Consider the following 56958-nt stretch of genomic DNA (forward strand, 5'->3'; position numbering starts at 1 on the left):
GACGTAAAGCGAAGCAGTCCGGCACCCCACCCGCGCAGGCCCGTCACCGCACCCCGACAGCCCCGCGCAGCGGACCCGCCCCGCGCAGCGGACCCCGCCCGCCGCCAGGCGCAGGCGCAACGGCGAGAAGCGCCCACGGCGGGAAAGCCGAAAACGAGCCGAGGCCAAGCGCAGCGGACCGACAGGAAAGCCAAAAACGGCGCGTATCGGTCAGCCCGCCACCCGCTGGGCAATGGCCGCATCGACGGTCTGGGTGAGCAGGGTGGCGATGGTCATCGGACCGACGCCGCCGGGGACCGGGGTGATCAGGGAGGCACGGGTGCACGCCGAGTCGAAGTCCACATCACCGACGTTGCCGGGGTGGGAGCCGGCATCGATCACCACGGCCCCGGGCTTGAGGTGTTCGGCGCGCAGGAACCGGGGCCGGCCGACGGCGGCGACCAGGACATCGGCGTTCTTGGTGATCGATGCGAGGTCGGTGGTGCGGGAGTGGCAGTAGGTGACCGTGGCATTGCGGGCGAGCAGCAGCATCCCGACGGGCTTGCCGAGGATCGCGCTGCGGCCGACCACGACGGCGTGCCGGCCGGCCAGGTCGACCTCGTGGTGGTCCAGGAGGCGGAGGATGCCGCCGGGCGTGCAGGAGGCGAAGCCGTCCAGGCCGAAGCTCATCGCGGCGAAGGAGTGGCAGGTGACGCCGTCGACGTCCTTCTCGGGGGCGATGGCCTCGAAGGCGGCGCGCTCGTCGATGTGCGGCCCGGCCGGGTGCTGGAGCAGGATGCCGTGGACGTCGGGGTCGTTCGACAGTGCGGTGATCGTGTCGACCAGCTCGGCGGTCGTGGTGGCGGCGGGGAGGGCGATATGCCGGGAGCGGATCCCGGCCTTCTCGCACCGCGCGCGCTTCATGCGGACGTACGTCACCGAGGCGGGGTCGTCGCCCACCAGTACGGTGGCCAGACACGGGGAGGTGCCGGTCTGCCGGGTGAGGTCCGCTGCGCGTTCCGCGGCCTGTCCGACGATGCGGCGGGCCAGTGCGCTGCCGTCCATGAGACGGGCGGTCGGGGTCATCGGTGCTCCTGGCGTCGGGGCGGATCGCCCAGGCGCGCGGCACCGGCCAGGAGTGGCCGAGCCGCTCCCCGGTGGTACTCCACCCAAGCGCCAGTCACGGCCCGGCGCCCACTCTAAGCGACGCCCCAATGCCCCTGGGAGCGGTCCCGGGCAGCTGCTCCGCCCTGCGGCGCCGGGCACTCGACGCCGGGCGGCTACCCGGGTCCGGGGGCTCGTCACACACCCCCTTGGCCAGGGGCGGAGAGCGGCGGCGTGGGGGAGGTGGTGGCCTCCCAGTGGCTCAGGATGCCGTCCCAGTCGTGCTGGGCGGCGGTGATCGCATTGGCGTCCCAGGTGGCATGGGAAGCCTGTTGATACTGCTGATGCGGTGAGTGTTGCTGGTGCATTGAGTGTTGCTGGTGCTGCTGTACGTGTTGCGGGTGCTGCTGCGCGTGTTGTGGGTGCGGCTGAACGTGTTGTGGGTGCTGTTGCGGATGCTCCTCGTACACCCGGTAGTCCTGGTGCTCCTGCTGATCCGGGTAGTTCTGGTACTGCTGCTGCTTCCAGGACTCCTGCTCGTAGGGCTCGCGCGGGGACTGCGGTGGTCGCTCGCGCCAGGCCGAAGGGGCGCTCTCGTGCTGTGGGGCAGGCGGGAGATGGGCCAGCCGGCGGTGCCGGCCGGTGCGGTCCGGTGGCGGCGACTGCACCGGACGGCTTTCGGCGGCGAGCTGTTGTGCGCGTGCCACAAGGAGCCGGACATCGAGCCCGAGTTCGGTGGCAAGGGCGGTGAGGTCAACTCCGCTGTGCCAGCTGCTCATCAGGACCGCGTCCAGGGCCGGCGCCCAGGCCGGCTCGTGGGGCTGGGGGGCATGGGGAGTGTGGGGGGCGGCAGCGGCCGGCGTCGTTGCCGGGCCCACGGACTGCGCCGCGGGGGGCGTCGTGGCGTGTGCCGTGGGGGGTGTCGCGAGAGGCGTGCCGGCCTGCTGGGCGGGGGGCTGCTCGCGCGTGGTCTGGGCGAGCAGGCTCTTGGCGACCGCGCGGGCGTCCTCCTTGCCCACCGTGCGGCGGGCCAGGCGTACTTCGCGCTCGTCCAGGCCGAGCAGCTCCGCCACCACCGCATCGCTGCCCACGGTCACGGCGAAGGCGGCCAGGGTCCGTGAGCGGCGGGCCTCGGCCTCGTCGAGAAGTCCCTGCGTACGGCGGACCTCGTCATCGCTGCTGCAAAACGCCTGTGCGAGTACGGCATGGCGCTCCCACAACTCCCTCGGTTCCATGACTGCGACAACGTTTACTCGCCCGGATTGGACTGCTTCCCGGCTATAGATCACTGCATAAGGTGATATTCGAGAGAGATACGCCCTTGCCTCCACGGCGGACGTACGGGCCGCTGTAAAAATACGCAGTGACCCCAGGGCGGAAGAATCGTTTCTACGGCCATGAGCGACCCCTCTTCCGGCACCGTCTCTTCCGGCACCGTCGCAGGCCACGGACAAACCCCCCTCCCCCGCACCGGGCAGATGCCGCGGTGGATCACCGCGGACATCCTCCGGCAGACTCCGGTGTACGCCGGACTGGTGAAGCAGTGGACGGAGCGCGCCGCCACCGTGCCCGGCGTTGCCGATCCGGAGTGGCAGCGGCTGGTCTCCTACCGCGCGCTGATGGAGGAGACCGAGACCGCCCTCACGGCCCTGCGGCCCCATCGCGCGCCCGATGTGCTGCCGCCGAGGAAGCGGGTCCCCGCGGCCCGTTCCGCCCGCCTGGACGCCTGAACCCGGTGTACGCCGACGGTCCCGGCAGCGCGGCCTGAAGCACCGCCCCGTCCGGAGTACCGTTGAGTTGTCGAGGATTTCCCGCTGCCAGGATCTTGCCCGGCAGCGGCTTTGACCAGCGACGGAGCCCGGGTGAGCGCGAAGGATGACACGGACTTCAGCCCGATCGGGGTGATCGGGCGGGTGACCGTCTCCATCCCGGCCGACGGCCCCGGCGAAGTCCTGCTGCCCGTACGCGGCGGGACCGAGGCCTTCGCCGCCTGGTCCCGCGAGCCCATCGCCCGCCATACCCAGGTCATCGTGGTGGACCACACCTCGGCGCGGTCGGTGATCGTCGCGCCGCTGCCCGCGTGACCGGGCCGTCCCGAAGACGCGGCCGGCCACCTGAGCACTCCCTTCCTGCGGCCGTCCCCGTACACCGACCGAGGCCGGTCGCAACGGACCAGGAGCCTTTCGATGTTGTTCTGGCATGTTCCTGCGCCGAACGAGGCGCTGTTGATCTCCGGCTCGAAGCGCCGGACCGGGGATGCCCAATTCCGTATCGTCACGGGCCATGGCTGCTGGGTCATGCCCGTCAAGCAGAAGGCGAGCGTGCTGGCGCTGTCGCTGCGGGAGGCGGAGATCTCCGAGGACTGCGTCACCCAGCAGGGCATCCGGATCGGGGTCCGGGCGGTCGCCGTCTTCAAGGTCGGTGACGACCAGACGTCGATCGCCAACGCCGCGCGCCGCTTCCTGGACGAGCAGACGACCATGGAAGAGCTGGTGGGCCGGATCTTCGCCGGTCACCTGCGCTCGATCGTCGGCGGGCTGACCGTCGAACAGATCATCCGGGAACGGGACCGGGTCGCCCAGGAGGTCAAGGACGGCAGCCATTCCGAGATGGAGAAGCTCGGCATCGTCGTCGACGCCCTGCAGATCCAGGAGATCGCCGACACCTCGGGCTACATCACCAATCTCGCCGCTCCGCACGCCGCGGCGGTCGCCAGCGCGGCCCGGATCGCGCAGGCCAAGGCCGACCAGGAAGCCACCGAGCGGGAGCAGCAGGCGGCGGCCCTCAAGGCGGAGTACGAGCGGGACACCGCGATCAAGCGGGCCGGCTTCCTCGCCGAGACCGAGCAGTCCAACGCCCGTGCCGCACAGGCGGGCCCGCTGTCGCAGGCGAGGGCCTCGCAGGAGGTCATCGAGGAGCAGACCGCGCTGGCCCAGCGGCAGGCCTCGCTCGCCGCCCAGCGACTGGAGGCCGACGTGCGCCGCCCGGCGGACGCCGAGGCCTACCGGCTGCGCACCCTGGCGGAGGCACAGCGTGACCAGGTCCGCTTCGAGGCGGACGCCCGCGCCTACAGCGAGCGGGCGGTCGCCCAGGCCCGGGCCGATGCGAACACGGCCCTCGCGGGCTCCCTGCGGGACGGCAACCAGGAGCTGATCGCCGCCAACCGCACCATCGAGAACCTCCCCGCCCTCGCCAAGGCGGCGGCCGAGGGCCTCTCCGGTTCCCGGCTGACCGTCCTCAACGGCACCGACGGGATCAATGAGATCGCCTCCGGCATCGTGGGTGAGGGGCTGGCCATTCTCGACAGCCTCAAGCAGGGGACCACCGCGCCCGGCTCGGCTCCCCCGCTCGCCGACGGTGCGGGGCGGCTGCCGCAGAAGGTGACAAATCTGAAGCGGGACGGCGCCGGGTCCGGCTCCGGCTCCGGCTCCGGCTCCTCCTGATCGTTGCCGTAGTCCTGCCTGCGGTACGGCGGAGCGGACCACGCCTGCCGCGCGGCGCGGGCTGCCGGACACGGAGGGGGTCCGGCAACCCGGGCGGCGCCGGGCGGCGCGCACCGGCCGTCGCTGAACGGCGGCTCGGCTCAGGCGGCGGATTTCTCGGCGGATTTCTCGGACGTACCGCGCCACCGGGTCAGGACGAGATGGGCGATGACCCCGAAGAGCAGTCCCCAGAAGGCGGAGCCGATGCCGAAGAGGGTGACGCCGGAGGCGGTGGCGAGGAAGGTGATCAGGGCCGCCTCGCGGTCCCTCTCCTCCTTCACCGCACCGGTCAGGCCGCCGGCCAGGGCTCCGAGCAGCGCAACTCCGGCGACCGCCGCCACGAGTTCCTTGGGCAGTCCCGCAAAGAGCACCACCAGCGTCGAGCCGAACGCCCCGATGAGGAGGTAGAACGCTCCGCAGGAGACTCCGGCCACGTAGCGGCGCCGGGGGTCGCGGTGGGACTCGGGGCCGGTGCAGATCGCGGCCGTGATCGCCGCGAGGTTGATGGCGTGCGAGCCGAACGGGGCGAGCAGCGTGGAGACCAGACCCGTCGAACCGATCAGGAGGCGGTCCTCGGGCCGGTAGCCGGACGCGGTGAGCACCGCCATGCCCGGTGCGTTCTGCGAGGCGAGCGTCGCCAGGATCATGGGCACCGCAATACCGATGAGCGAGGCGAGCGAGAAGTCCGGGGTCGTCAGGACCGGCTTGGCCAGCTGGATCCGGTCCAGGTGGATGTCCAGCCGGGAGCCGGCCGCGCTGGCGATGACGCCCGCCGCCAGGGCGACGAGGACGGCGTACCGGGGCAGCCACCGCTTCGCCAGGAGATAGGCGAGCAGTACGGAACCGGCAATGAGCGGTGCGGTCTTGAGGGAGGTGAAGACTCCGGTGCCGAACGAGAACAGGATGCCGGCGAGCATGGCGGAGACGACGGCGGTGGGTACCTGCCGCATCAGCCACCCGAACACCCCGGTCAGACCGACCAGGGTGATCACCAGTCCGGTGATGAGGAAGGCCCCGATGGCTTCCGCGTAGGAGTACGCCCCCAGGCTGGTGACCAGCAGGGCGGCGCCCGGTGTCGACCATGCGGTGATCACCGGCATCTTGGTGCGCAGGCTCAGCGCGATGCAGGTCAGGCCGCTGCCGATGGAGATGGCCCATACCCAGGAGCTGGTCTGGGCGGTGTCGAGATGCCCGGCGGACGCCGCCGCGAGCACGATGACGAGCGGGCCCGAGTAGGACACGACGACGGCGACGAAGCCTGCCAGTACGGCGGACAGCGAGGCGTCACGCAAGAGGCCGGGACGTCGGCCCGGCCCGGCGGCCCGGGGTGCGTCGGCACCTTCCGGGGCCGTGGCGCCCGTCGGCGGGGAGGAGTCCGGCGGCGCGGCCTCGGGGCGGGGGGTGGGGGTCTTGGAGCTCAACGGTTGTCCTTAGCGGCCTTTTTTCAAGGGCCTGTTCGAGGTCGGCGACACGGTCTGTGGGGCTCTCCAGGCCGATGGACAGGCGCAGCTTGTCCTTCGGCGAGGGACTACCCGGTCCTTCGAAGGGCTAGCGGTGTTCGATCAGGCTCTTCACCCCGCCCAACGACGTGGCACGGAGGAAGAGTTCGCCGTGGTTCGCGGTCCGCACGTCCCGGGCGGAGGCGGAGGCGGAGGCGGAGGCGGAGGCGGGCTGCATGAGGGCCGCCCGGAGCGGTTGGTGAGCACGATCGACGGCTCCCACCCGCTGGGGAGACAGCGCATTCCGTGCACGACCGACCGTTCGAAGACGCCCGGCCCGCGCAATCGGGCGCCCACGATCGCGAGGGAGCGGGATATACGGTTCACCACCGGCGGTTCTCCCCGACGACGTCGGGCACCTCGGCGGTGGTGCCGTTCTTGCGGACCTCGCCCGGGAATGCGGGCAGCGCACTGTTCCCGGAACTCGGCTTTTCCGGGAAGTGAAAGACGTAGCCGTCCGGAATGACGGAGTCTTTGGATTCCTGTTCCTGGCGGGCGCTGCGCACCCTTCCGAGGGCGTCTCCCCGCTTGCCGCCGGAGACCTGACGGACCGCTTCTCCGGCAACTGTCCCGAAGTCGAGCATAAGATCCCTCCCCTTCTCAGGCAGGTTCCCGAGATACCTGGGATACCTTGTGGCGGGATATTCCGGGCCAGCGTTCGGCCACCCATGCGTCGTTATAGACGGTCTCCAGATAGCGATCGCCGAAGTCCGGGGAAATCGCCACCACGACACTTCCGTCCGGGATGAACTTTGCCGCGTCCTGCACGGCGCACAGAACCGTGCCGGTCGACCCACCCAGCAGCAGTCCGCGTTCTTTGGCCAACATCCGGCACATTGCGATGGAATCCGCTTCGGAAATGTGCACGACGTCGTCGATGTTCCGCGTGTCCAATATTTCCGGGCGCCTGCTCGTCCCCAGGCCCGGAAGGTGACGCCGGGCGGCCGGACCGCCGAAGGTCACGGAGCCCTCGGCGTCCACCGCGATGATCCGGGTGACGGGACTGTGCCGGCGGAGGTACTCCGCGCAGCCCATCAGCGTTCCCGTCGTACCGGCCCCGATGAAGGCGTAGTCGGCATGGCCGATCTCCGCCACGATCGCACGTCCGGTACGGTCCTGGTGCACCTGCGGCCCGGCCGGGTTGGCGTACTGGTTCAGCCAGTGGAGATCCGGATCGCGGCGCAGCCGCTCGCCGATGTAATCAATGCGCGATTGCAGATAGCCCCCCTGCGCGTCCCGGACGTCGATGACCACCACTTCGGCACCGAGCACCGCCATCAGGCGCCTCGACCGGACGGTGGCGTTGGGGTCCGTGACGCAGGTCAACGGGTAGCCCTTTGCCGCACACACCATCGCCAGGGCAACGCCGAGGTTCCCGGACGTCGACTCGATCAGCCGGGTCCGCGGAAAGCATCGGCCGGAATCCTCGGCCGACGCCACCAGTGCGACAGCGGTCTTGAGTTTTACCGAACCGGCAGGATTGAGACCCTCCAGCTTGAGGAAGACCGAACTCCCGGGGACCAGTTGGTCGAGCCGGATGAAAAGGTCATCCGGCACAAGATCATAAACTTCTTCCGCTATCACCAGAATCCAAACCGTTGAAAATGGGCAGCACGAAGCAAGTGCACTCGCAGAGGCGAGTTACCCATGGGCTTGTTGGCCGGCGCACGGGTCAGGTGCGCGCTACGCAGAAGGGACCGTTCCCCCCGTCCCGGTTGGCCGCAAATCCCCCATTCGCGATGCGACAGGGCAATCCTGCCACTCCGCAAGCCTTATGACAACGATTCACCGGAATCCGCAAAACGTTGAACGGTGAAATGCGGCGGGGCGGCCGGGCGGAATGCATTCTTCCCGTTGGCCGGGCGCTCCCGCCGGGTCGTACGCCTGTCGGCATACCGGCCCCGCCCACCCCACGGAGACCGGCGGAAAACGGCATGCGACACGGCATGCAGAGGGCCCGGGATCACGATCCCGGGCCCACCGCGTGACCAGCCGACAGTTCCTAGAGGAGGCCGAGCAGGCCGAGGCCGAGCAGGCCGTCCTTGCCCAGACCGTCCCTGCCCAGACCGTCCCTGCCCAGGCCGTCCCTGCCCAGGCCGTCCTTGCCCGCGCCGAATCCGTCACGTCCGTTGCCGTCGCGCCCGAAGCCGTCGCGGTCATAGCCGCTGTCGCGGCCGAAGCCGTCGTCACGGGCGCCGACGCGGCCGGAGCCGTCGTAGCCGTCGTGACCACCGTGACCGAAGCGGCCGTGGCCGCGGCCGTGACCGTGGTGTCGGTTGTGGTGCCGGTTGTGGTGCCGGTCGCCGTAGTGGCCCCTGTCGCAGTGGTGCGAGTAGCACTTGGCGCTCTGTGAGCTGCTGGGGACCGGGGTTGCGGCGGTAGCGGCGCCTGCCGTCGGCACCACCAGGGCAGCCGCGGCCAGGCCGGCCACTGCAAGGCCGCGAGGGATCGAACGGAGCATGTTCCCACCTTCACTCGACTCTGCAGAAAATGAATATTCTCTGCAAAAGTGACAATAAGGTGAGTTCCCTCCACCGACCTGCGACCCGCCGCAGAGTCACTGGAACGCAGCACCCCCCGGAACGCAGCAGACACCGCAACAGCCCACGCCGCAGCCCTCCTGCTTCACTCCGGAATACGGCCGCCTTCCCCGGCCGCCGCCTCGCCGGCCTGCGGCAGGCTCTCCAGCAGGCCTCCCAGGGCGCCCACGACGAGCCTGCACACCGTGTCGGGGTCGGCGCTCGCCAGCGGCTCCTTGCCGACCACCACACGCATCAGGCCAATTCCGAGCAGCCAGGACAGTGCCAGATCGCCCCGCAAGGTCCCGGTATCGGACTCGGAGAGCGTGGCGAGCACCGCCGCGTACTCCTCCCCCAGCCCCCGCAGCGCCTCCGCGATCTCGTCGCTGCCGCCGATGGAGCGCAGACACACCTCCAGCGAGCGGTCGGCGCCCTCCCTGCCGTCGGCCAGCATGCCGCGCAGCGCGACCTCGAACAGCTGCTCGGCGGGAGTGGTACGCAGCTGCTCGTGGCCGCCACGGGCCATGACTTCCCCGAACAGGGCCCGCTTCGAGCCGAAGTAGCGGAACAGCAGGGCCTGATTGGCCCCGGCGCGGGCCGCGATGTCGCGCACCGTCGACCGTTCGTAGCCGCGCTCGGCGAACAGCTCCGACGCGGCATCGAGCAACCGCAGTCGGGTGCCCTGTGCACTACGGCGGTATGCGCTCTCCGCGCCGTACTGCGGGGACTCCGCCATCGCCACGCTCCTCTCCGTTGGCCCGTCAGAATGACGGCCACAATCCATCGTTGACCGCCCCGAGGGGGGCGGCCTACCTTATGTAAGCAGGTGCTTACACAAGGGAGGTCACCTTGACCACAGCCGACACAGCACCCCTCTCCTACCCCTTCAATGTCCCCGAGAGCCTTGAGCTTTCCGAAGAGTACGAGCACGCCCGCAACCGTCCGGGGCTGCTGAAGGTCCGGATGACGTACGGCGAGCCGGCCTGGCTCGTGACCCGGTACGCCGAGGCCCGGTTCGTCCTCGGCGATCAGCGCTTCAGCCGCGCCGAGGGCGTCCGGCACGACGAGCCCCGGCAGTCCGAAGGGCGCCGCGACAGCGGCATCCTGGGCATGGACCCGCCCGACCACACCCGGCTGCGCACCCTGGTGGCCAAGGCCTTCACCGTCCGGCAGGTCGAAAAGCTCAGGCCGCAGGTCAAGCAACTGGCGAACGAGCTGCTCGACGAGCTCGCGGCGGCCGGGCCGCCCGCCGACCTGGTGGACCGTTATGCGCTGCCCATTCCCGTCGCGGTGATCTGCCGCCTGCTCGGTGTCCCGGCCGAGGACCGGCCGCGGTTCCGGGTCTGGAGTGACGCCGCACTGTCGACAAGTTCGCTCACCGCGGCGGAATTCGACGCCAATCAAGAAGAACTCCGTGCCTATATGCGGCAGTTGATCGAGGAGCACCGGCGCGCGCCCCGGGACGATCTGATGACCGCGCTCATCGATGCCCGGGACGTCAACGACCGGCTGTCCGAACTCGAACTCGTCGACCTGTGCATCGGGATCCTGGTCGCCGGGCACGAGACCACCGCCACCCAGATTCCCAACTTCGTGCTGGCGCTGCTGGACCACCCGGGCCAGCTCACCCTGCTGCGCGAACAGCCGGAGCTGATCGGCGGGGCCGTGGAGGAACTGCTGCGTTTCGTACCGCTCGGCAGCGGCGCGAGCCAGCCCCGTTACGCGACGGAGGACGTCGAGGTCGGCGGGACGCTGGTACGGGCCGGCACCCCGGTCCTGGTGGCGGTGGGCGCGGCCAACCGGGATGCCCTGCGCTTCGACTCACCGGGGACGCTGGATATCGCCCGGGGCGGAACCCAGCACCTCGGGTTCGGCCACGGGGTCCATCACTGCCTGGGCGCGCCGCTGGCCCGGCTGGAGCTCCAGGAGGCACTGATCGCCCTGATCACCCGGTTCCCGGAACTGCGGCTGGCGGGCGATGTGGTGTGGAAGAGCGAGATGCTGGTGCGCGGTCCCCGGGTCATGCCGGTGGGGTGGTGAACGGATGACGTGGAAGGTGGAGATCGACCCCCGGCAGTGCATGGCCTCGGGATCCTGCGCCGCCATCGCGCCGGACCTCTTCGCCCTGGACGGCGAGCATGCCCGTCCGCTCAAGGAGCGGATCGACGAGGACGACCGTGCGCTGGACGCCGCCGATGTCTGTCCGGCCGTCGCGATCACCGTACGGGACGGTGAAAGGGTCGTCGGGCCCCGGCCGTAGGGAGGTGTCGTCCACCCCCTGGGGCCGGCGGCCGGGCTCCTCCGGGATGCGGGTGCGTGCATCCCGGAGAGGCCCGCACCGTCGGCATGGTGCCGGCATGGTGCCGACGTGGGTGCCGTCGTGGTGGCAGGTGAGGGAGGTGTGAGGGCTGCGTCGCATCGGTTCGCGGGGGGGGGGAGGAGCGAGCCCGTCACACCGCTCGGCGCCACCACCCGAAGGCGAAGGTCCTCCACTCCTGGAGCTAGGCCCTGGCCCAGTCCTCCTGGTAGCGGGTGGGGGCGAGCTGGGCGTCTTCGTTGGGGCGGAGGGCGGCGCCGGGTACGGCCGCGAACATCCCGGCCAGGAGATGGCCCATCGTCTCCTGGAAGAAGGCGAGTGAGGCGTCGTCAAAGGTGGGTGAGTTCGTCAGTTCGCCAGTTCGTCAGGTTGACGACGACGTCGGCTCCCGTCGGTGCCTGGGGCAGCCCCTCCCCTGTGAGCAGGTCGACTCCGGTGGACTGCGCGTGCGGTACCGCCTCGTGCCCGGCCGTCGTCAGGATCTTCACGCCCTGCGAGCCGATGAGTCCGGTTCCGCCGATCACTGCGCTCTTCAGGCCGTACCTTCCTGGAGGGGATGCGCTTTGCCGGGTTTACCCCCACTTCCTCGCCCAGCCTTCGTGACTGCCGGGCACACGGACACGGATTCACCGGTTGGCAGATAGGTGCACGTCGGGGCCCCTCTCGCTGCTCTGCGGGGCAGGGGTGCGACGATGGGCCCGTCATGGATGCGGGGCAGGTTCTCAGGGGGCTACGCGCCGCGGTGTTCGCGGTGGTGTGTGTGCTGCTCGCCGCGCTGGGGCACATGGTGATGTCGGATGCCGTGGTACCCGCGTGGATGCTGCTCGTCGCCGGGGCGGGGACCGCGGCCGGCGCCTGGTGCTGCGCGGGCCGGGAACGCGGGCCGCTGCTCGTGGGGGTGCTGACCGTCGGCACCCAGGCGGCTTTGCACAGTGCCTTCTCGTTCGGCCAGGCGGTCGCCGGCTTTGGCGGGGACGAGAGCTCGCTCGCGCGGCGGTGGGCGGAGACCTGGCTGTGCGGGGCGGAGGGGACGCGGCTCTCCGGGCCTGACGGCGCCCAGTTGATCCAGCTGATGCATCAGCAGATGGCGGCCCTGCCCTCGACGGACCGTGCGAGCCATCTGCGAGACATGGCCGGCATGGGACACATGGAGCCCATGGGGCACATGGGCTCCATGGGCGGCATGGCCCACGCGGATCAGATGCCGGGGATGCACGGCAGTGCCACCGGCATGCTGGCGGCCCACCTGCTGGTCGCCTTGCTCAGCGCGGGGTGGCTGTGGGGTGGCGAGCGGGCGGCGTTCCAGCTCGTACGGAGCGTGTCGGCCTGGTTGTTCGCGCCGTTGGTGCTCGTCCTGCGGATCCTGCTGCCCGATCCGCGGCCCGCCGTCCGCGCCGCCCGTCAGGAGCCGCGGTGTGCGGTGCGGCAGTTGCTGCTGGCGTATACGAGGTCGTTGCGGGGTCCGCCGCAGGAGCCGGCTGTCGGCTGACAGCACGGTCGAACTCCCGAGCCGGCGGACGGCCGGGTGCCGAGCGCACCCGACGACGTCCCGGCTCCGACTTCACCGGTCCCCGCCGCGCGCGGCGACCGGATCATGCGAAGGACTCCAGATGATGATTCCTGTCCGGATGCCGGTGGCACTGCCGCCCGTGTCCCTTCCCGGCGCGCCGGTCGACGGAGGCGGGCGCCCGCCGGCCACCGCGTCAACCGGCGGGTGTACCGCCGGTGTCGGCCGTGCCGGTGTCGGCCGTGCCGGAACCCGCCGTGCCGGAACGCACCGGTCCCGCGGAGACCGCACGCAGTCGGGCGAGCAGCGCCCCGGCGGTCGCCGGGTCGTCTGCGGGGTGCGCGGCGATGCGGTCGAGGCCGGTCGTCAGGGCTCGTGCCTGTGCGTCCCACCGTCGGCAGTCCCGGCAGCCGGCCAGGTGGTCGTCGAGCCGGCCGGGGGTGAGCCCGGGAGGCAGTTCCTCGCCGTCGAGGCGGGCGGAGAGTGCCGTACGGATGCGCGAGCAGAGCATGCGTCCATCCTCCCCGAAGCACGGCGGCGCGGCGAGGGGCGGTCGCGGCATGCGGGATGACGAGGCGGTGACGGGCTGGGCGCTGGCCGCCCGAACCGGGGACGAGCGGGCCGTCGAGCAGTTCGTGCGGGCCACTCAGCTCGATGTCCGGCGCTATGTGGCGCATCTCAGCGGTGATCCGCAAGCGACCGACGATCTGATGCAGGACACCTATGTCCGGGCGCTGCGCAGTCTGCCGCGGTTCGAGGGCCGGTCGTCGGCGCGGACCTGGCTGCTGACCATTGCCCGGCGGGTCGTGGCGGACCGTATCCGGTCCCACGCGGTGCGGCCCCGGCTGGCCGCGACGGACGACTGGCAGACGGCCGCGGAGCGGGTGCAGCCGCGGGGTGTGCCGGGATTCGACGAGGGCGTCGCGCTGGCCGAGCTGTTGGCGGCGCTGGCGCCCCAGCGGCGGGAGGCGTTTGTGCTCACACAGTTGCTGGGGCTGCCGTACGCGGCGGCGGCCGGGGTGATGGGCTGTCCCGTGGGGACCGTACGGTCCCGGGTGGCGCGCGCCCGGGAGACGCTGGTCGGGTTGCTGACGGAAGCCGAGCACCCGGAAGCCGAGCACCCGGAAGGGGAGCGTCCGGAAGGGGAGCGTCCGGAAGGGGCCGACGGGCCGCGGGTCTACGCCGACGCCGTGGCCTGACGGCCGCGCACAGGGCCCGCGCACAGGGCCGTGCACGCGGCAGAGCGACGGGGCCCATGGACGGGCGCAGGCCGGTCCATGGGCCCCGTGGCGTGCGGCCGATGGTGTAGGGCCCCGTGGTGTGGGTCCCGTGGTGCAGGTCCCGTGGCATGCGGCCCGTGCCGTGCCGCCAGTGGTGTAGGGCCCCGTGGCGTGGGGCCCCTCGGTTCAGCCGCCGGGACGTACCGCCCGGGCCCGTACGGTCTGTGGCGGGCTGTGGCGGAAGTGCAGCGTGAAGGTGAGCCGGTCGCCGGGCACGAGCCGTGGCGGCGGGCTGACCATGACGTCCAGGGTGGTCGGCGTCATGGTCAGCGCGCCGCCCGCCGGGACGGTGGCGCCGCGGACCATCGCCATGCTCCGGGCGTTGTGCCCGATGTCGACGGTGCGGCTGAGCATCGCGCGATGGCCGGTGGGGCCGGTGACACCCGTCAGGACGTCATCGGCGCCTCCGGTGTTGCGGAGGGTGAAGAACGCGGCGGTGGCCTCGGCTCCCGAGGGGATCAGCACCCGTCCCTCGGGAATCCTCAGCTCGGCGGGCCTGCCCGCGTTGCCGCCGGCGGTCCATGCGGTGAGCGCGCCGAGGGTCACCAGACAGGTGAGCAGCGGCACGACGACGGACGGGACGGACGGGAGGGATGGCAGGGACGGGAGGGATGGGAACGATGGGAGGGATGGGAAGGATGGGAGGGACGGCCGTTTCATGAGGTCTCCCCACGGGGTTGGGGCCGCCGGCCGCCGGGGCGGCGGGCCGGCCTGCCGGGTCCGCCCGGCCGCCAGGCGCGCAGCCGGAGGCTGTTGCCGACGACGAGCAGTGAGCTGGCGGACATGGCGGCGGCGGCCGGCATCGGACTGAGCAGGCCGACGGCGGCGAGCGGCACGGTGACGAGGTTGTAGCCGAAGGCCCAGACGAGATTGCTGCGGATGGTGCCCAGGGTGCGCCGGGCCAGGCGTACCGCGTCGGGGATGGCCTGCAGGTCCTCGCGTACGAGGGTGACATCGGCGGCGCCGATCGCGGCATCGGTGCCGCTGCCCATCGCGATCCCGAGGTCGGCGAGGGCGAGGGCAGCCGCGTCGTTGACGCCGTCGCCGACGACGGCGACCCGGCCGCCCTGCTCCTTGAGGGTCGTGACGAGGGCGGCCTTGTCCTCGGGACAGGCCCCGGCGTGGATTTCGGTGATGGCGAGATGGCCGGCCACGGCTCGGGCGGTGGCGGCACGGTCGCCGGTGGCCAGGACCGGCCGCAGCCCCAGGCGGCGCAGATGGTCGACGGCGCGGTAGCTGTCGGGGCGGAGGGCGTCACCGACCGCGATGACGGCCTCCGGGGTGCCGTCGACGATGACCAGGACGGCGGTGTGGCCGGCCTCCTCAGCGGTGTGCACCGCCTCCGGCAGCGTAGCCGGCAGGCCGGTGAGGTCGCCGGGCCGGGTGACCTCCACCCGGTGCCGGTCGGCCGTGCCGTGCACGCCGTATCCGGGAGTGGCGCCGAAGTCCCTTACCGGCGGCAGCAGTTGTCCCGGCAGCCGGGCTTCGGCCGCTGCGCCGATCGCGCGGGCCAGCGGATGTTCGGAGCCCTGCTCGACGACGGCGGCCAGCCGTAGTGCCGCCACGGCGTCCAAGCCACCGGTGCGCGCGGTGAGGGCGGTGACGCTCATCCGGCCTGTGGTGAGGGTGCCGGTCTTGTCGAGGACGACCGTGTCGATGCGGCGCAGTCGCTCCAGCGCCTCCGGGCCGCGGACCAGGATCCCGAGCTGGGCACCCCGGCCGGTGGCGGCCAGCAGCGCGGTCGGGGTGGCCAGTCCCAGCGCACAGGGGCAGGCGACGACGAGGACAGCCACCGCCGCGGTGACCGCGGACTGCGGGTCGGCTCCGGCGCCGAGCCAGAAGCCCAGGACGGTGACCGCGACGGACAGGACGGCGGGGACGAAAACGGCGGCCACCGCGTCGGCGAGCCGCTGCACCTTGGTCTTGCCGGTCTGGGCGTCCTCGACGAGCCGGGTGATCCGGGCGAGTTGGGTATCGGCGCCCACCGCGTCGGCCCGTACCTCCAGCAGACCACCGGAGTTGACCGCGCCGCCGACGACCGCCGCGCCCGGACCGACCTCGACGGGGCGGCTCTCCCCGCTGATCAGGGACAGGTCCAGCGCGGAATTGCCCTCGACCACGGTGCCGTCGGTGGCGACCCGTTCCCCCGGCCGGACCAGGAAATGGTCACCGGCCCGCAGCCGGTCCACGGGGATGCGCCTCCCCCACTCCCGGCTGCTCCCCCACTCCCGGCTGCTCCCCCACTCCCGGCCACCGCTTCGCTCTCGGCTCTGCCCGAGCGGGGGGTCCTCCGCGACCGGGGCGGCCCCCACGACCGGGGGGAGCTCCCCGTCGTCGGCCGTGCGTACCTCGACGTCCTTGGCGGCGAGTTCGGCCAGCGCGCGCAGCGCGGCCCCGGTGCCGCGCCGGGCCCTGGCCTCCATCCGCCGGCCGGCCAGCACGAACAGCGGTACACCGACGGCGGCCTCCAGGTAGAGGTGCGCGGCCCCGTCGCCGGCCGCGGGCAGCAGGCTGAACGGCATCGTCATACCGGGCGCACCGGCCCCGCCGAGGAACAGCGCATACGCGGACCAGCTGAAGGAGGCGGCGACGCCCAGCGAGACCAGGGTGTCCATGGTGGCGGCGCCGTGCCGCAGACCACGCAGCGCACGGGCGTGGAAGGGGGCGGCACCCCACACGGCGACGGGCGCGGCGAGCACGAAGCACAGCCACTGCCAGTTGCGGAACTGCCAGCCGGGCACCATCGACAGCACCAGGACGGGGAGCGAGAGCACCGCGGTCAGCAGCAGCCGGTGCCGCTCGGCGCGGCCGCCGTCGTCCCGGCCGTCCGGGCCGTCCGGGCGGACGGCGGGCGACGGCGGATCGTCCGCGTCCGGTACCGGTGCGGGCTCGTGGAGCCGGGCGGTGAATCCGGCCGCCTCGACGGTGGTGACGAGGTCGGTGACGGACACCGCCGCCGGGTGGCTGACCGTGGCCCGGCCGGTGGCGAGGTTCACCGAGGCGGCGACGCCGTCGAGCCTGCCGAGCTTCTTCTCGACCCGGCCGACACAGGCGGCGCAGGTCATCCCGCCGATCGTGAGGGTGGTGGTGCGGGGCGGGGCCGATGCCGCGTCGGGGGGCGACGGGGGCCCGGGCCGGGGCTGCGGCGTCATCGCGGTGCTCCCCCCGGCACGGGGCGAGAGGCGGCGCCGCCCATGCCGTGCATCGCACCCATGCCGTGCATCCCGCCCATGTCCCCGTCATCGGCAGGCGTGCCGCCCCCCGTACGGGTGCCCCCGGCCGGATGCAGATCCGGGGCCACCGGCCCGGCGGCGGCACCGGCCGCGTACGACAGGGCGCCGAGCAGCGCCAGCAGCACGAGGAAGCCGAGGACCGGCCGGGCGGGCAGCAGCCGTGCGACGGCCTGGCGAAGAGGGGGCCGACTGCGGTCGGCCGAAGAGCGGGACATCGCGTCATCGTGGCAGGTGGAGAAGGTGCCGAGCGGTGGATCGGGGGCTCGTCGGAGGGTGAGGTTCATCCCCTTCCCGCGCCGGAACTCACGGGCCTTCGGGCCCGACTAACTGGGTTTGGGTGGTGCGCTCTTCGGCCTCGGCCAGGCCGCGTCCCGGTCTCTTCTCCGGTTCCTCCCGGCCTCTTCTCCGGTTCCTCCCGGTCTCTTCTCCAGTTCCTCCCGGTCTCTTCTCCGGTTCCTCCCGGCCTCCTTTCGACCTCCCCTCGGCCTTCCCTCGGTCTCCCCTCGGTCTCCCCTCGGCCACCCTCTTCGCCGCCCCGGCGCCGCCCCGCTCGCCGCCGGGCCGAAATCCGCGGCACCCGGCGGGAACTCGGCGTGCCCCGCGCACGACCTCTCCAACGCTGCGCCGTCCGGGCGCGGTTCGTCATCAGACGGTTCCGTTGAGGAGGACGCCATGTCCACACCGCCCGATCCCGTAGAGCTGTACGGTCCGGAGTACACCCGCGACCCCTATCCCTTGTACGCCGAGCTGCGGGCCCGCGGCCCGGTCCACCGGGTGCGCTTCCCCAGCGGCGTGCGCGCCTGGCTCGTCACCGGCTACGAAGCAGCCCACCAGGCGCTGACCGACGTCCGGCTGGGCAAACACCACTCACGTGGCAACGCGGCCTGGCGGGCCCGCGCCTCGATCATGCCCGAGCCCCAGCACTCCCAGCTCCAGGTGCATCTGCTCCACCAGGACCCGCCGCGGCACACCGCGCTGCGCCGGCTGATCACCGACGCCTTCGCACCGCAGCGCGTCGAGGGGCTCCGCCCCCGGTTCCAGGAGATGGCCGATGCCCTGCTCGAAGGCCTCCCGGACGCCGGCGAGGCCGATCTGGTCGAGGTGTTCGCCGGGCGCTTCCCGTTCCGGGTGCTTGCCGAAGTCATCGGGCTGCCACGGGAGTTCGAGGAGCGCTTCGACCGGGACTGGGGCAAGGTGGTCCAGCCCGTCGGCCCGTCGGATCCGGGCCGTCCGGCGTACGAGGCACGACTGCGCGCGCTGCAGCAGTACATCGCCGACCTCGTCGCCCACAAGCGCGCCGGGCAGGGCGAGGACCTGCTCTCCCGGCTGGTGGCCGCCCGCGACGACGGCCGGCTCGGGCAGGAGGAGCTGGACTCGATGATTTTCCAGTTGCTGGTCGCCGGACAGGAACCGGTGACGAACCAGATCACCACGGCCCTGGTCACCCTGCTGCGCCACCCGGCCCGGCTGGCGGAGCTGGCCGGCCGGCCGGAGCTGCTGCCCCGCGCGGTCGAGGAACTCCTCCGGTATGACAGCGCCTTCGAGCTGACCACGTGGCGGTTCTTCGCGGAGGATGCCGATCTGCACGGGACCCGGATCCCGGCGGGTGACTCCGTCATCGTGTCGCTGTGTGCGGCCAACCGCGATGCCCGCCAGTTTCCCGACGCGGACACCCTGCACTTCGACCGCACCCCCAACCCGCATCTCGCCTTCGGTCACGGCATCCACTTCTGCCCCGGCGCCACACTCGCCCGTATCGAACTCCAGATCGCCCTGGGCACCCTGCTGAGACGGCTGCCGGACCTGCGGCTCGCCGTCCCGGACGGCGAGCTGGGCTGGATCCCGGCAGTACTGGCGCGCGGGGTCGACCGGCTGCCGGTGGCTTACGGCACGCCGGCCGCCTGTCCGGTCGCGGACGGGCCGGATGCCCCCCGCCCGGTCGCGGACGGGCCGGGTGTCACCTGTCCGGTCACGGACCGACCGAATGCCCACCGTCCGGTCACGGACCGACCGGATGCCCACCGTCCGGTCACGGACCGACCGGATGCCCGCGGTCCGGTCACAGATGGACCGGACGCCGCCTGTCGGGTCACGGACGGACCGGATGCCGCGTGCTGACCAGCCCGGCCCGAACGCGTCCCGGTATGCCCGTCGCCCATCCGGCCGGCTGCGCGGCGGTGCTCGCCGAGCTGCTGCCCTACCGCCGCCCCCTGGGCTCCGGCCACGGTGACATGGCCGTGGACGGGAACATGGACATCGACACCCCCGATGCCTTCCCCGCCCAACTGCGGCAGCTCGCCGCGCCGGTGGCGGCGGGCGCCCCCCTCGTCTTCACCCTTCCGGGCTTCCCGTGCAAGTCACCCCATCCGGCCAAGGTGCTCGGCCACCTCCCCGACGAGGGCGAACGGCTGGCGCTGCGCTTCCTGGACGCCCTGTGTGCCCGGATCGAGGCCGTCCACCCGCCCGGGGCGCGGGTGGTCATCTGCTCGGACGGGCATGTCTTCAGCGATCTCATCCATGTGCCGGACCGGGACATCGATGCCTACGCCGACGCCCTGCGCGCCCTGATCCACGACGAGGGCCTGACCCGGCTGGACGTCTTCGACCTGCGCCAGGTCTACGGGCAGCGGCTGTCCCACGACGCCAAACGGGCCCTGGTCCACGACCGCTATGCCCCGGACGTGGAGGACCTGCGGTCCCTGACGCGCAGCGACGAACCGACGCGCCGCCTGTACCAGGGCATCACCCGCTTCCTCGCCGAGGACTCGGCCTCGTTCCCGGGTACCCGTTCGGCGTGGCAACGCGACTGCCGCCGCCGCGCCTACGGCGTGATGCAGCGCAGCCGCGCCTGGGGCGAACTGATCGGCGAGCACCACCCGGGCGCCTTCCGGCTCTCCATTCATCCCCAGCCGCGGGGCTCGGCCAAGTTCGGCATACGGCTGCTCGATGCGCCCGATGTGTGGATGACGCCCTGGCACTCCTGCGTACTCGAACATCGCGACGGGCGGCGGGAGTTGCTGCACCGGGCGGATGCCGAGCGGCTCGGCCGACTGGTGTTCCGCAAGGGCCGGCCGAGCCACTTCGTGGCCGGGTGAGGGACAAGGTTTCCAGCGCTGCCGGGCGGCGGGACGGGGTGCGCCGATCGGCGGGTGCGGCGGACCCGGCGGGCCGCCGCACCCGTCGCCGAGGGGACCGTGCTCCCGCGACTCCCCGGGACGGCAGCCGCCTCACCCGTCCCCGTGGGGCACCGCCTCCCGGTGGTCGAAGGCGATCAACGGGTCACCGGTGAGCGGATGGTCGGTTACCGCGGCGCGCACCCCGAAGACCTCGGCCAGCAGTTGTGGCGTCAGCACCGTACGGGGCGTGCCGGACGCCACCACCCGTCCGGCGTGCAGCACATGCAGCCGGTCGCACAGCGACGCCGCGGCGTTCAGATCGTGCAGTGAGATGAGTGTGGTACGGCGCTGCGCCCGCAGCAGTGCGAGCAGCTCCACCTGGTGCCGTACATCGAGATGGTTGGTGGGTTCGTCCAGGACCAGGACCTCCGGGTCCTGGGCGAAGGCCCGGGCCAGCAGGGCTCGTTGACGCTCGCCTCCGGACAGGGCGGCGAAGCGGCGGGCGCCCTGCCCGGCCAGGCCGACGGCGGCCAGGGCGCGGGCCACGCTCTCCCGGTCGGTGCGGTCGTCGCCCGCGAAGGCCCGCTTGTAGGGCGTACGGCCCATCGTCACCACCTCGCGCACGGTCAGCTCGAAGTCGCTGCCGCGCTCCTGCGGCAGCGCGGCGACCCGGCGTGCGGTCTGCCCCGGTGTGAGCGTGCGGATATCGGCTCCGGCCAGCAGCACCCGCCCGGCGGTGGGACGCAGATGCCGGTAGACGGTCCGCAGCACGGTGGACTTGCCACTGCCGTTGGGGCCGACCAGCCCGGCGATCTCGCCGTCCGCCGCCATCAGATGCACTCCGGCAACGACGTTCCGGCTCGCGTAGGCGACGTGCAGATCCTCGATCTCGACGTTCACCGGCCCGCCTCCAACCGCCGGTCGAGAATGAACAGCAGGGCGGGAGCCCCGATCATCGCGGTGACCACTCCTACCGGCAGTTCCTGGGAGTCCATCGCCGTACGGCACACGAGGTCCACCACGACCAGCAGCAGCGCCCCGGTCAGCGCGGACAGCGGCAGCAGCCGGCGGTGGTCGCCGCCGATGACCAGCCGGCACAGATGCGGCACCATCAGGCCCACGAAGCCGATGGCTCCGGAGACCGCGACCAGTACGCCGGTCAGCAGGCCGGTCACCACGAAGAGCTCCCGGCGCAGCCGGGTCACGTCCACGCCCACCCCGGCCGCGGTCTCATCGCCCATGATCAGCGCGTTCATGGCGCGGGCCCGCGCCTGGAGGGCCGACAGCCCGGCGGCGACCGCGAGGACCGGCAGCCACAGGACGCTCCAGGTGGCCCCGCTCAGGCTGCCCATCAGCCAGAACAGCACACTGCGGGTCTGCTGTTCGTCGCCGGCCTGGAGCACGAGGTAACTGGTGAAGCCGGACAGGAACTGCCCGATGCCGACACCGGCCAGCACCAGGCGCAGCGGTGAGAAGCCCCCACCACGCCGGGCCATGCACCACACCAGCGCGAAGGCGGCGAGCGCTCCGGCGAACGCCGCCGCGGACAGCCCCAGCCCCAGGGCGCCACCCGCACCGGCGCCCAGCACGATGGCGGCGACCGCGCCGAGCGAGGCGCCGTGGGAGATGCCCAGCAGATAGGGGTCCGCCAGCGGATTGCGCACCAGCGCCTGGGTCGCCGTTCCCACCAGGCCCAGCCCCGCACCCACCAGTGCCGCCAACAGGGCCCGGGGCACACGCAGTTGCCACACGATCAGGTCGTCGGTGCCCGGCCGGGGCGGCGCACCGCCGAGCCGCCGGAGCACCACCGACCAGACGTGTGCGGGTGCGATATCGGTGGAGCCCAGACAGACGGCGGCGGTCAAGGCCACGACCACGGCGATGCCGAGCCCCGCGGCGAGCAGCCCGGCGGGCGGTGTGCGGCGGCCGGCCTGCTCGGCCGGTCCGACCTGTTCAGCCGGTTCGACCTGCCCCTCGGGTCCGTGCGGGTCGGAGACGACCGAGGCCATTACCGTGCCGCCTTGAACCGATCGGGATGGATGGTGTGCGCGATCTCCTCCACGGCGTCCGCATTGCCGACACCGGCAATCGTCGTACGCTCCGAGCCGATCCGCAGGAACTTCCCGTTGCGCACGGCGGCCAGCCCCTTGGTGGCGGGGAAGTTCTTCAGGAACGTCGCGGCCTCGTCGAAGGCCTTGGCATTGGCTGCCGCATCGCCCCGGTTGCGTACCCCGAGCTGGATCCAGTCCGGGTTCTTGGCGACCACGTCCTCCCAGGAGACCGGCTTGAAGTCCCCGTCGCAGCCGTCGAAGACATTGCGCGCCCCGGCCTGGCCGATCACGGCGTTGGCGACCTGCTTGCGGCAGACGGCGACCGGCTGCTTGGTCCCCGCGTCGTAGTCGAAGAAGAAGTACGCCGGCCGCTTGCCGGGGGCGATATCGCCCACGGCCTCGTGCACCTTGCCGATCTTCGCCCGCATCCCCGCCACCAGTACGTCCGCACGCTGCGACGTGCCGGTCACCGCGCCCAGCCGCTTGATGTCGCCCTCCACACCGGACAGGTCGCGCTGTGGCTTCTCGGCCATCGGTGCGCAGGCGGTGGAGGCCAGGTAGAGGTGCTTGATGCCTGCGGCCGTGAACTCCTCCTCGGTCGGCGCGTCACCGGCCCGGCCCATGGCGTTCATCGATGCGAAGGTGTCGATGTAGAGATCGGCGCCCGAGCCGAGCAGCTTCTCCTTGGGAATCACGGCCTTCCCCAGCACCGGCACCTTGCCGGCCTGTGCTCCCAGAGCGCCGGGCAAGGCACCCTTGCGGGGCGGGAATCCGGTCCCGATCACCCGGTCGCCCGCGCCCAGCCGCAGCAGCATCTCCAGGGCGGCGGCATTACTGGTGACGATCTTGCGCGGCGCGGACGGGAAGGTGGTGGTGGCGCCCTTGCAGTCGGTGGTCCGCACGGGAAAGCCCGGTCCGCCTGCGCCCTTGTCCGGGCCGGTGCCACTGCTTCCTCCGCTGCCGCCGCATGCGGTGGCGGCCAGCGCGACACCTACCGCGACACCACACAACTTCCCAGGACGCATGACGCTTCTCCCTACGCCTCACCAGCCGGCGGACCGGCCGTCTCACCCGCCGCAGCAGCGGCCGAACGGGCCGCAGGCGCGACCCGGCACAGGTAGTCGGCCGGGCATCGGAGGCGGTTCCGGGCGGTGGCGTCCTTTTCCGGGCGGAAGCCGGCCGGGCTCGGGTGACGCGTCACAGCGGCACCCGGGAGCGGCACCGCGCGGTCGCCGGCGGCGCGGTGTGCGCCCCGGGTGAACGCACTCGCCCGGCTGATGTCCCGGAGGGCCTTCGAGCAGCGGCACGGCTCTGCCGAACTCCCCGCCGCCGTCAAGGATGGTCAGGGGTCGACGCCGCTGCCCTGCGGGCCGTACAGATCCAGCAGCCGGACCCGGGTGCCGTGCAGCCGGTTGGCCACCGTTTCGGCGACATAGCGGTACATCGCCCGGCCGAGGACGGGATCGGATTCGCACAGGGCGCGGACCACCTTGGCGTCGAACTCCACGGCCTCGACCGGGCCCACGGTCTCCGCTCCGAAGTGCCACAGATAGGGCGGGAACAGCCAGGACCAGCCGAGCAGTTCGCCCCGGCCGAGCGTTTCGACGATCGCAGCCCGGCGCCCGGGGACCCGCTGATCGAGCATCACCTGTCCGCTGTGGATGATCCAGAAGTGGTCCGCCCGCCGGCCCTCCTCGAAGAGGCGGGTGGCACGCGGCATCGACACCTCGACGGCGATATCGGTCAGCCGCCGGCGCCGGTCGGGCGGCATCGCATGGAACAGGTCTCTGCTGGTGGCCATCGCATCCTCCGCTCGCTCCCTGCACGATATGGGGTGCTTCAGCGGTATTCCGGGAAGGCTCGACCGGGCGGAGCGGCGGCGGGGACCGCACCGGGGCGGGTCAGGTCAGCTGGCGCCGTACGAGATCGTGCAGCCGGCCGCCGGTGTCGGCGAGCAGTTCGGCGGGGGCGCCCTGCTCGACGATCCGGCCGTCCGCCATGACGATCACGCGGTCGGCGTCCATGACCGTGGACAGCCGGTGGGCGATCACCAGACGGCTGGCGCTGAGCTTGCGGGTGCTGTCGATGACGATGCGCTGGGTCTCGTTGTCCAGGGCGCTGGTGGCCTCGTCGAAGAACAGGATCCGCGGGCGGCGGACCAGCGCCTGGGCGATCATCAGCCGCTGCCGCTGGCCGCCGGAGATGGCGCCACCGCCGGAGATCATGGTGTGCAGGCCCATGGGCATCCGCTTGATGTCCTCGGCCAGACCCGCCATCTCGGCGGCCGCCCAGGCCTCTTCCTGGGTGAAGGACTCGGCGCCGCAGATGCAATCCAGGATCGAGCCGGTGAGGGGCTGGGCGTTCTGCAGGACGACCCCGCACTGGCGGCGCACCGCTGCCTGGTCCAGAGCGGTCAGGTCCTGGCCGTCGTAGAGCACCTGGCCCGAGGTCGGCTTGTCGAAGCCGATGAGCAGCCGGAGCAGGGTCGACTTGCCGCAGCCACTGGGGCCAACGACGGCCACGAACTCGCCGGGCCGGATTCGCAGCGAGACCTCGTCGAGGACCAGCGGGCCGTCGTCGGTGTAGCGGAAGGACAGCTTCTTGGCCTCGATGCCGCCGGCGAGGGTGCCGGGCTGGGCGCTGGCGCCGCGCACTTCGGGCTTCTCGTCCAGTACCGGCTTGATCTGCTCGAACATCGGCATCGCGGCGGCCGCCGAGATGAAGGCGCCGGTGATCTGGGTGACCGAGGTCAGCAGCATGGTCACCGAGGTGTTGAAGGTGAGGAACGAGGCGGCCGACATGCTGCCGCGGGCCGGTCCGGCCAGCAGCATGAACATGATGAGCGAACAGACCGGCAGGTAGACGGCGTTGAGGACGGTGGTCAGGTTCTTGATCCGGCCGGCCTTCTGCTGGAGTTCGCGGGAGCGGGCGAACTCGCGGGCCCAGGCCGCGTACGCAAAGCTCTCGGCCGCGGCGACCCGCAGCTTGGGCAGGCCGCGCAGGGTCTGGAACGCCTGGTTGTTGAGCTTGTTGCCGAGCTTGACCAGCCGGCGCTGCCAGCGCAGCTCCCACAGGCCCATGGCGAGGAACACGGCGCCGATGACGAGCAGCATGGCGATCGCCGCCAGCGCCAGCGGCACGCTGTACAGGAGCAGCATCACCAGGTTCATCGCGCCGACCGTCGTGGCCTGCACGGCCACCGGGCCGAGTCCGGACAGCACCCGCCGGATGGCGCTGATGCCCATCGCGGCGCTGGCCAGCTCTCCGGTGGAGCGTTCGGTGAAGAACTTCGTCGGCAGCCGCAGCAGCCGGTCCCACACGGCCGGCTGCAGCGCGCTCTCGATCCGGCCCTCCATCCGCAGCACGGTGAGGTTCTGCAGCAGCATGAAGGCGGCGGAGACGACGCTGGTGATGATGACGGCCAGCGAGACCTGGACGATCAGGCTCTTGTCGGCGCTCGGGACGTACTCCCCGAGCACCTTGCCGGTCGCGAGGGGGACGAGGGCGCCCAGGCCCACCGTCACCAGCCCGGCGAGGGCCAGATTCCGCAGGTCCATCCGGGTGCCGCGCAGGCTGAAGAGCATCAGCCGCCACAGGCTCATGGGCCGCTCCGGCAGCGGGCGGTAGAACATCACGGCGCGCGGTTCGAAGGCGTCGGCGTTGTCCTTGCCGATGCGCATCCGCAGCCCGGAGGCCGGGTTGACCGCCTCGTAGCGGCCCCGGCGCCACAGCAGCGCCACGGGGGCACCGGACTTGGCGCGGTGGCCCACCAGGGGGCCGGTGTCGGTCCGCCACCAGCGGCCCTGGAGCCGGACCGCGCGGGTCCGGATCCGCGAGCTGACCGCGATCCTTTCGACCGGGGTGATGCGGTCGTTGGCGGCGGCGCCCTTCGGCGGCTCGGTGAGCGTGATCCGGGCCGCCTCGGCGACCGTGCGGCAGACCGCGAAGGTGGCGTCGTCGCCGGCCCGGTCCGTCTCGGCGCTGCCCCGTCCGCCCCGGTCCTGGCGGCCGATGGACGCGATCAGCGCCTGGTCGGCCCGCTCGCGGACGTCCTCACCCGCCTTGATGCCGGCTGCCGTGCGGTCCTCGTGGGCGCGCTCCAGCTGCTCGATCCAGCGGTCGACGGCGGACAGCAGCCGGTATTGCTGATTGACCATCTGCTGCCACAGCTCGGGGTCCACCAGCAGATCGCCGGCCGCCTCCGCGCTGTAAGAGGCGCCGTACTGCACGCTGCCGGGCGGGACCGGCATCCACAGAATGTCGTCGTCGGCCACCGCCTCATCGGCGGGCCGGCCGTCGAGCGGTGCCTCGAACAGCACGCCCAGGCTGCGGGCGGTGCCCAGCGCGAAGGCGTGTTCCAGCGCGGAGAGCGCCTCACCCCGGCCGGCGTAGGCGGCGTCGTGGCCGTAACCGTCCTGCGTGCCGTACTGCGGAATGGACCCGGTGTCGCCGTACTCCCCGTACTCGTACCGGGGCAGCTCGCGCAGCGGGATACGGCGCAGCAGGCAGTCCTGGGACGGCCGGCCGAGCAGGGTGTGGTGCGGGCCCGCGACCGGGCCGAGCAGAAGGGTGCCTGCTTCGAGACGGCCGAGGAAGTGCCAGTGCCCTTCCTCGGCGGCGTCGACCGCGAAGAGATCCAGCGATCCGCCGGTGACGAGCCACAGCACATGCGGGCCCTCCAGGGGAACGCTGCGCAGCCCGGTGCAGTCGACGGGCGTGCCGAGGCCGCCCAGGGCCTGGGTCACCGCGTCGGTGTCGCCCGGTCCCACGACCGCGGGCGGGGGCATGGATGACACGTCAGTGCTCCTTGACCAGCTCGGCGTACGGGCCCCCGGCGGCGACCAGGTCCTCGTGCCGGCCGCGTTCGACGACCACGCCGTGGTCGAGGACGACGATCTCGTCGCTGTCGCGGACCGTGCTCAGCCGGTGGGCGATGACGACGCAGGCGCAGCCGCGCCGCCGCAGGTTGTCCATGATGGTCTGCTCGGTCCGTGCGTCCAGGGCGCTGGTGACCTCGTCGAGGACCAGGATGCTGGGTCGCCGGACCAGTGCGCGGGCGATCTCCAGCCGCTGGCGCTGGCCGCCGGAGAAGTTGCGGCCGTCCTGTTCGACGCGGCTGTGGATGCCGTCGGGGCGACGGGCGATCACATCGTCGTAGAGCGCGGCGTCCTGGAGGGCGGTGATGACCGCGTCATCCGGGATGGACGGGTCCCACAGCGCCACGTTGTCCCGGACCGTGCCCTCGAAGAGGAAGATGTCCTGGTCGACGAAGGAAACGGAGGCGGCCAGCGCGCTCCGCGAGAGGTCCTCCAGCCGCTGTCCGTCGATGCGGATGGTGCCTTCCCAGGGGCTGTAGAGGCCGGAGATCAGCCGGGAGACGGTGGACTTGCCGCTGCCGGAGCCGCCGACGAGGGCGACCTGCCGGCCGGGGCCGACCGCCAGGGAGAAGCCGGTGAGCAGCGGTTTGTCCAGCGGGCTGTAGCCGAAGGTGATGTCCTCCAGCGTCACATGGCCCTTGAGGCGGCGGGTGTCGGCGTCCGGTTCGGGGCGCGAGTAGAGGGTGTCGACGGGGAAGCTCTCGACGTCCTTGAGACGGGCCACGTCGGCGGCGAAGTCCTGGATGCGGCCCGCCACTCCGTTGAGCCGGGTGATGGGTGCGGTGAAGCGGGTCACCAGCGCCTGGAAGGCGACCAGCAGACCGATGGAGATATGGCCCTCGACCGCCCGCAGTCCGCCGATCCACAGGATCAGTGCACTGTTGAGCGTCGCCAGGGTGGGGGCGACGACGGCCAGCGCGGCGCTCGGCACCCCGAGGCGCTGCTGCACCTCCAGCGTGGTGGCGTGCTGTCCGGCCCAGCGCCGGAAGTAGCCGTTCTCCCCGCCGGTGGCCTTCATCGTCTCGATGAGCTGCAGACCGGTGTAGGAGGTGTTGGTCAGCCGGGCGGTGTCGGCGCGCAGCTTCTGGGTGTGGGTGGCCCGCAGCCGGATCACGATCCGCATGGCGACGACGTTGAGCAGCGCGATCCCCACGCCGATGACCGTCAGTTGGGGGTCGTAGGTCCAGAGCAGGAAGGCGTAGAGGATCACGACGATCCCGTCCACGCCCGCGGCGGCGAGGTCACGCGCCAGGGTTTCGGCGACCGCGTCGTTGGACTGCAGCCGCTGGACCAGGTCGGCCGGGCTCCGCTGGGCGAAGAAGGTGACCGGCAGTCTGAGCAGATGGCGCAGGAAGCGGGCGCTGGTCAGGGTGGAGGAGATGATGCGGCCGCGCAGCAGGTTCGCCTGTTGCAGTCCGGTCAGTACGGCGGTCAGCGCCACCATCGCGGCCATCGACGCGAAGAGCGGTCCCAGCAGCGAGGTCTGGTTGCCGATCAGGAACATGTCGATGTACGTACGGCTCAGCGCGGGCACCGCCGCGCCGACGGCGACCAGCAGCAGGCTGGCGAGCAGCGCGGCCAGCAGGGTGCCGGTGGTGCCGCGCATCCGGGCGGGCACGGCGCCGAGCACGCCGGGCTTGCGGCCGCCCTTGCGGAAGTCCTCGCCGGGCTCGAAGACCAGGGCGACACCGGTGAAGCTGGTGTCGAAGTCCTCGGTCGGTACGAAGCGGCGGCCCTTGTCGGGGTCGTTGATGCGGACGCCCCGGCGGCCGAAGCGGCGGCTGGCGCCGTCGTAGACGACGTAGTGGTTGAACTCCCAGAACAGGATGGCCGGCGCCTGCACCTCGGCGAGCGCGGACGGTTCCATCTGCATGCCCTTGGCCTGCAGGCCGTAGCTGCGGGCGGCCTTGAGCAGATTGCTGGCGCGCGAGCCGTCGCGGGAGACGCCGCAGGCGATCCGCAGCTCCTCCAGCGGTACATGCCGCCCGAAGTGGGCGAGCACCATGGCCAGCGAGGCGGCGCCGCACTCCACGGCCTCCATCTGGAGGACGGTGGGGGTGCGTACGGTCTTCGTCTTCTTGGGCTTCGGGGCGGGCGCGGCACGGCGGGTGCGGCGGGCGCCGGGCGCGGGCTCGGGACGGTGCCGGCCGCGGCCGGGAGGCGGCAGCTGCTGCTGCGGGGCCGCGGAGTCGTCGGTGGCGGTCATGGCAGCAGCCAATCGATCGGGTGCTGCGCGGCCAGATGCACGGCGCCGGTGGCCGGTGTCATCGAATCGAGGGCGTACGGCGGGCCGCCGGAGGCCGACCAGGCGTAGCCGGACGCGCTGTGCGGGGCGGAGTCGAGCTGTACCAGGACCGCGAGGGGCTGACCGTGCTGCGAGAACTGCTCGCCGAGCTGGCTGTTGCCCAGGTAGGCGCCGATCCGCTGGCGGGTCTGCGCGGTCCTGCCGACGGCCTTGACCCGCCCGCGCAGTACGCCGTACTTCTGGCTCGGCACGGACTGGACGGTGAGGTCGACGGCGGCGCCGACGGGGACGGTGGCGCCGCTCTGGGCCGGGACGTACAGCGTTGCCGTCAGGGGGTCGCCGGCATGGGCGACGCGCTCCACTGAGGCGACATCGGCGCCGGTGGTGACGACGGAGCCGATCGCGGCGACCATCGTGGTCAGCCGACCGGCGGCGAGCGTGCGGACGACGGCGGTGCCCCGGGCGGTGCGGACCTTCAGGACGGGGGTGTTGGCGGCCACCCGCTTGCCTTCTTCGGCGAGCACGGCGGTGACCTGGCCCGCGACGGGGCTCTGCAGGATGTAGCTGCCCTGGCCGTGGGTGAGGATTCCGGGTGCGCCGAGGGTGGACGACACGGTGCCGGTCACCGCCCATACGGACGCGGCGATCACGAAGAGGACCGTGACGGTGAGCACGAGCCAGCCCTGGGGGCGGGCGAAGCGCACCGGCAGATCGATTTCCTCGGGCGACTGCAGCTTGGAAAGGGCCTGTTGGCGGAACTGCACGACACTCTTCCCTCAACTGCAATGGTCTGTCAGACGGGTGGCGGCCGTGCGCCCCGGTCCCGGGCACAGCCAGGGATCCGGGGCACGCGGCCCGGCACGTCGGCAAGGAGGGGGCGCCGACCTGCCGTTGTCACCGTTCAAAGCCGGCTGTACCGCTCAGCGGCACAGAAACGACTCAGAGACCGGAGACCAGGCCCGTGGCGGTGCCGACGACGCCCGAGGTGTTGACGCCGGTGGCGCCGTCGACCAGGCCGGTGGCGGTGCCCACGGCGCCCGAGACCGGGGCGATGGAGTCAACGGTGTTGGTGGCGGTGCCGACCACGCCGTTGAGGAGGCCACCGGACACGTTGTCCAGGTCGGCGTCGGAGATTTCCTGGGTCTGAACCTGGGGGATGGAGTTCATGGTGTTTCCCTTCGATGAATATCTCGAAAAAAGCTGCGCCCGAACCGTCCGGTGGGGTGGTCCGGCCGCGGCTGCGGCAGTCGGGTACCCGAAATCGGGAACCGATGGTGTGACTCCCGCGGTGCGAAGGATCAAAGCATGCGGGCGCGGTGCGCTGCTAATCGGAGAACCACTGATCCGGACCCCAACGTCCCACTGAATTACCGGAAGTGCACGTGCATCCATGACTTGGTGGCAGCTTCTTCACAGGTTCTGCAGTTTCACTTCCAACTCATCGGTAACCACTCATTCGGCGAACTGGACATTCCCGCACCAAACCATTGATGCGCAGGTCAGGGCGGGGATGCTTCACGGCAGACCGCGTGCCGACTGCGCATTCGGTGTGCAGATTCCTTGAAGACCACCAATTTTTACGGCACCTGAGCACAGCACGGTCACGAAACTCCGGAGCGCGCCTTCGGCGGACCGCTCCGAATGTTGCAGAGGCATGAAATGTGCCCGATTCGCCCGGAGTTCACGGGCGGCATGCGGCGGGTTGTCCGCTTGGCACGGAATCATTGGAACTATCGGCACACCATTCCCATGGAAAGGGATCCAGTATCCGGAGAACGGACATAACCGCATAACGGCGCGCCTTCGGACCCGTCGGTAATGGGCGATTCCCGGGAGCGGCACCGACGGCCCGGTGGCAGCCCCCCACCGCGTACGGCACCGTGAAAGGACGCTGCGGGGCCGGCGCCCCGGGAAGGAGCCGTCCGTGGACCCCGTCGAGGCGCTGGAGCGGATCGCGTTTCTGCTGGAGCGGCAGGGGGCGGTGAGTTACCGCGTCCAGGCGTTCCGTACGGCCGCGACGGTGGTCGGCGCGCTGTCCCCCGACGAGGTGCACCGGCGCGCCCTGGACGGTTCGCTGGGGCGGGTCAAGGGGCTGGGCCCGAAGACCACCCACGTGGTCGAGGAGGCGCTCGCGGGGGTGCGGCCCGCCTATCTGTCACATCTGGAGGAGGAGGGCGGCCCGCTGGTCGAGGGGGAACAGGGGCAGCGGCTCCGGCGGGCGCTGCGCGGCGACTGCCATCTGCACTCGGACTGGTCGGACGGCGGCAGCCCGGTCGAGACCATGGCCCGCACCGCCCGCGACCTCGGGCACGCATGGTGTGTGCTGACCGACCACTCCCCCAGGCTCACCGTGGCCCGCGGGCTGACCGCCGAGCGGCTGCGGCAGCAGCTGTCGCTGGTGGCGGAGGTGAACCAGCGGCTGGCACCGTTCCGGCTGCTGACCGGGATCGAGTGCGACATCCTCGACGACGGCACTCTCGACCAGGAGCCGGAGCTGCTGGACCGGTTGGACGTGGTGGTCGCCTCGGTGCACTCCAAGCTGCGGATGGACAAGGCGCCGATGACCCGGCGGCTGCTGGCCGCGGTCCGCAATCCGCTGGTGGACGTGCTCGGTCACTGCACCGGACGGCAGATCACCGGCAAGCTGCGGCCGGAGTCGCAGTTCGACGCCGGGGAGGTGTTCGCGGCCTGTGCCGAGCACCGTACGGCCGTCGAGATCAACTGCCGTCCCGACCGCTTCGATCCGCCGCGCCGGCTGCTCCGCCAGGCGCTTGCGGCGGGGACGCTCTTCGCCATCGACAGCGATGCCCATGCGCCCGGCCAGCTGGACTGGCAGATCTACGGCTGTGCCCGTGCCGAGGAGTGCGGCGTACCTGCCGACCGGGTCGTCAACACCTGGACACAGCGCCAGTTGGCCACCTGGACCCGGACCGGTCGGACCCCGCGGCGCTGAGCGGGCCGTCAGGCGGCGTGCGGTGCGGCCGCGGGGGACGCGTCCGCCGTGGTGGCCGGGGTGAGCCGCAGCGCCACGACGTACGCGACGACCACGGCGACGATCACCAGCGGCATCACGGTCAGGCCGCTCTTGCCCAGCAGCAGGGTGGCCAGCAGCACCGAGGTCATCGGCAGCCGGAGCATCGCCACGCTCATGGCACCGACGCCCATCGCAAAGGCCGGGGTGAGCGACAGGCCGGGCAGGTGGGACAGTACGACGCCGCCCGCCGCGCCGAGGAACAGCGCGGGGAAGATGGGCCCGCCCCGGAAGGCGCTCAGCGAGGCGCAGTACGCCAGGCCCTTGCACACGATGAGCAGCAGCAGCGCCGCCACCGAATAGCCCGCGCTGTCCCGGAACAGCGACCCCAGGGCCGACTGGCCCGAAGAGAGCATCTCGGTGGCGGGCTTGCCGGTGATCCCGGCGAACGCCACCGCCAGCGCGCCCACCACCAGGCCGATCACCATCGTGGCCGGGACGCGATGACGGGCCACACGGGCCTTGAGGAACAGTGCGAGCCGCCGTACGCCGGCCGCGAGGAACGCGGCGGCCACGCCGATGACCAGGGCCCAGCCGAACTCCGCAACCGTCGGACCGGCGGCCTTGGGGATGTCGTGCAGCGCGAGGGAGTACGTACCGAGTCCGGTCCAGGCCCCCAGCCCGGTGAAGACCAGCGCACCGATCCCCGCCGCGAGCAGACCCGGCACCAGCACCATCCCGAGCATCGGGCCGCCCAGCCCCGACACCTCCATCAGGAGGAACGCCCCCAGAAGCGGGGAGCCCAGCAGTGCGCTGACCGCCGCGAAACTGCCGGCGGCGCCCACCGCGGCGACGCTCTGGGCGGTCACGCCCCGGCCCAGCAGCCGTGCGGCGCCCGCGCCCAGTCCGCCGCCGAGGGCGATGAGCGGTGCCTCGGGGCCGACCACCGCACCGAAGCTGAGGGAGGCCAGCGCCGCCAGCACGATGCCGGGAAGCGCGGAGAGCGGTGGCGCGCCCCTGAGCGCCAGCCCGTCGGCCGGCTCATGGCCGCCGTGGCCGGGCAGGTAGCGGACGGTCAGGCCGACCAGGAGGCCGGCGACCACGAGCATCGGGATCGGCCACCACAGCGGTGTCCCGGTGAAGCCCAGCGCCCGCGGCAGATCCTGGTAGAGCAGCGGCTCCAGCTCGTGGACCAGCGCGAGGAAGCCGAACGAGACGGCACAGACCGGAAAGCCGACCACTGCCGCCACCAGGAGGAGCTTGAGATACCCGCGGGTGCGCACCAGCGCATACGGGTCCTGGGGCGCGGGAGCCGGCGCCGCGCCTCCCGGGCCGGTGGAGCCGACCGACATCGCCTCGCCTCGCCTCCCTCGCCGCCGCCGTGCCGAGCCTGCCACGACCGGCCCCGCCCGGCATGCCCGGCGCGTCCTCGGGGACATGGCCATTCGGGTGGACCGGGCCCGTACCGGGGTCGGGCGGGGTAGGGAGAGAAGACACGAACGTCGTGGACGGCCGGCCGAGGAGTCCGATGAGCGAAGGGGCGGGGCCGTTCCGGGAGGCGATGGCGGGGCGTGCGCCCCTGCCTCCCGCGGCGGCCACCTTGGGCATGGAGTTCCTCGACGCGGACGCCGCGAACGGCACGATCCGGCTGGCGTTCACCGCGACCGAGGACTTCACCAACCCGCTGGGCAACGTCCTCGGGGCCTTCCTCGCCGCGATGCTCTACGACACGGTCGGCCCCGCTCTCCTCGTCACGCTCCGGCCCGACCAGTTCCAGTCCACCCTGGGGCTGACGGCCTCGTTCCTCCGGCCCACCCGCCCCGGCCGACTCATCGGCACCGGGCGCATCGTGCACCGAGCGGGCGATATCGCCTTCCTGGAGGCCGCGCTCACCGACGGCGACGAGCGGCTCATCGCCACCGCCGCCGCCACGGCCCGGGTCATCCCCATGGACGAGGCGCCGGGCGCGGCCTGACGAGCCCGGCCCTCACCCCTGCGGCGCCGCCGTCTCCCGGAGGGCGGCCAGCACCGGGCGGAGCAACGGATGCTCCTCGGCTCCGCGGCGTACGGCGGCGAAGACCCGGCGGGTGGGGGCGACATCGTCGACGGGGCGGACCACCACCCCCGTGAGGTCCATGTCGCGCAGGGCCGAGCGGGGGACGAGGGCCACCCCCGCGGCGGCCGAGGCGAGGGCGACGACGGCCCGGAAGTCGTCGGAGGAGTGCTCCAGCCGGGGCTCGAAACCGGCGTATTCGCAGGCCAGGACGACCACGTCATGGCAGGGGTTGCCGGGGTAGGGGCCGATCCAGGGGTCGTCGGCGAGATCGGCCAGGGCGACCTGCGCCACGTCGGCCAGCCGGTGGCCGGGCGGCAGCACCGCGTCGAACGGCTCGGCGTAGAGCGGGACCCGGGTCAGCCGCGGGTCGTCGGCGCGGGGCGCGCCCCGGTATTCGACGGCGACCGCCACATCGACCTGCCGGTCCAGGACCATGAGCAGGCTGGCGTCGCCCTCGGCGTCCTGGACACGGACCCGGATGCCGGGCGCGGTGCGGGTGAGCGCGGTGAGCGCGGGCGCGACGACCAGGCCGATGCCGGTGGCGAAGGCCGCGACGGTGACCGTGCCGGCCTCCCCCGAGCCATAGGCGGCGAGCTCGGACTCGGCGCGCTCCAGCTGGGCGAGGACGGCATTGGCGTGGGCGAGCAGGATGTCGCCCGCGGCGGTCAGCCGTACGCCGCGGGCACTGCGCTCCACCAGACGGTGGCCGGTCTCCGCTTCCAGGGCGGCCAGCTGCTGGGAGACCGCCGAGGGCGTGAGATAGAGCGCGGCGGCCGCGGCGGTGACCGTACGGTGGTCGGCCACCGCACGGAGGATGTGCAGCCGTCGTGCTTCGATCATGCTCCCAGTTTCTCAGGCCCCGCCGGTGAGCGGCGTCAGCCGCCCAGCGCGGACCGCGCGTCGACGAAGGCGTCGACCGCGCGGTGGACGTCCGCGGTGGAGTGGGCGGCGGACAGCTGTACGCGGATCCGCGCCTGGCCCTGCGGGACCACGGGGTAGGAGAAGCCGATGACGTAGACGCCGCGTTCCAGGAGCAGCTCCGCCATCCGGGCCGCCTCGGACGCGTCGCCGATCATGACGGGGGCGATGGCATGGTCGCCGGGCAGGACGTCGAAGCCCTCCTCGGTCATCCGCGAGCGGAACAGCGCGGTGTTGGCCTGCAGCTGCTCTCGCAGGTCGCCGGCCGACTCCAGCAGGTCGAGCACCTTCAGCGAGGCGGCGGCGATCACCGGGGCGAGCGAGTTGGAGAAGAGATACGGGCGCGAGCGCTGGCGCAGCAGCGCGACGATCTCGGCGCGGGCCGCGACATAGCCGCCGGAGGCGCCGCCGAGGGCCTTCCCGAGGGTGCCGGTGATGATGTCGACGCGGTCCATGACGTCATGGAGCTCGGGGGTGCCGCGGCCGCCGGGGCCGACGAAGCCGACTGCGTGCGAGTCGTCGACCATCACCATGGCGCCGTAGCGGTCGGCCAGGTCGCAGATCTCGCGCAGCGGGGCCACATAGCCGTCCATGGAGAACACACCGTCGGTGACGACGAGCTTGCGGCCGGCGCTGCCGGCCTCCTTCAACTGGCGTTCCAGATCGGCCATGTCGCGGTTGGCGTAGCGGAAGCGGCGGGCCTTGCACAGGCGGATGCCGTCGATGATGGAGGCGTGGTTGAGGGCGTCGGAGATGACCGCGTCGTCCGGGCCGAGCAGGGTCTCGAAGACACCGCCGTTGGCGTCGAAGCAGGAGGAGTAGAGGATCGTGTCCTCCTGGCCGAGGAAGCCGGAAATCCGCTGTTCCAGCTCCTTGTGGACCTCCTGGGTGCCGCAGATGAAGCGGACCGAGGCGAGGCCGTAGCCCCAGCGGTCGAGCGCTTCATGGGCGGCCGCGACGACCTCGGGGTGGTCGGCGAGGCCGAGGTAGTTGTTGGCGCAGAAGTTGAGGACCTCGACGGGGTTGCCTTCCCCAAGCTCTCGGCTTCGCTCGAGCAGGGGAGACCCCATTGCGGTGACCGCGACGGTGGCGGACTGCGGGGTGCCGATGACGCGCTCGGGCTTGTGCAGGCCGGCGGCGCGGATCTCGTCGAGGGTGCCGCGCAGTTCATCGCGTACGGAGTCGAACATCAGGGATGTCTCCAAGAGTTGGGGGAAGCGGGCGCATGGGTCGAAGGGGTGCGCACCGTCGGGCGGCCGAGCCGGAAATTCAGACGGTCCAGTCGAGGATGATCTTGCCGCTCCGGCCGCTGGCGGCGTCGTCGAAGGCGGCGTCGAAGTCCTGGTACGGGTAGCGGCCGGTGATCACCGGCGCGAGGTCGAGGCCGCCTTCGAGCAGCACGGACATCGCGTACCACGTCTCGAACATCTCCCGGCCGTAGATGCCCTTGATGGTGATCATGGAGGTGACGATCCGGGACCAGTCCACGGGGAACTGTTCGGCGGGCAGGCCGAGGACGGCGATCCGGCCGCCGTGCGTCATGTTGGCGATCATGTCCTGCATCGCCTCGGGCCGGCCGGACATCTCCAGTCCGATGTCGAAGCCCTCGCGCAGGCCGAGTGCGCGCTGGCCCTCGGCGATGGTCGTCCCGGCGACATTGAGGGCGAGGCTGACACCGACCTTGCGGGCCAGTTCGAGGCGCGCCTCGCTGACGTCCGTGATCATGACATTGCGGGCCCCGGCATGCCGGGCGACGGCCGCGGCCATGATGCCGATCGGCCCGGCACCGGTGATCAGTACGTCCTCGCCGACCAGCGGGAACGACAGCGCGGTGTGCACGGCATTGCCGAAGGGGTCGAAGACGGCGGCGATATCGAGGTCGACGGGGACGCGGTGCACCCACACATTGGTGGCGGGCAGCGCCACGCACTCGGCGAACGCGCCGTCCCGGCCGACGCCGAGACCGACGGTGGCGCGGCACAGATGGCGGCGACCGGCCAGACAGTTGCGGCATTTGCCGCAGACGAGATGGCCCTCGCCGCTGACCAGATCGCCGGTCTTGACCTCTCCCACATCCCGGCCGGTCGCCACCACCTCACCGACGAATTCATGACCGATCGTCAGCGGGGTGCCGATAGACTGCTGGGCCCAGCCGTCCCAGGCGCGGATGTGCAGATCGGTGCCACAGATGCCGGTGCGCAGCACCTTGATCAGGACATCGCCCGGGCCGACGGCCGGTTCCGGCACGTCCATGAGCCAGAGACCCGGCTCCGCTTTCTGCTTGACCAGTGCCTTCACCGCAACGGCTCCCGTACGTGAGTGTGACCTGCCGGGGGCCCGTCCTCGGCCGCCCGATCTTCGTCAGGAAATCTTCCTTACGGCGGCCGCCGGGTCCATCGAGGATTTCTTAAGCACGGTCACAGTTGCCCTTTACGCCCCCATGGGAACCGGGGCGCACGGCCCCGGACGTGAGGGCGGTCACGCACCGCGCGAGGCCGGCAGCGCCGATGGACGCGCAGCTCAGGGACGGTGCCGGTGGTCCGTGCGAGGTGCCAGGGCCGGTCGCCCGGAAGGTTCCCGGGGTGGCGCGGCGGGCGCGGGAGTGTAAACGTTCGCCACCGCAAGCGTCGGAATTCATCACAGCTTGAGTGGCCGTGAGACCCGGATGCACGGGGCTACGTAGGACTGAGTGGCAGCAACACACGGGTGCTGACGCGACGCACCGCCCTCGCCCGTGTGCCCCGTTCCTGTGCGTCCCTGGAGGTCAGTGAATTGAGCCACCGACATGTGAACAAGCGGACCGGCGTCATGGTCGGCGCCGCCGCGGCGGCGATCGCGGCCGCAGCGATCCTGCTCCCCAACGCCAACGCGAGCACGGACCAGCCGGCGGCCCCGAAGACGCTCAGCGCCCATTCGGCCACACAGCTGGCGGCGTCCCTGAAGGCGAACCTGGGGGACAAGGGCGCCGGCTGGTACCTGGACAGCGCGAACGGCCACCTGGTCATGAACGTGCTGTCGGAGGACGACGCCAAGAGCGTCACGGCCAAGGGCGCCGTCGCCAAGGTCGTGCACAACAGCATGACCGCGCTGAAGGCCGGTGCGAAGACCCTGCGTGACTCCGCCTCGGTGCCCGGCACCGCGTGGTCGATCGACCCGAAGACCAACAAGATCGTGGTGCTCGCCGACAGAACCGTTACCGGCGCAAAGATGGCCACGCTCAACAAGGCCACGAGTGGCATGGGCGCAGGCATGGTCACCGTCAAGCGGTCCCAGGGCGAGTTCAAGCGGTACGACGGCGGCGACGCGGGGAGTGCGGCGGGGGGCGCGGCCGACGGCGGCGGGCAGGCGGCGGGCGGTGCCGGCGATGCAGGAGCGGCGGGCGGCGGCGATGCGGGAGCGGCAGGCGGCGGCGATGCCGGCGCGGCAGGCGGCGGCGATGCGGGAGCGGCAGGCGGCGGCGATGCCGGCGCGGCAGGCGGCGGCGGTCAGGCTGCGGGCGGTGCCGGCGGTGACGGTGGGGCCGGTGGGGCCGGTGGTGGACAGGCCGCGGGGCCGGTCGGTGGCAGCGCCATCTTCGGCGGCAACGCACGCTGCTCACTGGGTTTCAATGTCACGGTCAAGGGCGCACCGGCGTTCCTGACGGCCGGTCACTGCGGCAACGACTCCAAGACCTGGACGGCCGACCAGGGCGGCAGCCAGCCGCTGGGCACGGTGTCCGACTCCAAGTTCCCCAAGACCGACTTCGCGCTGGTCACCTACGACGACAAGAGCGCCCAGCCACAGAGCGCGGTCGACAAGGGGGACGGCAGCACCCAGGAGATCACCAAGGCCGCGGAGGCCGCCGTCGGGATGAAGGTGCAGCGCTCGGGCAGCACCACCGGCCTGCACGACGGCACCGTCACCGGCCTCGATGCGACGGTGAACTACGGCAACGGGGACATCGTCAACGGCCTCATACAGACGGATGTCTGCGCGGAGCCCGGCGACAGCGGCGGCTCGATGTTCTCCGGCGACTCGGCGGTCGGGCTGACCTCCGGCGGCAGCGGCGACTGCACCGCGGGCGGCGAGACGTTCTTCCAGCCGGTCACCGACGCGCTCAAGGCCACGGGAGCGGAGATCGGCGCCGGGGGCGGCGGCGCGGGCGGCGGTGACGCGGCAGCAGGCGGCGGTGACGCAGCGGCAGGCGGCGGTGACGCAGCAGCAGGCGGCGGTGACGCAGCAGCAGGCGGCGGTGACGCAGCAGCGGGTGGCGCCGGAGCCGGGGATGCCGGTGCCGGAAGCGCGGGCGCGGGAGACGCCGGTGCCGGAAGCGCCGGAGCCGGGGATGCCGGTGCCCAGGACCCCGGTACGGGTGCCCAGGACCCCGGTACCGGTGCCCAGGACCCCGGTACTGGTGCCCAGGACCCGGGAGCCGGCGGCAGCGGTGACGGGCTGAACTGACCCCTGATCCCCTGGATCCCTCTGTGCCATCGGCCCCGTCCCCTGCAACTGCGCAGGAGGGCGGGGCCGTTGCGTACGGGAGCTCAGACCGGAACCGGCCTCAAGCCGCAACAGGCCCCAGGCCGGAACAGGCCCCAGGCCGCAACAGGCCCCAGGCCGGAACAGGCCTCAATAAGAGACGACGGTGAAGAGACCGCCGTCGGGGTCACGGATGACGGCCTGTTGGCCCTTGCCGTCCGGGGTCGGCGTCACGGGGGTGACGGTGCCGCCGGCGGCCACCGCGGCGGCCGTCACCTTCTCGATCTCGCGGACCGGGAAATGGACGTGCCAGCGGGGGCGCACCCGCGGATCCGGGGCCGACTCCACGGCACCGCCCCGCAGGGTGGCGACGGTGTGCTGACCGTCCCGGACGAGGACCTGGTCGTGTTCGTAGGTCACATCGCAGCCGCCCGGCTCCCCGGAGGCCCAGCCGAAGACCTCCGCATAGAAGATGGCGGCCGCGAAACCGTCCCGGGTGCGCAGTTCGAGCAGGGCGGGTGCGGCGCCCCGTCCAACCGACCATGCCAGGGTCTGGCCTTCCCAGAAGCCGAAGGTGGCGCCGTCGGGGTCGGCGGCGAGGGCGGCGCGTCCGGGGCCGAGCTTGAGCGGGCCGACGGCTACGGTCGCCCCGCGCTCGCGGATCCGGTCCGCGGTGTCGTCGGCGTTCTCCACCGCGAAGTAGGAGGTCCAGGCCACGGCGACCTGAAAGCTCTGGGCGAGGGCACCGATGCCGGCGACCGGCTGCCCGTCGGCCACCGCGACGGAGAACTCCTCGCCCAGGCTGGCCGGGCGGAACCGCCAGCCCAGGACGGCGGAGTAGAAATCCTGCGCGGATTCCAGATCGCGCGCCATCAGACTGACCCAGCACGGAGCGCCACGTACCGGAGTGGCCGGGCCATGGGCCGACATGACATCTGCCTCCTGTTGCTCAGCGCCCCTTCCCACTCTGCCAGCGACGGGGCAGGGCCGCACCAAGGGCGCGTCCCCCGGCGGCAGCGCAGTTGTGCCGCTCTTGATCAGGCTCGATGCTGTAGGTACTGAACCGGGCTGGGTTGATGCCATGAACGCATGGAACGGGGCGGAGAGCGCCGATTTCCGTGGTCCCCTCGACGTCACCAGGGCGGCCACAGCGGTCCTGGATGCCCAGGACCGGATCATCGGGTGGAGCCCGGCGGCCCAGCGACTCCTCGGGTACCCGCCGGAGGAGGTCATCGGGCGCCCTGTGGAGATGCTGGTGCCGGCCGGCTCGGCACCGGCCGCACCGGCGCCCGAGGCCTCACCGAGCGGCAGCCAGGCGCACACACTGCTGCACCGTGACGGCCGGATGCTGCGGATGGCCGTCACGAGCTGCCCCCTCACCGACCTCACCGACCTCACCGAGGTGGCCGGGACCGCCGGTGCGCAGCCGGCCCGTGTCCTGGTGGCGGCCGAGCTGGACGAGGACCGGATGTGGGAGTCCCGTCAGGCGATGTTGCACGGTCTCGCCACCCAGTCGCCGGTGGGCTTGGGGATCTACGACACCGAACTGCGGCTGACCTGGGCGAACGGCGCGTACACCCGGGAGATCGGACTGCCGGTGGAGGAGTTCCTCGGCGCCCGGGCCGATGAGCTGTACCCGGACGGCGAGTTTGTGACCGAGGGGTACCCGCGCACCCTCGAGGCGGTGATGCGCCAGGTCCTCGACACCGGCGAACCCGTCCTCGATCTGCACTTCGTCGGCCAGCAGCCCTCCGACCCGGGGTCGGATCACGTCTGGTCCTGCTCCTACTACCGGCTGGAGGACGCCCAGGGCCGGGTGCTCGGGGTGTGCGAGGACGCCTTCGACATCAGCGGCCGTTACCAGGCGCAGCGCCGGCTGAACCTGCTGGTGGACGCCGGCGCCCGGATCGGCACCACGCTCGATATGACCGTCACCGCGCGGGAGATCACCAAGGTGGCGGTGCCGGCTTTCGCCTCCATGATCATCGTCGACCTGCTGCGGTCCGTGCTGAACGGCGGGGAGCCGGAGGCCGTCGACGGCACCCTGCCGACCCTGGTGCGGGTGGCCACCCGCACCGCCGATCACACACCGGACGGTCCGCTGCAGGGCCCGCACCGCGTCGAGTACCCGCCCGACTCGCTGCAGTACCGCAGCCTGTCCTCCGGTGGCACGGTGCGCGAGGAGGGCACCATGGTCGTGCCCCTGCGGGCCGGCGGCGCCCTGATGGGACTGGTCACCTTCCTCCGCGCCGCCCCGTCGGTCTTCGACAACGGGGAGATCGAGCTCGCCGACGAGCTGGTCATCCGGACGGCGGTGTGCCTGGACAACGCCCGCCGCTTCACCCGGGAGCACACCGCCGCGCTGACCCTGCAGCGCAATCTGCTGCCGCAGCACCTGCCGGCCCAGTCCGCCGTCGATCTGGCCTACCGCTACCTGCCGAGCGACGAGCGGACCGGAGTCGGCGGCGACTGGTTCGACGTCATCGGTCTGTCGGGCACCCGGGTCGGCCTCGTCGTCGGGGACGTGGTCGGCCACGGTCTCCAGGCGGCGGTGACCATGGGGCGGCTGCGGACGACCGTACGCGCCCTGGCCCGGCTGGACCTGTCCCCCGACGAACTGCTGAGCCGGCTGGACGACCTGGTGGGACAGACCTCGGAGGAGCAGGCCGCCACGGTCGGCACGGACGCCGGCCCGGACGATGTGGCCACCGGCGTGACCTGCCTCTACGCCGTCTACGACCCGGTGTCGCGGCGGTGCACCATGGCGCGGGCCGGTCATCTGCCGCCGGCCGTCGTCGATGCGGAGGGCGGTCTGTACTTCCCGGACCTGCCGGCCGGCCCGCCACTGGGCCTCGGGGGCCTGCCGTTCGAATCCCTGGAGATCGAGCTGCCGGTCGGCAGCCTGATCGCGCTGTTCACGAACGGGCTGGTCGAGGCCCGCGACCGGGACGTCGACGAGGGGCTGGCCATCCTGGGCCGGGTGCTGAGCGATCACCGCCGGCCGCTGGACGAGCTGTGTATTCACACGCTGGCGGAGCTGCTGCCCGACGGGCCGGCCGTCGACGACTCGGCCCTGCTGCTGGTGCGCACCCGTGAGCTGGACGCCCGGCAGGTGGCGGCCTGGGAGCTGCCTGCCGAGCCGGCCGCGGTGGGCAAGGCCCGTGAGCGGGCCACCGGACAGCTGCGGGAGTGGGGCCTGGAGGAGCTGTCCTACACGACGGAACTCGTGGTCAGCGAGCTGGTCACCAACGCCGTACGGCATGCGGCGGGGCCGCTGCACCTGCGGCTGCTGCGCGACCGGACCCTGCTGACCGAGGTGTCGGACACCGGCCACACCTCGCCCCATCTGCGGCACAGCGCCAGCGACGACGAGGGCGGGCGGGGGCTTTTCATCGTCGCGCAACTGGTGCAGCGCTGGGGCACGCGCTACACGCCGTACGGCAAGACGATCTGGACGGAACAGGCGTTTCCGCCGCAGTATCCCGGGGCCCCGCGCCCGGCCGGCTGACCGGCCGAAGAGGTCCGGCACGGATCGGCCCCGCGCATGGCGTGCGGGTGTTCGGAGGCGGTCCCATGATGGAACCAAGCGAGGTCCCGGCGACCCGGCGGGCGCGGACAGAGGAGGACCTGTGACGTCCAATGGCAGTGACAAGTCGGCCGAGCGGCACCCGGTCGAGCTGTACACCGGTAGCGAGCGGCCCTACGACCCGGAGGATCTGGTGAAGGCGTCCGGGCGCGAACCCACCCCGTCGAGCCTGGAATGGGCCAGGCGCCTGATGGCCGAGGAGGGGCCCGGCGCCATCGAGCGGTATCTGCCGTGACGGCCGCCGACTGAGCGAACGGGCCGGGCAGGGAGGTCGGCCCGTCCCACCGGCCCGTGTGCGCAGTCGCACGGCCGCGGACGGGCGGACCGTTGGCATGCCCGTAAGCCACCACCGCCCCGTGACCGTCACCGCCCCCGTGACCGCTGCCGCCGTAACCAGCCCTCCGCCGTGCGGCGTTCCACGCTGATACGAGCTGCGCCGCGGCCCTCTGCCACCGCACCTGCCACCGCGCCTTCCGGTAAACCGCTTGCGGCGGCCCCCGGCGCTCGGGAAGATCCCCTCGACCGCGGCCGCCTGTGACATCGCTCAGCCTGCCGGCCCGCCCACCCGCCGAGTCCTCGGGGACTCGCCGCGGAAAGGAATCCACCGTGACCACCGAACGCATCTCGCCGCCCGTACGCGCGGGCGAGCGGGAGACCCTGCGGTCCTACCTCGACTTCCACCGCGCCACGCTCGCCATGAAGACCGACGGCCTCTCCGACGAGGACCTCAGGCGCCAGGCGAGCCCGCCGTCCACGCTCTCCCTGCTCGGCCTGGTGCGGCACATGGCAGAGGTGGAGCGCACCTGGTTCCGCCGGGTGATCGGCGGCGAGGACATTCCGCTCGTCTGGTCGGCCGAGGGCGACTTCCAGGTGGCGTACGACGCGACCACGGCCACCCGCGCGGAGGCGTTCGACGCCTGGCAGACCGAGGTGGCACACGCCCGTCGCATCGAACAGGAGGCGGCATCGCTCGATGTCACGGGCTATCAGCCCCGTTGGGGTGAACATGTCTCCCTGCGCCTGGTGATGCTGCACCTGATCCATGAATACGCCCGTCACAACGGCCATGCGGACTTCCTCCGCGAGGCCATCGACGGCACGGTCGGCCCATGAGGGAGCCCACGGCCACCGGATTCCGGTGGCGGCGCGTGGGCCCGCCACGAGCCCGCCCCGAGCAAGAGACGTTCCAGGGGTGTCGTCGCCCCGACTAGATCAGGTCCATCGCGGCCACCTCGTCGGGACGGCCGTAGCTGACGGGCCCCTGGAAGCGCCGTCGGGCGGTGGCGAACCACCAGACGGTGGCGATGACCAGTACCACCGCCAGTGCGATGGGGGCGTAGTTGAACGAAGCCGGGGTGATCGGGGACGCCTGGGGCAGCATGAACAGCACATTGCTGATCAGGATCCAGACCACGGCGACCGCCGCGACGGGCTTGCCGTAGCGGCCCAGGTTCCACGGCCCGGCCTGGAAGTCGTCGAGCCGCAGCCGCAGGAAGATGGGCACGGCATAGGCGAGGAACAGGCCGACGACATTGACGCTCACCACGGCGGTGAAGGCGGTGTGGGACCACCAGCCGGGCAGCACCAGCACCAGGGGGCAGGCCGCGGCGAGCCAGACGGCCTTGACGGGGGTACGGGTGCGCGCGGACACCGAATGCCACCAACGGGAACCGGGCATCGCCCCGTCCCGGGAGAAGGCAAAGATCTGCCGGGTATTGCTGGTCATGTTGGCGAGACCGCAGAAGAGCATGGCGCCGATAACGATCAACAGCAGGAACTGCGCCGTGCTTTGGCCCAGCGCGTCGACGAGAATCTGTACCGGCGGCGCCTCGGCACTCGCGGCATGACCGTAGTCACGGATCGCATACACCAGGGCGAGCATGAGGATCAGTCCGGTGATCGCGGAGTAACTGATCGCCCGCATGATGCCCCTGGGGGCGTTGACCGTGGCCTTCACTGTTTCTTCAGACATGTGGAAACTGCCGTCGAACCCGGTGAAGGTCCAACTGGTGACGAGCAGGCCCAGCATTCCGCCGTAGAGGGCATGGGTGAAGCCGGTGTTGTTGGCGAAGTGCAGTGCGAACGAAGGCGGTTGGTGCCGGTCGGGTATCAGGGTCAGCGCACCGACGATCACCACCATGCCGATCAGCAGCCACCACACGGAAATACGGTTCACCACGGCAACCAGCCGCACCGTATAGGTGTTGGCCAGCGCCTGGACGAGAAGGATGGCCGCGGTGATGCCGACCGTCTGCTGTGGTGTCGGCTCGTAGGACGGCCATTGCATGGAGACGAACGCCTGGATGAAGGTGGCGGCGGCAAAGTTGGTGGCGGCGGTGCCACCGACCTGGCCCACGAAGTTCAGCCAGCCCGTGTACCAGGACCAGGCGCCCTGGTGCCGCTTGGCCAGCTTGCCGGCCGAGAAGTAGAGCGCGCCGCTGGTCGGGTAGGCGGAGGCGATCTCGCCCATCGCGGCACCGACGAAGAGCACCATGACCGATACGCCGACCCAGCCGAAGATCAGAATCCTCGGGCCACCGGCGTTCATACCGAAGCCGAAGGAGGAGAAGATCCCGGAGATGATGTTGATGATGGTGAAGGAAATAGCGAAATTGTCGAACGCGCGGAATCTGCGGGTGAGTTTCCGCGGATAGCCCATGGCATGGAGCGTGGCGTCATCGTCGAGCGTGCCGGGGTCTGCCGTGTGGGGGGTTTTCGAGCGATCTGAGGACGTACGCTCGGACACAACCGCAACCTTTCTGGGGAACCGGGGGAGAATGGATCGGGTTGAGCTGATCGAACGGGTGGAGCAGAAGGGGAGGAGCAGAAGGGGAGGGCCTTTTGCGGTGCCGCATCCGGTGCGCTTCGGGCCTCATCATGAATCAGCCGCCATGGGGTACGGGGAGTCCGCATGAGCGTCTCGCCCTGGTCAATTGCTCTTCGGGATCACCGAATGCACTCCAGGGCATGCGCGAGGCATACGGCCCCATGGCCGTAAAGACCTCCCGTGCCTCGAATTCGCGTTTCGCCATGAACAGCGCGTGGGCCAGATACGCCAGATCCAGCACCGGCGTGAAGCGGTAACCGGCCACCTGCGGGAGCCAGTTCCGGTGGATACCCATCGCCGCGGAGATCCACTGGGGCTGCTCCCAGGTGTGGTCCGCGAGCAGCTCGGACGGGTTGTAGTCCTCGACCAGCGCCACCAGCGGCAGCAGCCGCAGCGGTGAGGCGGCGGGCGCCCGCTGGCTCAGGAACGCGGCAACGTCCCAGCTCGCGCTGGACGAACCGCCGTAGCGGGTGAAGAAGAACGACAGGAAGCGGTGGTGCGCCTCGCGGTGCCAGGAGTCGAGCCGGAGGATGTGGGCGAAGAGGTACCAGGGCCCCGTCGGAGCGGTCAGCAGCCCCTGCGGCGCCGGGTCCTGCGGACGGTCCAGGCGGGTCAGCGCCAGTTGCGCCACCCAGGGCGTGGGGTCCTCGGGAAACAGCTTCGCGGCCCGCTCGCACGCCGATTGCGCTATCCGGGCCAGGGCGCCCTGCCGCCGGTCGCCGGCATCGGCCATCCGCAGGGCACGGAGCATCGCCACCCGGGCCCAGAGCAGCGCCGCCTCCGGTCCCGGCTCTTCGGCCAGCCAGCGCTCGGCCAGATCCGAGTCGGCCGCCACGGACGCCAGCACCAGGGACCGGTGGGCGCGCACCTCGAAATCCTCCCGGGCTTCCCGCAGAACTTCGTGCGCGCTCAAGTACCGTCCGGTCCGTACGTCCATACACGCGCGCGCCAGCGCCCGGTCATTGGCAGCCGGACTCCACACGTACTGTCCCTCGAAAGAGCCGGCCGCCATGGTCCCCTCCCGGTCACGAAGGCGTCATCCCCCACACCGCATTCCGGCTGCGCCGAATTCAGCCGGACCCTGCCACCGGTCAAGTGACAGCGGGCCACACCCTACTCACCCTCAACTCCTTGCGAAAACAAGTCGTCTGGAATATCTGGTTCCGCACCTTTTAGTCTCGATGAGATTGAAAAAGAAACAACTTCTCGGCCAACCTTCCGAACCTCCTTGCTTTGCACCCCTGTTCATCACCGCGCATTTATTTGGCATATTCACATGCCCACAGCACCTTCACAACTGGACATCGCTGCCGACTACCCCTCCGTATCCGTCGTTTCCATGGAGGCGGCGCGCCCCCGAGGCGCCACCCCCTCGTCAACCCCCGTCACGAGGGGAGCACGCGAGCCCACGACACCCTCACTCCCCCGCCCTCCCTGCAACCGCTCGGCACTCTCGGCCAGTTCAAGGAGGTTTTCCGGCCATGCCGGTCGGGGCGCCGGAGCCGGGACCGACGGGCGCGCGCCCGCCCGGGCGAACGCACCCCCACCCTTCGGGGCGTGAGTCGCTCCGCACGCGGCCTGCACCGCCACCGGGCGAGACCGCCATCGGGCCCGCACGGCACCACGGGCACCCCGAACCCACACCATTCCATGAATTCCTGACGGGCTTGCGAAGCGGAACAGTGGGCACCCGGAAGCCACGGGCCGGTGCACCGCCCGAGCGGGCACCGCCCCAACACGAAGTCGGCTCAAGAGCAACCGAATTAGCGGACGCTACTTTCCGGAAGCACGCGATTACATGTAGCGTTCGAGTGGACCGGAGGCCGTGACTTCACACCACGTCACGGCTGGGTACGGGCACGGGCGCGAGCGTTCCTGCGGTACAAGCGGAGCGATCGCCCCCGATGGGCGCACCTGCACCACAAGTGTCTGGCCGCCGCCCCGCACGACCACCGGACCGCCTCGCGATCGCTGCGTAGCACCTCAGCGTCCTTGAACGTCGAGCACCGCCATGTCTGTCCGTACACGCCTGCTTTGCAAGAGGAATGGGCCCAGATCATGTTTATGAACTCCTCGACGACCCCGCTTGCGTTGCGTCCGGACGCCGATGTCGTCCGGCCGCTCACAGCCGGGCCCGGCGAAGGGCCACCCCTGGCGGTCGACCGGCTACCCGACGGAAAGTGGCAATTGACCCTGCACGACCTGGAACCCGTATCGGTGCACCGGCTGCCGTCCGACGAGGTCCACATCATTCTTGCGCCGCCGGGCGAGGAACCGTCCCACCCCGGGGAACCTCCGGCCGACCGGACCCGGCCGGACCCGGTCCGCCTCGACACCGCGGCCCGGACGGTCTTCATCAGAGGGCGCCAACTCGATCTGCCACGACTGGAATTCGATCTGCTCGCCCATCTTGTGCTGCATCCCCGGCGCGCCTTCACCCGGGAACAGCTGATGGCCGCCGTCTGGCCCAGCCGTCAGTCCAGCACCCGGACCGTCGATGTCCACATCGCCCGTCTGCGCCGGCGCCTGGGGCCCGGCCTGCGTGACACCATCAGCACGGTCTTCGGCATCGGCTACAAGTACCTGCCGGCCGCACAGGCCGACGGCCGCGACTGAGGCGCCGCCGCACTCGCCACCAGCCCTCCGTGCAGGCATGGCAGCGGGCCGGTGACCGACGGATATCGGCCACCGGCCCGGCCCGGGAGGACCACCCCGACCGCTGTTCCGGCGGCGCTCGCGGCACGGGCCGGGGACGGTCGCCTCAGGTCCCGGCGGGCGAGGTGTTCAGGTGTGCGGGGGCTCCGGCCGCGGATTCCTTGCGCACGAAGGCCCGGCGCAGGACGTGATACGCCTCGTCCGGGTCGAAGAAGGTGCGGCGCATACGGGCCAGCTCATCCTCCCGGTAGGCGGCGAGCGGCCGCTCGGCCTCGTCGCGTTCCCGGGACGCCTTCTTCGTGGCGATACGGGCCTGCGTCGCGGGTGCCGATGCCAGCCGGACGGCGAGACGGGCGGCCTGCGCGGCGAAATCCTGCGCGGTGCAGTCGATGATCCGGTCGACCAGGCCGAGCCGCGCGCCGGCCGCCGCGGTCATCGGCAGGGCACGGGCGGTCAGCTGCCCGGCCACCTCGGGGCCTGCCCGGCCGGGCAGCGTATAGGTCCAGTACTCCGAACCGTAGAGCCCCATCAGCCGGTAGTGGGGGTTGAGCACCACGGCCGACCGGCACCACACCTCGTCGGCGGCGAGGGCCAGCATCGCCCCGCCTGCCGCGGCATTGCCGCCGAGCGCGGCGACCACCAGCCGGTCCGTGGTGGTCAGGACGGCATGCACCAGGTCGTCCATGGCGTTGATATTGGCCCAGGACTCCTCTGCAGGGTCGGCGGCGGCCTCGATGACATGGAGATGGATGCCGTTGGAGAAGAAGTCCCGGCGGCCGCCGAGGACCAGCACGGAGGTCGGCCGGGCGCAGGCGCGACGGTAGGCGGCGAGCAGGCGCCGGCAGTGGCCGGTGCTCATCGCACCACCGGGAAAGGAGAATTCCAGGAAGCCGGCCGGCCCGTCCTCGCGGTAGCGGATGTCGCTCCAGGTACGGGGGCCGTCGCCGCGGTCGAGCGGGGCCGGGATCTCCGGGAGCTGCGGGAGGCGGTCGCCCAGCGCCAGTGTGGCGGGCAGCTTGGGGGTGCCGGGCTCCCCCGGCGCGCGGGGCGCCCGCAGTTCCGGGATCCATACCGCGCCGTCGGCCGTCGCCCGGCAGATCGCGCCGCACCGGGTGGCGAGCAGCTCACCGGGGCGGCCCGTCAGGGTGTCCTCGGGGTGGCCGCCGTGCAAATGCCAGGTCTCGCCGAGGAGTTCACCGCGTACACCGGGCTGCGAATCGGCGGCACGCAGCTTGCGTACGACGGTGTCGGTGGGGTCGGACCGCCAGTCGATCCGGCGCAGGTCCTGACGGAAGGGCGGACGGGTGCGGCCGGGTTTCGCGGCGTCGGGCAGGGCGGTCTGTGGCTGCGGCCGGTGGGTACCGGAAGCCACCCGGGCAACGGCCGTCAGGACCGCTTCGACCGCGCCATCGGCGATCTCGTTCCGGTACAGGTCGCTCTTGCCCACCTCGGGTACGGGGAAGTCGGCCGCGGCCCAGATGTCGCCGGCATCCATCTCGTCGTTGGCCTGCAGGACCGTGACCCCCCACCGGGCGGCGCCCAGGTGCACCGCCCAGTCCACCGACGACGGGCCACGGTCGCCGACGGGCCCGGGGTGCACGATCAGGCAGGTGTACGCCGACCACACCTCGCGGGGCACAGCCGTCTTGAGCATCGGTGCCACGATCAGGTCCGGGCAGTGACGGCGTACGACCTCGAGGAGCGGCGTCTCGCGCGTCACCAGCTCCACGCCCACGTGGTGCCCTCGCTCGCCGAGTTCCGCGTAGACGCGCTGGGTCAGGCTGTTGAACGCGCCGGCGATGAGCAGAATGCGCACAGCGGACTCCCCTGGAGCTGGAACCGGTCAGCGGGTGATGGGTCGTGATCGTTCCGTACGGGCGGCCGGCCGGCGCCGGAGCCGCGCCAGGGGTCACCCGATCGACGGCGGCCGGGCGGCCCAATGTCCGCCCGAGGCACTAACTGACGTCTCGTCAGTTAGTTCCCGGCGGTAGATCATCTCGTCGGAATCCCGCCAAAGTTGGCGCACCCTGCACGCTTCCACAGACCGCGACATTGCCGTTAATTGACATTCACTTGGTCATACTTTTACCTTCGGTGGTGCGGCATCAGCGCAGGTCAGCGTCGTATGCCCCGTTCGTCTTCCGCACTCTCATCGGAGGTTCCCATGGAGCAGCTCATCAAGAAGATGGCTCAGGACCACGTCTGGCAGAGCTGGCTGGCCGCCAACTCCGCACAGCAGGCGGCGAAGAACGGCTGCATCAGCGCGGCACCGAAGGCGGGCTGCATCAGCGCCGCACCCAAGGCCGGCTGTATCTCCTGACCCTCGCGCCTCAGGTGCCCGGAGCGGACCGGCGATCACCGGGAGCGGGCCACCGCCCACTCCCGGCCACCGGCCCGCTCCGGGCACCACCCCCCTGCATTCCCGTGTGGGCACCGCATCCCGACCAAGGACGAGGAATCCATGGATGGTCAGCCGACCGCCGAGGTCATCGAGCAGATCCGCGACATTCCGATCTACCGTGAGTCGCTGGCGAAGGGGCACTTCCCCCTGCTCGACAAGCCGGAGATCGCGCGCGGCTTCCCCCGCAACTGGATGACCCCCCGGCTGGCCGCGGCACTGGAGTCCGGAGAAGCGGAGTTCGTTCTCTCCACCGGCACCCACCACGCCCGGATGCAGATCATCCGCCCCCCGTATTTCCTGCTGCACTCCTACTACCGGCTGTGGAGCGAACACCCCGATATCGCCGGCACCTGGGAAGCGGGCTGCCGACGGGTCTCACTGACCACGGTGCTGGCCACGGAACATGTGGCGCGGGTCAATGCCGCACGGCGCGGTACTCCGCCGGATCCGGTGCCCGCCCCCGCCGACCGGCAGCTCGATGCGCGTACCTGCTACCTCAATCTGCGGCTCGACCCGGCGCTGTGGGAGCGCGACGAGGTGGTGCGGATGCTCCGGGAGATCCGGGCCGCCGCGCGAGCGCACCCGCGCGGCTGGTACCACCTCGACTGCTCCGGATATCACCTGGCGCAGCTGCTGCGAAAGGTCACCGAATGGGGGCTGTGGGACGACTTCCCGCCGCCCGCCAGCATCATCCACGCGTACGAATACACCCCGGTGAACGTCCGGCGTTTTCTGCACCAGCACTTCGCCTGCCCGGTCATCGACCTGTTCGGCAGCACCGAGCTCGGATATCTCTACTTCAGCGACCGCCGCGGCACCTACCGGCCGCATCTCGACAAAATGAGCGTCGAACTCCATCCGGTCGCCGACGGCAGCACGATCCACCAGCTCATCGTCACCAGTGTGCGCAATCCCTTCATGCCGCTGGTGCGGTATCGCTCGGGCGACTGTGTACGCACCCTGGACGGGACGCCGGACCCCGGCAAGATCTCCCAATTCTGCGGCCGTGAAAAGGAATTGCTCGACACTCCGCACGGCCCCGTGGCGCAGGGCGACCTCGACCGGTGTATCGGCGAGGCGTCCTCGCAGGTCTTCGTGTACCAGTTGCAGCTGACCGGCGAGGCGACGGCACGGCTGGTGTACACGACGTTCGACGGCACACCCGTCGAGGCCGGCCGGGCCACGGCGCTGGAGGAGGCCATCGGTGAACTGACCGGGCGGCGCTGCCGGCTCGACCACCGCCCGCACATCCCCATCGGGAAGTCGGGAAAGTACGCCTGGCTCACGACCGGCCACTGAACCGCCCGGACGTCTTCCTCACCCGGACAGGAGAAGCATGACCACCCCGCCGCGGATGTCCCCCGACGCTCTCGCAGACCTGCTCGGCAAGGCGCTGTACACCGAAGTGGTGACGTATTTCGACGGCAAGAGCGCCGCGCCGCGAGAGTTCGTGGAGCGCCAGGTCACCGAGTGCCTGCGCTATCTCTATCTCGTCTCCCGGCATCACGACCGGCTCGGCGGTCTGTTCCTGCCCGTCGAGCAGGACATCGACGAAATCTGGCACTACCTCATCCTGCAGACCCGCGAATACCGGGCGCTGTGCGAGGAACGGCTGCCGGGGCGCTTCTTCATCGAACACCGCAGCATCGCCTACGAGGACTACCAGCAGGAGCCGGGCCGCGAGCAGGCCCTCGAAGAGGCACTGCGCTGGATTCCGCTGTACTGCCGGGAATTCGGGCCGTTCGACGAGGGAGCGCTGCCGCACTGGACCATGGTGCGCTTCCTCCATGAGCAGATGGGGCTGTCGCTCGCGGACATCGCGGCGCTGGAGCCGATGGCGACGGCGTGAAACCCGTCCTCACCGGTCCCCCGTCCGGCTCGAACCGAAAGGAATCATGAGGGCTCGCCACGCTGACCCCGTCGAGGGCGAAGCACCGGAACAGCGGCGGATTCTGGCTGTTCTGGTCTTCTCCCAGATCCTCAGCGGCGCAGGTCTCGCCGCGGGGATCACCGTCGGCGCGCTGCTCGCCAAAGAGATGCTCGGCTCGACCGGCCTGGCGGGCGTGCCCAGTGCGCTGTTCACCGCCGGGGCCGCGCTCGGCGCCGTCGGCATCGGCCAGGTCTGCCGGCGCCACGGGCGGCGCCCCGGTCTTGCGCTCGGGTACGCCGTCGGGGCGCTGGGCAGCCTCGGGGTCGTGGTGGCGGCCGCCCTCGGCAACGTGGTGCTGTTGTTCGCGGCCCTGGTCGTCTACGGAGCGGGCACCGCGACGAACCTGATGGCACGTTACGCGGGGGCGGATCTGGCCTCGTCCGCACGGCGCGGGCGGGCCGTGAGCACCGTGCTCTTCGCCACCACGCTCGGTGCGGTGATCGGGCCCAACCTGGTGACGCTGACGGGCCGGGTCGCACACTCCTGGGGCATCCCCCGGCTCGCCGGGCCGTTTCTGCTGGCCGTCGCCGCGTTCGGGGCGGCGTCGGTGGTCCTGGCCGCCCTGCTGCGGCCCGATCCGCTGCGGCTGGCCGAGAAACTGGCCGCGGCGCAGGCCGAGACGGCGGCCGGGAGCCCCGCGGGCGAGGCCGCCGGCGGGCCGGATGCCCGGCCGGACCGGCGCGGGGTGGTCACCGGCACCGCGATCATGGTCCTCACCCAGCTCGTGATGATCGCCGTCATGACGATGGCACCGGTACACATGCAGGCACACGGCCATGGCACGCAGGCGGCCGGATGGGTCATCGCCCTCCATGTCGGAGCGATGTTCCTGCCCTCCCCGCTCACCGGCCTGCTGGTCGACCGGGTCGGCCGGCGGTGGATCGCGGGCGCGTCCGGTCCGGTCCTGCTCGCCGCCGGGGTGGTGGCCGCCTCGGCACCGGATTCCGTGCCCGCGCTCGCCACGGCACTGGTGCTGCTCGGCCTCGGCTGGAACTTCGGGCTGGTCAGCGGCACCGCCCTGGTCACCGACGCGCTCCCACCCGCCCGTCGTGCATCGGCGCAGGGGCTGGTGGACGTCGGCATCGCCCTCGCGGGTGCCACCGGGGGGATGCTCTCGGGTCCGGTCGTCCTCCTGGCCGGCTACCCGACGCTGGCACTGGCCGGCGGAATCCTCGCGATGGCGCTCGTACCCGTCCTCGCGTGGGCGGCCCGCCGGCCGCCGCACGCCGTCACCGCGCCCGCGGCTCCCCCTACGGAAACGGAACAGGCATGAACATCCCTTCGCTGGACGGATGTTCCCGGCTCCGCTTCGGGGAATTCTGGAAACTTGGCGTCATTTCTCGTTATCCCGCTCGAAACCTGGATGCTGCACTGTGAAGGCAGAGTGGGACCGTACGGACGAACCACGGGGGGCGATGATGCGGAAGGACACCTGCGTAGCGGGCATACCCGTGCTGCGCCTGTGCCGTATGTCGCTGACCGCCCTGCTGGTGGTCGCGGCCTTCCTGCTGGGTGGTGCGGCGGCGGCGCCCGGTGCGGCGAAGACCGCGTTCACCACCCCGTCCGCCGCGAAGTCCGCGAGCACGCCGGCCGTCAAGCCCGGCGATGACAGCAAAGAGGAAAAGGCCAAACGCGAGCCCGAGCGCGGCCAGCCCCGGCGCACCGCCCGGACCTCCGTCGGCGTCCCCCAGCACGCCGGCCGGCCGCTACCGCCGTTCAGCGCGGGTGCCGTGGCTCCCATCGCCACGACGGACTCCGGCGCCCCGGCGGCCGGCAGCTCCACCAAGGCCGTGTCCAGAGGTGCCGGGCTCACCGTCCTGCACTGCGTCTTCCGCTGCTGAGAGCGGCGTGGTGGCCTGCCCCACCCCCGCACCATGCACGTTTCCGCCACCACCCCACAGTGGCACCACTCATCAGCAGGAGACCTCCTCGTGGAGACCTTCATTCAGCATGCCCGGGGCCTGACGGCCCGTATCGCCGACCGGCGAGAAGACCAGGAGACCTACGGCCGGCTCGCGGCCGGACAGTCCCCCCTCGCCCTGTTCATCACCTGTTCCGACTCGCGGGTCGTCCCCGCCCTGATCACCGGGGCGCAGCCCGGCGAACTCTTCGAACTGCGGACCGCCGGCAATGCCGTGCCCGTCTACCGCGAGGACATGACGGCCTGCGCGGAAGCGGCCACCATCGAGTACGCGATGCGCGTACTGGGCGTGGCCGACATCGTGGTGTGCGGTCATTCGCACTGCGGCGCGGTCGGCGCCAAGGCCCGCGGTGAGGACCTGACCGGCGCACCCGCCGTACGGGACTGGCTGGCGCTGCAGCTGTCCGACCAACTGCCCAAGGACGAGGAGCCGACGGTCGCCGCGGCGGTCCAGCAGCATGTGCGCGAACAGCTCGACCGGCTGCGCGGCTACCCCTGTGTCCAGGAGCGGCTGGCCGCCGGCGAGGTGAATCTGCACGGGTGGTTCTACGAAGTGCACACCGGCTTGGTGGCCGCGCATCACCCGTCCTCCGACCTGTTCCTCCCGCTGTGAAGGCGGGCGTGCACCTCATGAAGCGATTCACCTCCTTCCGGGCGGACTTCACCGCCTCCCTCGTCGTCTTCCTCGTGGCCGTCCCGCTGTGTGTCGGGGTGGCCGTCGCCTCCGGGGTACCGGCCGAGCTGGGGCTCGTCACCGGCGTGGTCGGCGGACTGCTCACCGGCCTGCTCCCGGGCAGCAGCCTTCAGGTCAGCGGCCCCGCCGCCGGTCTGACGGTGCTGGTCTTCGAAGCCGTCAAGGAGTACGGCATCGGCGCGCTCGGCGCACTGGTACTGGCGGCCGGCGCACTGCAACTGGCCATGGGTGCCCTGAAGTTGGGGCGCTGGTTCCGGGCGATCTCGGTCGCCGTGGTCCAGGGCATGCTGGCCGGCATCGGCCTGGTCCTGATCGCCGGACAGCTCTACGCCCTCGCGGACGCCAAGGCGCCGGGCAGCGGACTCGCCAACCTCGGCGGTATGCCCGGCCTGATCGGCGACACCGCGGGGTCGGGGACGGCACTGGCCGCGCTCGCCATCGGCGCCGGCACCATCGCCGTCCTGGTGCTGTGGCCGCGCTGGCGGCGCGCCGCGCGGATCCTGCCGGCACCGCTGGCCGCGGTGGCGCTCGCCACGACCGCGGTATGGGCACTGGATCTGCCCGTCGCACGCGTCGAGGTCAGCGGGCTGCTGGACGCGATCCAGCCGCCCGGCCTCGCCGACCTCGGCCGGCTCACCGATATCGGTGTGCTCGGCACCGTCCTCGCCTTCGCGCTGATCGCGTCCGCCGAGTCCCTCTTCAGCGCCGCGGCGGTCGACCGGCTGCACGACGGGCCGCGCACGGACTACGACAAGGAGCTGATGGCCCAGGGCGCGGGCAACGCGGTCTGCGGCATCCTCGGTGCCCTGCCGATGACCGCCGTCATCGTCCGCAGCGCGGCAAATGTCCAAGCGGGCGCCCGGACCAAGGCCTCGCGAGTGCTGCACGGTGTCTGGCTGCTGGTGTTCGCCGCGGCGTTCCCGGCCGCGCTGGGTGTGGTGCCGGTGGCGGCGCTGGCGGGCGTACTGGTCCATGCGGGCTGCAAGCTCATCCCGCTCAAGGAGCTGCGGCCGCTGTGGCGCGAGCACCGCGGTGAGGCGGTGGTTCTGCTGGCCACCGCCCTCGCGATCGTGACGGTCAACATGTTCGAGGGCGTCCTCATCGGCCTGCTGATGGCCGTCGCGAAGACCGCCTGGGAGACCTCCCATGTCCACCTCGACATCGACACCCCGGACGACGAGGACGAGCCGGTGCGGGTACGCGCCGTCGGCAACGCCACCTTCCTGCGGCTGCCCAAGATCCTCGATCAGCTCGACTCGCTGCCCGCCGACCGGGAGGTGGAACTCGACCTGAGCGGGCTGCGCCATCTCGACCACGCCTGTGGCGCCGCGC

General features: G+C 71.4%; 50 protein-coding genes, 2 pseudogenes and 1 riboswitch (1 of these 53 only partly in view). Of the genes and pseudogenes, 23 read left to right on the forward strand and 29 right to left on the reverse strand.

Annotated features, from left to right (window positions below; all coding sequences use genetic code 11):
* Positions 1–210: 210 nt before the first annotated feature.
* A complete protein-coding gene (locus ACF088_RS23810; protein ID WP_392377794.1) occupies positions 211–1065 on the reverse strand; it encodes a bifunctional 5,10-methylenetetrahydrofolate dehydrogenase/5,10-methenyltetrahydrofolate cyclohydrolase in 855 nt (284 codons plus the stop codon).
* 19 nt (positions 1066–1084) lie between these two features.
* Positions 1085–1173: riboswitch (ZMP/ZTP riboswitch) on the reverse strand.
* A 107-nt stretch (positions 1174–1280) separates the two neighbouring features.
* On the reverse strand, positions 1281–2318 hold the full coding sequence (locus tag ACF088_RS23815) for a hypothetical protein (RefSeq protein ID WP_392377795.1): 1038 nt from the start codon (positions 2316–2318) through the stop codon (positions 1281–1283).
* A gap of 162 nt (positions 2319–2480) precedes the next feature.
* Here ACF088_RS23815 and ACF088_RS23820 point away from each other — a divergent pair, with 162 nt between their 5' ends.
* The 3 genes from ACF088_RS23820 (at position 2481) to ACF088_RS23830 (ending at position 4526) form a co-directional block, all read left to right on the forward strand.
* Complete coding sequence (locus ACF088_RS23820) at positions 2481–2813, forward strand: hypothetical protein (RefSeq protein WP_392377796.1); 333 nt, start codon at positions 2481–2483, stop codon at positions 2811–2813.
* A 132-nt stretch (positions 2814–2945) separates the two neighbouring features.
* On the forward strand, positions 2946–3167 hold the full coding sequence (locus ACF088_RS23825; RefSeq protein WP_392377797.1) for a hypothetical protein: 222 nt from the start codon (positions 2946–2948) through the stop codon (positions 3165–3167).
* Between the two features lie 102 nt (positions 3168–3269).
* The gene (locus ACF088_RS23830) at positions 3270–4526 is read left to right on the forward strand and encodes an SPFH domain-containing protein (RefSeq protein ID WP_392377798.1); all 1257 of its coding nucleotides are present in this window, start codon (positions 3270–3272) and stop codon (positions 4524–4526) included.
* Positions 4527–4666: 140 nt separating this feature from the next.
* Here ACF088_RS23830 and ACF088_RS23835 read toward each other — a convergent pair whose 3' ends face one another.
* From ACF088_RS23835 to ACF088_RS23860, 6 genes are all read right to left on the reverse strand, one after another.
* A complete protein-coding gene (locus ACF088_RS23835; RefSeq protein ID WP_392377799.1) occupies positions 4667–5986 on the reverse strand; it encodes a benzoate/H(+) symporter BenE family transporter in 1320 nt (439 codons plus the stop codon).
* A 127-nt stretch (positions 5987–6113) separates the two neighbouring features.
* Positions 6114–6242 (reverse strand): hypothetical protein, encoded by a 129-nt coding sequence (locus ACF088_RS23840; RefSeq protein ID WP_392377800.1) that lies wholly within the window; start codon positions 6240–6242, stop codon positions 6114–6116.
* 145 nt (positions 6243–6387) lie between these two features.
* Positions 6388–6648: a hypothetical protein gene (locus tag ACF088_RS23845; protein ID WP_392377801.1), complete on the reverse strand. Its 261-nt coding sequence runs from the start codon at positions 6646–6648 to the stop codon at positions 6388–6390.
* A 16-nt stretch (positions 6649–6664) separates the two neighbouring features.
* The gene (sbnA, locus tag ACF088_RS23850; RefSeq protein ID WP_392377802.1) at positions 6665–7621 is read right to left on the reverse strand and encodes a 2,3-diaminopropionate biosynthesis protein SbnA; all 957 of its coding nucleotides are present in this window, start codon (positions 7619–7621) and stop codon (positions 6665–6667) included.
* A gap of 445 nt (positions 7622–8066) precedes the next feature.
* Complete coding sequence (locus ACF088_RS23855) at positions 8067–8525, reverse strand: hypothetical protein (protein ID WP_392377803.1); 459 nt, start codon at positions 8523–8525, stop codon at positions 8067–8069.
* A 164-nt stretch (positions 8526–8689) separates the two neighbouring features.
* Complete coding sequence (locus ACF088_RS23860) at positions 8690–9319, reverse strand: TetR family transcriptional regulator (RefSeq protein ID WP_392377804.1); 630 nt, start codon at positions 9317–9319, stop codon at positions 8690–8692.
* Positions 9320–9432: 113 nt separating this feature from the next.
* On the opposite strand from ACF088_RS23860, the gene ACF088_RS23865 reads away from it, so the two are divergent.
* Together ACF088_RS23865 and ACF088_RS23870 are read left to right on the forward strand one after the other, a co-directional pair.
* Positions 9433–10623: a cytochrome P450 gene (locus ACF088_RS23865; RefSeq protein WP_392377805.1), complete on the forward strand. Its 1191-nt coding sequence runs from the start codon at positions 9433–9435 to the stop codon at positions 10621–10623.
* Positions 10624–10627: 4 nt separating this feature from the next.
* The gene (locus ACF088_RS23870) at positions 10628–10843 is read left to right on the forward strand and encodes a ferredoxin (RefSeq protein ID WP_392377806.1); all 216 of its coding nucleotides are present in this window, start codon (positions 10628–10630) and stop codon (positions 10841–10843) included.
* A gap of 337 nt (positions 10844–11180) precedes the next feature.
* Here the strand turns inward: ACF088_RS23870 and ACF088_RS23875 are convergent.
* Positions 11181–11436 (reverse strand): annotated as a pseudogene (locus tag ACF088_RS23875) (LysR family transcriptional regulator); the annotation flags it as partial.
* A gap of 167 nt (positions 11437–11603) precedes the next feature.
* Between ACF088_RS23875 and ACF088_RS23880 the strand changes: the two are divergent.
* Positions 11604–12389, forward strand: coding sequence for a PE-PGRS family protein (locus ACF088_RS23880; protein WP_392377807.1), 786 nt, complete (start codon positions 11604–11606; stop codon positions 12387–12389).
* Positions 12390–12603: 214 nt separating this feature from the next.
* On the opposite strand, the gene ACF088_RS23885 is transcribed toward ACF088_RS23880, so the two are convergent.
* A complete protein-coding gene (locus ACF088_RS23885) occupies positions 12604–12918 on the reverse strand; it encodes a zf-HC2 domain-containing protein (protein ID WP_392377808.1) in 315 nt (104 codons plus the stop codon).
* 49 nt (positions 12919–12967) lie between these two features.
* On the opposite strand from ACF088_RS23885, the gene ACF088_RS23890 reads away from it, so the two are divergent.
* Positions 12968–13606, forward strand: coding sequence for a sigma-70 family RNA polymerase sigma factor (locus tag ACF088_RS23890; RefSeq protein WP_392377809.1), 639 nt, complete (start codon positions 12968–12970; stop codon positions 13604–13606).
* A gap of 207 nt (positions 13607–13813) precedes the next feature.
* Here ACF088_RS23890 and ACF088_RS23895 read toward each other — a convergent pair whose 3' ends face one another.
* The 3 genes from ACF088_RS23895 to ACF088_RS23905 form a co-directional block, all read right to left on the reverse strand.
* Positions 13814–14254: a copper chaperone PCu(A)C gene (locus ACF088_RS23895; RefSeq protein WP_392377810.1), complete on the reverse strand. Its 441-nt coding sequence runs from the start codon at positions 14252–14254 to the stop codon at positions 13814–13816.
* Positions 14255–14343: 89 nt separating this feature from the next.
* Positions 14344–16839, reverse strand: coding sequence for a heavy metal translocating P-type ATPase (locus ACF088_RS23900; protein ID WP_392377811.1), 2496 nt, complete (start codon positions 16837–16839; stop codon positions 14344–14346).
* Positions 16836–17135, reverse strand: a complete 300-nt coding sequence (locus ACF088_RS23905) for a hypothetical protein (protein ID WP_392377812.1) — start codon at positions 17133–17135, stop codon at positions 16836–16838. The genes ACF088_RS23900 and ACF088_RS23905 overlap by 4 nt, the downstream gene beginning before the upstream one ends.
* Positions 17136–17592: 457 nt before the next feature.
* Between ACF088_RS23905 and ACF088_RS23910 the strand changes: the two are divergent.
* Both ACF088_RS23910 and ACF088_RS23915 read left to right on the forward strand, forming a co-directional pair.
* Positions 17593–18810, forward strand: a pseudogene (locus tag ACF088_RS23910) (cytochrome P450); the annotation flags it as partial.
* A 254-nt stretch (positions 18811–19064) separates the two neighbouring features.
* Positions 19065–20015 (forward strand): L-tyrosine/L-tryptophan isonitrile synthase family protein, encoded by a 951-nt coding sequence (locus tag ACF088_RS23915; protein ID WP_392377813.1) that lies wholly within the window; start codon positions 19065–19067, stop codon positions 20013–20015.
* A gap of 132 nt (positions 20016–20147) precedes the next feature.
* Here ACF088_RS23915 and ACF088_RS23920 read toward each other — a convergent pair whose 3' ends face one another.
* From ACF088_RS23920 to ACF088_RS23955, 8 genes are all read right to left on the reverse strand, one after another.
* On the reverse strand, positions 20148–20936 hold the full coding sequence (locus tag ACF088_RS23920; protein WP_392377814.1) for an ABC transporter ATP-binding protein: 789 nt from the start codon (positions 20934–20936) through the stop codon (positions 20148–20150).
* A complete protein-coding gene (locus tag ACF088_RS23925) occupies positions 20933–22045 on the reverse strand; it encodes a FecCD family ABC transporter permease (RefSeq protein WP_392377815.1) in 1113 nt (370 codons plus the stop codon). Before ACF088_RS23925 ends, ACF088_RS23920 begins: the two co-directional genes overlap by 4 nt.
* A complete protein-coding gene (locus tag ACF088_RS23930; protein ID WP_392377816.1) occupies positions 22045–23112 on the reverse strand; it encodes an ABC transporter substrate-binding protein in 1068 nt (355 codons plus the stop codon). The genes ACF088_RS23925 and ACF088_RS23930 overlap by 1 nt, the downstream gene beginning before the upstream one ends.
* Before the next feature lie 317 nt (positions 23113–23429).
* Positions 23430–23888, reverse strand: coding sequence for a Crp/Fnr family transcriptional regulator (locus ACF088_RS23935; protein ID WP_392377817.1), 459 nt, complete (start codon positions 23886–23888; stop codon positions 23430–23432).
* Between the two features lie 100 nt (positions 23889–23988).
* Positions 23989–26874 carry an NHLP bacteriocin export ABC transporter permease/ATPase subunit gene (locus ACF088_RS23940; protein WP_392377969.1) on the reverse strand — a complete coding sequence of 962 codons (2886 nt, stop codon included), beginning with the start codon at positions 26872–26874 and terminating at the stop codon, positions 23989–23991.
* A gap of 10 nt (positions 26875–26884) precedes the next feature.
* Positions 26885–29170: an NHLP family bacteriocin export ABC transporter peptidase/permease/ATPase subunit gene (locus ACF088_RS23945; RefSeq protein WP_392377818.1), complete on the reverse strand. Its 2286-nt coding sequence runs from the start codon at positions 29168–29170 to the stop codon at positions 26885–26887.
* Positions 29167–29973 carry an HlyD family efflux transporter periplasmic adaptor subunit gene (locus ACF088_RS23950; RefSeq protein WP_392377819.1) on the reverse strand — a complete coding sequence of 269 codons (807 nt, stop codon included), beginning with the start codon at positions 29971–29973 and terminating at the stop codon, positions 29167–29169. Before ACF088_RS23950 ends, ACF088_RS23945 begins: the two co-directional genes overlap by 4 nt.
* Before the next feature lie 175 nt (positions 29974–30148).
* The gene (locus ACF088_RS23955; RefSeq protein WP_129292702.1) at positions 30149–30376 is read right to left on the reverse strand and encodes a type A2 lantipeptide; all 228 of its coding nucleotides are present in this window, start codon (positions 30374–30376) and stop codon (positions 30149–30151) included.
* 757 nt (positions 30377–31133) lie between these two features.
* On the opposite strand from ACF088_RS23955, the gene ACF088_RS23960 reads away from it, so the two are divergent.
* Positions 31134–32162 carry a PHP domain-containing protein gene (locus ACF088_RS23960; RefSeq protein ID WP_392377820.1) on the forward strand — a complete coding sequence of 343 codons (1029 nt, stop codon included), beginning with the start codon at positions 31134–31136 and terminating at the stop codon, positions 32160–32162.
* Positions 32163–32170: 8 nt separating this feature from the next.
* On the opposite strand, the gene ACF088_RS23965 is transcribed toward ACF088_RS23960, so the two are convergent.
* Positions 32171–33532, reverse strand: a complete 1362-nt coding sequence (locus tag ACF088_RS23965) for a chloride channel protein (RefSeq protein WP_392377821.1) — start codon at positions 33530–33532, stop codon at positions 32171–32173.
* A gap of 176 nt (positions 33533–33708) precedes the next feature.
* Here ACF088_RS23965 and ACF088_RS23970 point away from each other — a divergent pair, with 176 nt between their 5' ends.
* The gene (locus ACF088_RS23970) at positions 33709–34155 is read left to right on the forward strand and encodes a PaaI family thioesterase (protein ID WP_392377822.1); all 447 of its coding nucleotides are present in this window, start codon (positions 33709–33711) and stop codon (positions 34153–34155) included.
* Positions 34156–34167: 12 nt separating this feature from the next.
* Here the strand turns inward: ACF088_RS23970 and ACF088_RS23975 are convergent, their stop codons facing one another.
* The 3 genes from ACF088_RS23975 to tdh form a co-directional block, all read right to left on the reverse strand.
* On the reverse strand, positions 34168–35076 hold the full coding sequence (locus ACF088_RS23975) for a LysR family transcriptional regulator (protein WP_392377823.1): 909 nt from the start codon (positions 35074–35076) through the stop codon (positions 34168–34170).
* Positions 35077–35111: 35 nt separating this feature from the next.
* The gene (locus ACF088_RS23980; protein ID WP_392377824.1) at positions 35112–36344 is read right to left on the reverse strand and encodes a glycine C-acetyltransferase; all 1233 of its coding nucleotides are present in this window, start codon (positions 36342–36344) and stop codon (positions 35112–35114) included.
* A gap of 79 nt (positions 36345–36423) precedes the next feature.
* Positions 36424–37452 (reverse strand): L-threonine 3-dehydrogenase, encoded by a 1029-nt coding sequence (tdh, locus tag ACF088_RS23985; RefSeq protein ID WP_392377825.1) that lies wholly within the window; start codon positions 37450–37452, stop codon positions 36424–36426.
* A 489-nt stretch (positions 37453–37941) separates the two neighbouring features.
* Here tdh and ACF088_RS23990 point away from each other — a divergent pair, with 489 nt between their 5' ends.
* Complete coding sequence (locus ACF088_RS23990) at positions 37942–39594, forward strand: S1 family peptidase (protein ID WP_392377826.1); 1653 nt, start codon at positions 37942–37944, stop codon at positions 39592–39594.
* 168 nt (positions 39595–39762) lie between these two features.
* Here ACF088_RS23990 and ACF088_RS23995 read toward each other — a convergent pair whose 3' ends face one another.
* A complete protein-coding gene (locus ACF088_RS23995; RefSeq protein ID WP_361132897.1) occupies positions 39763–40542 on the reverse strand; it encodes a VOC family protein in 780 nt (259 codons plus the stop codon).
* 151 nt (positions 40543–40693) lie between these two features.
* On the opposite strand from ACF088_RS23995, the gene ACF088_RS24000 reads away from it, so the two are divergent.
* From ACF088_RS24000 to ACF088_RS24010, 3 genes are all read left to right on the forward strand, one after another.
* Positions 40694–43120, forward strand: a complete 2427-nt coding sequence (locus tag ACF088_RS24000; protein WP_392377827.1) for a SpoIIE family protein phosphatase — start codon at positions 40694–40696, stop codon at positions 43118–43120.
* Positions 43121–43241: 121 nt separating this feature from the next.
* On the forward strand, positions 43242–43433 hold the full coding sequence (locus ACF088_RS24005; protein ID WP_392377828.1) for a hypothetical protein: 192 nt from the start codon (positions 43242–43244) through the stop codon (positions 43431–43433).
* A gap of 371 nt (positions 43434–43804) precedes the next feature.
* Complete coding sequence (locus tag ACF088_RS24010; RefSeq protein WP_392377829.1) at positions 43805–44311, forward strand: DinB family protein; 507 nt, start codon at positions 43805–43807, stop codon at positions 44309–44311.
* Between the two features lie 94 nt (positions 44312–44405).
* On the opposite strand, the gene ACF088_RS24015 is transcribed toward ACF088_RS24010, so the two are convergent.
* Both ACF088_RS24015 and ACF088_RS24020 read right to left on the reverse strand, forming a co-directional pair.
* Positions 44406–45857: an amino acid permease gene (locus ACF088_RS24015; protein ID WP_392377970.1), complete on the reverse strand. Its 1452-nt coding sequence runs from the start codon at positions 45855–45857 to the stop codon at positions 44406–44408.
* 223 nt (positions 45858–46080) lie between these two features.
* Positions 46081–47037 (reverse strand): hypothetical protein, encoded by a 957-nt coding sequence (locus ACF088_RS24020; protein ID WP_392377830.1) that lies wholly within the window; start codon positions 47035–47037, stop codon positions 46081–46083.
* A gap of 1046 nt (positions 47038–48083) precedes the next feature.
* Here ACF088_RS24020 and ACF088_RS24025 point away from each other — a divergent pair.
* Positions 48084–48641, forward strand: a complete 558-nt coding sequence (locus tag ACF088_RS24025; RefSeq protein ID WP_392377831.1) for a winged helix-turn-helix domain-containing protein — start codon at positions 48084–48086, stop codon at positions 48639–48641.
* A 145-nt stretch (positions 48642–48786) separates the two neighbouring features.
* On the opposite strand, the gene ACF088_RS24030 is transcribed toward ACF088_RS24025, so the two are convergent.
* Positions 48787–50496 carry an enoyl-CoA hydratase-related protein gene (locus tag ACF088_RS24030; RefSeq protein ID WP_392377832.1) on the reverse strand — a complete coding sequence of 570 codons (1710 nt, stop codon included), beginning with the start codon at positions 50494–50496 and terminating at the stop codon, positions 48787–48789.
* A gap of 348 nt (positions 50497–50844) precedes the next feature.
* Between ACF088_RS24030 and ACF088_RS24035 the strand changes: the two genes are divergently transcribed.
* The 7 genes from ACF088_RS24035 to ACF088_RS24065 form a co-directional block, all read left to right on the forward strand.
* Positions 50845–51000: a hypothetical protein gene (locus tag ACF088_RS24035; RefSeq protein WP_176956589.1), complete on the forward strand. Its 156-nt coding sequence runs from the start codon at positions 50845–50847 to the stop codon at positions 50998–51000.
* 141 nt (positions 51001–51141) lie between these two features.
* The gene (locus ACF088_RS24040) at positions 51142–52380 is read left to right on the forward strand and encodes a hypothetical protein (protein WP_392377833.1); all 1239 of its coding nucleotides are present in this window, start codon (positions 51142–51144) and stop codon (positions 52378–52380) included.
* A 37-nt stretch (positions 52381–52417) separates the two neighbouring features.
* A complete protein-coding gene (locus tag ACF088_RS24045) occupies positions 52418–52930 on the forward strand; it encodes a hypothetical protein (protein WP_392377834.1) in 513 nt (170 codons plus the stop codon).
* Between the two features lie 46 nt (positions 52931–52976).
* On the forward strand, positions 52977–54284 hold the full coding sequence (locus tag ACF088_RS24050) for an MFS transporter (protein ID WP_392377835.1): 1308 nt from the start codon (positions 52977–52979) through the stop codon (positions 54282–54284).
* A 100-nt stretch (positions 54285–54384) separates the two neighbouring features.
* On the forward strand, positions 54385–54852 hold the full coding sequence (locus ACF088_RS24055) for a hypothetical protein (RefSeq protein WP_392377836.1): 468 nt from the start codon (positions 54385–54387) through the stop codon (positions 54850–54852).
* 90 nt (positions 54853–54942) lie between these two features.
* Positions 54943–55545, forward strand: a complete 603-nt coding sequence (locus ACF088_RS24060; protein ID WP_392377837.1) for a carbonic anhydrase — start codon at positions 54943–54945, stop codon at positions 55543–55545.
* Positions 55546–55562: 17 nt separating this feature from the next.
* Positions 55563–56958, forward strand: partial view of a SulP family inorganic anion transporter gene (locus ACF088_RS24065; RefSeq protein WP_392377838.1) — the 5' portion only. The gene runs 59 nt beyond the window's last position; 1396 of the gene's 1455 nt are visible here — the first part of the coding sequence; the start codon lies at positions 55563–55565; the stop codon falls past the right edge of the window.

The organism is Streptomyces sp. NPDC015125 (genome assembly GCF_043080045.1).
Lineage (GTDB): Bacteria > Actinomycetota > Actinomycetes > Streptomycetales > Streptomycetaceae > Streptomyces.

Coding starts and splice junctions, on each gene's coding strand:
- ACF088_RS23810 (WP_392377794.1), bottom strand. CDS start 1,065: ATGACCCCGACCGCCCGTCTCATGGACGGCAGCGCACTGGCCCGCCGC.
- ACF088_RS23815 (WP_392377795.1), bottom strand. CDS start 2,318: ATGGAACCGAGGGAGTTGTGGGAGCGCCATGCCGTACTCGCACAGGCG.
- ACF088_RS23820 (WP_392377796.1), top strand. CDS start 2,481: ATGAGCGACCCCTCTTCCGGCACCGTCTCTTCCGGCACCGTCGCAGGC.
- ACF088_RS23830 (WP_392377798.1), top strand. CDS start 3,270: ATGTTGTTCTGGCATGTTCCTGCGCCGAACGAGGCGCTGTTGATCTCC.
- ACF088_RS23840 (WP_392377800.1), bottom strand. CDS start 6,242: ATGCAGCCCGCCTCCGCCTCCGCCTCCGCCTCCGCCTCCGCCCGGGAC.
- ACF088_RS23845 (WP_392377801.1), bottom strand. CDS start 6,648: ATGCTCGACTTCGGGACAGTTGCCGGAGAAGCGGTCCGTCAGGTCTCC.
- ACF088_RS23855 (WP_392377803.1), bottom strand. CDS start 8,525: ATGCTCCGTTCGATCCCTCGCGGCCTTGCAGTGGCCGGCCTGGCCGCG.
- ACF088_RS23860 (WP_392377804.1), bottom strand. CDS start 9,319: ATGGCGGAGTCCCCGCAGTACGGCGCGGAGAGCGCATACCGCCGTAGT.
- ACF088_RS23870 (WP_392377806.1), top strand. CDS start 10,628: ATGACGTGGAAGGTGGAGATCGACCCCCGGCAGTGCATGGCCTCGGGA.
- ACF088_RS23880 (WP_392377807.1), top strand. CDS start 11,604: ATGGATGCGGGGCAGGTTCTCAGGGGGCTACGCGCCGCGGTGTTCGCG.
- ACF088_RS23885 (WP_392377808.1), bottom strand. CDS start 12,918: ATGCTCTGCTCGCGCATCCGTACGGCACTCTCCGCCCGCCTCGACGGC.
- ACF088_RS23890 (WP_392377809.1), top strand. CDS start 12,968: ATGCGGGATGACGAGGCGGTGACGGGCTGGGCGCTGGCCGCCCGAACC.
- ACF088_RS23900 (WP_392377811.1), bottom strand. CDS start 16,839: ATGACGCCGCAGCCCCGGCCCGGGCCCCCGTCGCCCCCCGACGCGGCA.
- ACF088_RS23905 (WP_392377812.1), bottom strand. CDS start 17,135: ATGTCCCGCTCTTCGGCCGACCGCAGTCGGCCCCCTCTTCGCCAGGCC.
- ACF088_RS23915 (WP_392377813.1), top strand. CDS start 19,065: ATGCCCGTCGCCCATCCGGCCGGCTGCGCGGCGGTGCTCGCCGAGCTG.
- ACF088_RS23925 (WP_392377815.1), bottom strand. CDS start 22,045: ATGGCCTCGGTCGTCTCCGACCCGCACGGACCCGAGGGGCAGGTCGAA.
- ACF088_RS23930 (WP_392377816.1), bottom strand. CDS start 23,112: ATGCGTCCTGGGAAGTTGTGTGGTGTCGCGGTAGGTGTCGCGCTGGCC.
- ACF088_RS23935 (WP_392377817.1), bottom strand. CDS start 23,888: ATGGCCACCAGCAGAGACCTGTTCCATGCGATGCCGCCCGACCGGCGC.
- ACF088_RS23940 (WP_392377969.1), bottom strand. CDS start 26,874: ATGCCCCCGCCCGCGGTCGTGGGACCGGGCGACACCGACGCGGTGACC.
- ACF088_RS23945 (WP_392377818.1), bottom strand. CDS start 29,170: ATGACCGCCACCGACGACTCCGCGGCCCCGCAGCAGCAGCTGCCGCCT.
- ACF088_RS23955 (WP_129292702.1), bottom strand. CDS start 30,376: ATGAACTCCATCCCCCAGGTTCAGACCCAGGAAATCTCCGACGCCGAC.
- ACF088_RS23965 (WP_392377821.1), bottom strand. CDS start 33,532: ATGTCGGTCGGCTCCACCGGCCCGGGAGGCGCGGCGCCGGCTCCCGCG.
- ACF088_RS23970 (WP_392377822.1), top strand. CDS start 33,709: ATGAGCGAAGGGGCGGGGCCGTTCCGGGAGGCGATGGCGGGGCGTGCG.
- ACF088_RS23975 (WP_392377823.1), bottom strand. CDS start 35,076: ATGATCGAAGCACGACGGCTGCACATCCTCCGTGCGGTGGCCGACCAC.
- ACF088_RS23980 (WP_392377824.1), bottom strand. CDS start 36,344: ATGTTCGACTCCGTACGCGATGAACTGCGCGGCACCCTCGACGAGATC.
- ACF088_RS23995 (WP_361132897.1), bottom strand. CDS start 40,542: ATGTCGGCCCATGGCCCGGCCACTCCGGTACGTGGCGCTCCGTGCTGG.
- ACF088_RS24000 (WP_392377827.1), top strand. CDS start 40,694: ATGAACGCATGGAACGGGGCGGAGAGCGCCGATTTCCGTGGTCCCCTC.
- ACF088_RS24015 (WP_392377970.1), bottom strand. CDS start 45,857: ATGGGCTATCCGCGGAAACTCACCCGCAGATTCCGCGCGTTCGACAAT.
- ACF088_RS24020 (WP_392377830.1), bottom strand. CDS start 47,037: ATGGCGGCCGGCTCTTTCGAGGGACAGTACGTGTGGAGTCCGGCTGCC.
- ACF088_RS24025 (WP_392377831.1), top strand. CDS start 48,084: ATGTTTATGAACTCCTCGACGACCCCGCTTGCGTTGCGTCCGGACGCC.
- ACF088_RS24035 (WP_176956589.1), top strand. CDS start 50,845: ATGGAGCAGCTCATCAAGAAGATGGCTCAGGACCACGTCTGGCAGAGC.
- ACF088_RS24040 (WP_392377833.1), top strand. CDS start 51,142: ATGGATGGTCAGCCGACCGCCGAGGTCATCGAGCAGATCCGCGACATT.
- ACF088_RS24045 (WP_392377834.1), top strand. CDS start 52,418: ATGACCACCCCGCCGCGGATGTCCCCCGACGCTCTCGCAGACCTGCTC.
- ACF088_RS24050 (WP_392377835.1), top strand. CDS start 52,977: ATGAGGGCTCGCCACGCTGACCCCGTCGAGGGCGAAGCACCGGAACAG.